The 55,252-nt window shown below is 71.2% G+C and carries 62 protein-coding genes (2 of these 62 running past the window's edge); 42 read left to right on the forward strand and 20 right to left on the reverse strand.

From position 1 onward, the window contains the following. From ACIOD2_RS33445 to ACIOD2_RS33465, 5 genes are all read right to left on the reverse strand, one after another. Positions 1–277 carry the 5' portion of a phosphoadenylyl-sulfate reductase gene (locus ACIOD2_RS33445; protein ID WP_400547204.1) on the reverse strand. 419 nt of this gene lie to the left of the window's left edge, so the window shows 277 of its 696 coding nt (coding positions 1–277); the start codon lies at positions 275–277; its stop codon lies off the left edge, out of view. Then, on the reverse strand, positions 274–429 hold the full coding sequence (locus ACIOD2_RS33450; protein ID WP_323335927.1) for an Insertion element protein: 156 nt from the start codon (positions 427–429) through the stop codon (positions 274–276). The genes ACIOD2_RS33445 and ACIOD2_RS33450 overlap by 4 nt, the downstream gene beginning before the upstream one ends. Next, positions 426–2,120, reverse strand: coding sequence for a nitrite/sulfite reductase (locus tag ACIOD2_RS33455; RefSeq protein ID WP_400547208.1), 1,695 nt, complete (start codon positions 2,118–2,120; stop codon positions 426–428). Before ACIOD2_RS33455 ends, ACIOD2_RS33450 begins: the two co-directional genes overlap by 4 nt. 100 nt (positions 2,121–2,220) lie before the next feature. Further along, the gene (locus tag ACIOD2_RS33460) at positions 2,221–2,331 is read right to left on the reverse strand and encodes a putative leader peptide (RefSeq protein ID WP_392761022.1); all 111 of its coding nucleotides are present in this window, start codon (positions 2,329–2,331) and stop codon (positions 2,221–2,223) included. Positions 2,332–2,371: 40 nt separating this feature from the next. Beyond that, positions 2,372–2,944 (reverse strand): TetR/AcrR family transcriptional regulator, encoded by a 573-nt coding sequence (locus ACIOD2_RS33465; RefSeq protein ID WP_400547212.1) that lies wholly within the window; start codon positions 2,942–2,944, stop codon positions 2,372–2,374. A 79-nt stretch (positions 2,945–3,023) separates the two neighbouring features. Between ACIOD2_RS33465 and ACIOD2_RS33470 the strand changes: the two genes are divergently transcribed. The 3 genes from ACIOD2_RS33470 (at position 3,024) to ACIOD2_RS33480 (ending at position 6,170) form a co-directional block, all read left to right on the forward strand. After that, a complete protein-coding gene (locus ACIOD2_RS33470) occupies positions 3,024–3,440 on the forward strand; it encodes a VOC family protein (RefSeq protein WP_400547215.1) in 417 nt (138 codons plus the stop codon). Positions 3,441–3,488: 48 nt separating this feature from the next. Beyond that, entirely contained in the window at positions 3,489–4,721 is a 1,233-nt protein-coding gene (gene hemW / locus ACIOD2_RS33475; RefSeq protein ID WP_400547218.1) for a radical SAM family heme chaperone HemW, read from the forward strand. 528 nt (positions 4,722–5,249) lie between these two features. Continuing rightward, entirely contained in the window at positions 5,250–6,170 is a 921-nt protein-coding gene (locus tag ACIOD2_RS33480) for an NADP-dependent oxidoreductase (RefSeq protein ID WP_400547221.1), read from the forward strand. Between the two features lie 3 nt (positions 6,171–6,173). Here the strand turns inward: ACIOD2_RS33480 and ACIOD2_RS33485 are convergent, their stop codons facing one another. Next, a complete protein-coding gene (locus tag ACIOD2_RS33485) occupies positions 6,174–6,881 on the reverse strand; it encodes a TetR/AcrR family transcriptional regulator (RefSeq protein WP_400547223.1) in 708 nt (235 codons plus the stop codon). A 97-nt stretch (positions 6,882–6,978) separates the two neighbouring features. Between ACIOD2_RS33485 and ACIOD2_RS33490 the strand changes: the two genes are divergently transcribed. Genes ACIOD2_RS33490 through ACIOD2_RS33505 form a run of 4 tightly spaced genes read left to right on the forward strand, consistent with a single transcriptional unit; the run spans position 6,979 to position 9,842 of the window. Further along, the gene (locus ACIOD2_RS33490) at positions 6,979–7,395 is read left to right on the forward strand and encodes an SgcJ/EcaC family oxidoreductase (protein WP_400547226.1); all 417 of its coding nucleotides are present in this window, start codon (positions 6,979–6,981) and stop codon (positions 7,393–7,395) included. Next, complete coding sequence (locus tag ACIOD2_RS33495; RefSeq protein WP_400547229.1) at positions 7,392–7,751, forward strand: hypothetical protein; 360 nt, start codon at positions 7,392–7,394, stop codon at positions 7,749–7,751. The genes ACIOD2_RS33490 and ACIOD2_RS33495 overlap by 4 nt, the downstream gene beginning before the upstream one ends. Positions 7,752–7,793: 42 nt before the next feature. After that, positions 7,794–8,606, forward strand: coding sequence for a siderophore-interacting protein (locus ACIOD2_RS33500; protein ID WP_400547232.1), 813 nt, complete (start codon positions 7,794–7,796; stop codon positions 8,604–8,606). 9 nt (positions 8,607–8,615) lie between these two features. Beyond that, positions 8,616–9,842 carry a serine hydrolase domain-containing protein gene (locus tag ACIOD2_RS33505; protein WP_400547235.1) on the forward strand — a complete coding sequence of 409 codons (1,227 nt, stop codon included), beginning with the start codon at positions 8,616–8,618 and terminating at the stop codon, positions 9,840–9,842. On the opposite strand, the gene ACIOD2_RS33510 is transcribed toward ACIOD2_RS33505, so the two are convergent. The 6 genes from ACIOD2_RS33510 to ACIOD2_RS33535 all read right to left on the reverse strand — a co-directional run bounded on the left by ACIOD2_RS33510 (position 9,821) and on the right by ACIOD2_RS33535 (position 17,336). Then, positions 9,821–10,981 (reverse strand): type I restriction endonuclease, encoded by a 1,161-nt coding sequence (locus ACIOD2_RS33510; RefSeq protein ID WP_400547238.1) that lies wholly within the window; start codon positions 10,979–10,981, stop codon positions 9,821–9,823. The two genes, ACIOD2_RS33505 and ACIOD2_RS33510, sit on opposite strands and share 22 nt — an antisense overlap. Before the next feature lie 91 nt (positions 10,982–11,072). Then, positions 11,073–12,527 (reverse strand): alpha/beta hydrolase, encoded by a 1,455-nt coding sequence (locus ACIOD2_RS33515; RefSeq protein WP_400547241.1) that lies wholly within the window; start codon positions 12,525–12,527, stop codon positions 11,073–11,075. A gap of 71 nt (positions 12,528–12,598) precedes the next feature. Continuing rightward, complete coding sequence (locus ACIOD2_RS33520) at positions 12,599–13,597, reverse strand: TIGR03842 family LLM class F420-dependent oxidoreductase (RefSeq protein ID WP_400547244.1); 999 nt, start codon at positions 13,595–13,597, stop codon at positions 12,599–12,601. 10 nt (positions 13,598–13,607) lie between these two features. Beyond that, entirely contained in the window at positions 13,608–14,990 is a 1,383-nt protein-coding gene (gene hydA, locus ACIOD2_RS33525; protein WP_400547246.1) for a dihydropyrimidinase, read from the reverse strand. Continuing rightward, a complete protein-coding gene (locus ACIOD2_RS33530; RefSeq protein ID WP_323336108.1) occupies positions 14,990–15,772 on the reverse strand; it encodes a nitrilase-related carbon-nitrogen hydrolase in 783 nt (260 codons plus the stop codon). Before ACIOD2_RS33530 ends, hydA begins: the two co-directional genes overlap by 1 nt. A gap of 10 nt (positions 15,773–15,782) precedes the next feature. Then, positions 15,783–17,336: an NCS1 family nucleobase:cation symporter-1 gene (locus ACIOD2_RS33535; protein ID WP_400547249.1), complete on the reverse strand. Its 1,554-nt coding sequence runs from the start codon at positions 17,334–17,336 to the stop codon at positions 15,783–15,785. A 220-nt stretch (positions 17,337–17,556) separates the two neighbouring features. Here ACIOD2_RS33535 and ACIOD2_RS33540 point away from each other — a divergent pair, with 220 nt between their 5' ends. The 3 genes from ACIOD2_RS33540 (at position 17,557) to ACIOD2_RS33550 (ending at position 21,179) form a co-directional block, all read left to right on the forward strand. Further along, positions 17,557–18,252, forward strand: coding sequence for a response regulator transcription factor (locus tag ACIOD2_RS33540; protein WP_400547252.1), 696 nt, complete (start codon positions 17,557–17,559; stop codon positions 18,250–18,252). Next, positions 18,249–19,265, forward strand: coding sequence for an ATP-binding protein (locus tag ACIOD2_RS33545; RefSeq protein ID WP_400547255.1), 1,017 nt, complete (start codon positions 18,249–18,251; stop codon positions 19,263–19,265). Before ACIOD2_RS33540 ends, ACIOD2_RS33545 begins: the two co-directional genes overlap by 4 nt. 480 nt (positions 19,266–19,745) lie before the next feature. Beyond that, positions 19,746–21,179 (forward strand): DUF4153 domain-containing protein, encoded by a 1,434-nt coding sequence (locus ACIOD2_RS33550; protein WP_400548870.1) that lies wholly within the window; start codon positions 19,746–19,748, stop codon positions 21,177–21,179. Between the two features lie 93 nt (positions 21,180–21,272). On the opposite strand, the gene ACIOD2_RS33555 is transcribed toward ACIOD2_RS33550, so the two are convergent. Further along, positions 21,273–21,635: an SSI family serine proteinase inhibitor gene (locus ACIOD2_RS33555; protein WP_400547258.1), complete on the reverse strand. Its 363-nt coding sequence runs from the start codon at positions 21,633–21,635 to the stop codon at positions 21,273–21,275. A gap of 28 nt (positions 21,636–21,663) precedes the next feature. After that, positions 21,664–23,301 (reverse strand): PucR family transcriptional regulator, encoded by a 1,638-nt coding sequence (locus ACIOD2_RS33560; RefSeq protein WP_400547261.1) that lies wholly within the window; start codon positions 23,299–23,301, stop codon positions 21,664–21,666. Positions 23,302–23,435: 134 nt separating this feature from the next. On the opposite strand from ACIOD2_RS33560, the gene ACIOD2_RS33565 reads away from it, so the two are divergent. Together ACIOD2_RS33565 and ACIOD2_RS33570 are read left to right on the forward strand one after the other, a co-directional pair. Further along, positions 23,436–24,926 carry a CoA-acylating methylmalonate-semialdehyde dehydrogenase gene (locus ACIOD2_RS33565; RefSeq protein WP_400547264.1) on the forward strand — a complete coding sequence of 497 codons (1,491 nt, stop codon included), beginning with the start codon at positions 23,436–23,438 and terminating at the stop codon, positions 24,924–24,926. Between the two features lie 75 nt (positions 24,927–25,001). After that, a complete protein-coding gene (locus tag ACIOD2_RS33570) occupies positions 25,002–25,856 on the forward strand; it encodes an aldo/keto reductase (protein ID WP_400547267.1) in 855 nt (284 codons plus the stop codon). Here ACIOD2_RS33570 and ACIOD2_RS33575 read toward each other — a convergent pair. Genes ACIOD2_RS33575 through ACIOD2_RS33590 form a run of 4 tightly spaced genes read right to left on the reverse strand, consistent with a single transcriptional unit; the run spans position 25,853 to position 28,294 of the window. Further along, positions 25,853–26,347 (reverse strand): hypothetical protein, encoded by a 495-nt coding sequence (locus ACIOD2_RS33575; protein WP_400547270.1) that lies wholly within the window; start codon positions 26,345–26,347, stop codon positions 25,853–25,855. The genes ACIOD2_RS33570 and ACIOD2_RS33575 overlap by 4 nt on opposite strands. Further along, positions 26,344–27,573 (reverse strand): hypothetical protein, encoded by a 1,230-nt coding sequence (locus ACIOD2_RS33580; RefSeq protein WP_400547273.1) that lies wholly within the window; start codon positions 27,571–27,573, stop codon positions 26,344–26,346. The genes ACIOD2_RS33575 and ACIOD2_RS33580 overlap by 4 nt, the downstream gene beginning before the upstream one ends. Then, on the reverse strand, positions 27,570–27,890 hold the full coding sequence (locus tag ACIOD2_RS33585; protein WP_400547276.1) for a type VII secretion target: 321 nt from the start codon (positions 27,888–27,890) through the stop codon (positions 27,570–27,572). Before ACIOD2_RS33585 ends, ACIOD2_RS33580 begins: the two co-directional genes overlap by 4 nt. Further along, positions 27,890–28,294, reverse strand: coding sequence for a YbaB/EbfC family nucleoid-associated protein (locus tag ACIOD2_RS33590; protein WP_400547278.1), 405 nt, complete (start codon positions 28,292–28,294; stop codon positions 27,890–27,892). Before ACIOD2_RS33590 ends, ACIOD2_RS33585 begins: the two co-directional genes overlap by 1 nt. Before the next feature lie 241 nt (positions 28,295–28,535). Here ACIOD2_RS33590 and hrcA point away from each other — a divergent pair, with 241 nt between their 5' ends. From hrcA to ACIOD2_RS33685, 19 genes are all read left to right on the forward strand, one after another. Further along, complete coding sequence (gene hrcA, locus ACIOD2_RS33595) at positions 28,536–29,558, forward strand: heat-inducible transcriptional repressor HrcA (protein WP_400547281.1); 1,023 nt, start codon at positions 28,536–28,538, stop codon at positions 29,556–29,558. A 31-nt stretch (positions 29,559–29,589) separates the two neighbouring features. After that, a complete protein-coding gene (dnaJ, locus tag ACIOD2_RS33600; protein WP_392776349.1) occupies positions 29,590–30,759 on the forward strand; it encodes a molecular chaperone DnaJ in 1,170 nt (389 codons plus the stop codon). Positions 30,760–30,767: 8 nt separating this feature from the next. Continuing rightward, positions 30,768–31,520: a 16S rRNA (uracil(1498)-N(3))-methyltransferase gene (locus ACIOD2_RS33605; RefSeq protein WP_400547285.1), complete on the forward strand. Its 753-nt coding sequence runs from the start codon at positions 30,768–30,770 to the stop codon at positions 31,518–31,520. A gap of 472 nt (positions 31,521–31,992) precedes the next feature. Next, positions 31,993–32,352, forward strand: coding sequence for a histidine triad nucleotide-binding protein (locus ACIOD2_RS33610; protein WP_400547288.1), 360 nt, complete (start codon positions 31,993–31,995; stop codon positions 32,350–32,352). Positions 32,353–32,443: 91 nt separating this feature from the next. Continuing rightward, entirely contained in the window at positions 32,444–33,520 is a 1,077-nt protein-coding gene (locus ACIOD2_RS33615; protein ID WP_323335878.1) for a PhoH family protein, read from the forward strand. Next, entirely contained in the window at positions 33,517–34,086 is a 570-nt protein-coding gene (ybeY, locus tag ACIOD2_RS33620) for an rRNA maturation RNase YbeY (RefSeq protein ID WP_400547292.1), read from the forward strand. Before ACIOD2_RS33615 ends, ybeY begins: the two co-directional genes overlap by 4 nt. A gap of 9 nt (positions 34,087–34,095) precedes the next feature. Continuing rightward, positions 34,096–35,442: a hemolysin family protein gene (locus tag ACIOD2_RS33625; protein ID WP_400547295.1), complete on the forward strand. Its 1,347-nt coding sequence runs from the start codon at positions 34,096–34,098 to the stop codon at positions 35,440–35,442. After that, positions 35,435–35,773 (forward strand): cytidine deaminase, encoded by a 339-nt coding sequence (locus ACIOD2_RS33630; RefSeq protein ID WP_392776333.1) that lies wholly within the window; start codon positions 35,435–35,437, stop codon positions 35,771–35,773. The genes ACIOD2_RS33625 and ACIOD2_RS33630 overlap by 8 nt, the downstream gene beginning before the upstream one ends. Beyond that, positions 35,770–36,666: a GTPase Era gene (gene era, locus ACIOD2_RS33635; RefSeq protein WP_400547298.1), complete on the forward strand. Its 897-nt coding sequence runs from the start codon at positions 35,770–35,772 to the stop codon at positions 36,664–36,666. Before ACIOD2_RS33630 ends, era begins: the two co-directional genes overlap by 4 nt. Position 36,667: 1 nt before the next feature. Then, positions 36,668–36,970: a CD225/dispanin family protein gene (locus ACIOD2_RS33640; protein ID WP_400547301.1), complete on the forward strand. Its 303-nt coding sequence runs from the start codon at positions 36,668–36,670 to the stop codon at positions 36,968–36,970. A 28-nt stretch (positions 36,971–36,998) separates the two neighbouring features. Further along, the gene (locus ACIOD2_RS33645; protein WP_400547304.1) at positions 36,999–37,319 is read left to right on the forward strand and encodes a CD225/dispanin family protein; all 321 of its coding nucleotides are present in this window, start codon (positions 36,999–37,001) and stop codon (positions 37,317–37,319) included. Continuing rightward, positions 37,316–37,765: a DUF2752 domain-containing protein gene (locus ACIOD2_RS33650; RefSeq protein ID WP_400547307.1), complete on the forward strand. Its 450-nt coding sequence runs from the start codon at positions 37,316–37,318 to the stop codon at positions 37,763–37,765. The genes ACIOD2_RS33645 and ACIOD2_RS33650 overlap by 4 nt, the downstream gene beginning before the upstream one ends. Positions 37,766–37,951: 186 nt before the next feature. After that, positions 37,952–39,049, forward strand: a complete 1,098-nt coding sequence (locus ACIOD2_RS33655) for an RDD family protein (protein WP_400547310.1) — start codon at positions 37,952–37,954, stop codon at positions 39,047–39,049. 72 nt (positions 39,050–39,121) lie between these two features. Next, a complete protein-coding gene (locus ACIOD2_RS33660; RefSeq protein WP_400547313.1) occupies positions 39,122–39,583 on the forward strand; it encodes a CD225/dispanin family protein in 462 nt (153 codons plus the stop codon). A gap of 49 nt (positions 39,584–39,632) precedes the next feature. Then, positions 39,633–40,394 (forward strand): DNA repair protein RecO, encoded by a 762-nt coding sequence (recO, locus tag ACIOD2_RS33665; RefSeq protein ID WP_400547316.1) that lies wholly within the window; start codon positions 39,633–39,635, stop codon positions 40,392–40,394. A 41-nt stretch (positions 40,395–40,435) separates the two neighbouring features. Then, a complete protein-coding gene (locus ACIOD2_RS33670) occupies positions 40,436–41,248 on the forward strand; it encodes an isoprenyl transferase (protein WP_400547319.1) in 813 nt (270 codons plus the stop codon). Next, positions 41,245–41,670 (forward strand): YbjN domain-containing protein, encoded by a 426-nt coding sequence (locus ACIOD2_RS33675; RefSeq protein ID WP_400547322.1) that lies wholly within the window; start codon positions 41,245–41,247, stop codon positions 41,668–41,670. The genes ACIOD2_RS33670 and ACIOD2_RS33675 overlap by 4 nt, the downstream gene beginning before the upstream one ends. A 298-nt stretch (positions 41,671–41,968) precedes the next feature. Next, positions 41,969–42,985, forward strand: coding sequence for a permease (locus tag ACIOD2_RS33680; protein WP_400547325.1), 1,017 nt, complete (start codon positions 41,969–41,971; stop codon positions 42,983–42,985). Between the two features lie 160 nt (positions 42,986–43,145). Continuing rightward, positions 43,146–43,877, forward strand: coding sequence for a TIGR03943 family putative permease subunit (locus ACIOD2_RS33685; RefSeq protein ID WP_400547328.1), 732 nt, complete (start codon positions 43,146–43,148; stop codon positions 43,875–43,877). Between the two features lie 93 nt (positions 43,878–43,970). Here ACIOD2_RS33685 and ACIOD2_RS33690 read toward each other — a convergent pair whose 3' ends face one another. Both ACIOD2_RS33690 and ACIOD2_RS33695 read right to left on the reverse strand, forming a co-directional pair. Then, complete coding sequence (locus tag ACIOD2_RS33690; protein WP_400547330.1) at positions 43,971–44,384, reverse strand: Fur family transcriptional regulator; 414 nt, start codon at positions 44,382–44,384, stop codon at positions 43,971–43,973. Then, positions 44,384–44,764, reverse strand: a complete 381-nt coding sequence (locus ACIOD2_RS33695; RefSeq protein WP_392769885.1) for an ArsR/SmtB family transcription factor — start codon at positions 44,762–44,764, stop codon at positions 44,384–44,386. The genes ACIOD2_RS33690 and ACIOD2_RS33695 overlap by 1 nt, the downstream gene beginning before the upstream one ends. A 269-nt stretch (positions 44,765–45,033) precedes the next feature. Between ACIOD2_RS33695 and ACIOD2_RS33700 the strand changes: the two genes are divergently transcribed. The 11 genes from ACIOD2_RS33700 to ACIOD2_RS33750 all read left to right on the forward strand — a co-directional run. Continuing rightward, entirely contained in the window at positions 45,034–46,125 is a 1,092-nt protein-coding gene (locus tag ACIOD2_RS33700; RefSeq protein WP_400547333.1) for an LPXTG cell wall anchor domain-containing protein, read from the forward strand. After that, on the forward strand, positions 46,126–46,764 hold the full coding sequence (locus ACIOD2_RS33705; protein WP_400547336.1) for a class F sortase: 639 nt from the start codon (positions 46,126–46,128) through the stop codon (positions 46,762–46,764). A 79-nt stretch (positions 46,765–46,843) separates the two neighbouring features. After that, on the forward strand, positions 46,844–47,497 hold the full coding sequence (locus ACIOD2_RS33710; RefSeq protein WP_400547339.1) for a class F sortase: 654 nt from the start codon (positions 46,844–46,846) through the stop codon (positions 47,495–47,497). A gap of 88 nt (positions 47,498–47,585) precedes the next feature. Further along, positions 47,586–48,974, forward strand: coding sequence for a glycine--tRNA ligase (locus ACIOD2_RS33715; RefSeq protein ID WP_400547342.1), 1,389 nt, complete (start codon positions 47,586–47,588; stop codon positions 48,972–48,974). Between the two features lie 152 nt (positions 48,975–49,126). Continuing rightward, on the forward strand, positions 49,127–50,059 hold the full coding sequence (locus tag ACIOD2_RS33720) for an ABC transporter ATP-binding protein (RefSeq protein ID WP_400547345.1): 933 nt from the start codon (positions 49,127–49,129) through the stop codon (positions 50,057–50,059). Then, positions 50,056–50,796 (forward strand): ABC transporter permease, encoded by a 741-nt coding sequence (locus ACIOD2_RS33725; RefSeq protein WP_400547347.1) that lies wholly within the window; start codon positions 50,056–50,058, stop codon positions 50,794–50,796. Before ACIOD2_RS33720 ends, ACIOD2_RS33725 begins: the two co-directional genes overlap by 4 nt. A 25-nt stretch (positions 50,797–50,821) precedes the next feature. Next, the gene (locus ACIOD2_RS33730; protein WP_400547350.1) at positions 50,822–52,027 is read left to right on the forward strand and encodes a sensor histidine kinase; all 1,206 of its coding nucleotides are present in this window, start codon (positions 50,822–50,824) and stop codon (positions 52,025–52,027) included. Then, complete coding sequence (locus ACIOD2_RS33735; protein WP_400547353.1) at positions 52,024–52,629, forward strand: DNA-binding response regulator; 606 nt, start codon at positions 52,024–52,026, stop codon at positions 52,627–52,629. The genes ACIOD2_RS33730 and ACIOD2_RS33735 overlap by 4 nt, the downstream gene beginning before the upstream one ends. A 32-nt stretch (positions 52,630–52,661) precedes the next feature. Beyond that, positions 52,662–53,315, forward strand: coding sequence for a YdcF family protein (locus tag ACIOD2_RS33740; RefSeq protein ID WP_400547356.1), 654 nt, complete (start codon positions 52,662–52,664; stop codon positions 53,313–53,315). A gap of 34 nt (positions 53,316–53,349) precedes the next feature. Next, entirely contained in the window at positions 53,350–54,627 is a 1,278-nt protein-coding gene (locus ACIOD2_RS33745; RefSeq protein ID WP_400547359.1) for a deoxyguanosinetriphosphate triphosphohydrolase, read from the forward strand. Positions 54,628–54,943: 316 nt separating this feature from the next. Next, positions 54,944–55,252 carry the start of a serpin family protein gene (locus ACIOD2_RS33750; RefSeq protein WP_400547362.1) on the forward strand. The gene runs 786 nt beyond the window's last position, so 309 of the gene's 1,095 nt are visible here — the first part of the coding sequence; the start codon lies at positions 54,944–54,946; its stop codon lies beyond the right edge, outside the window.

Raw genomic sequence — 55,252 nt, forward strand, 5'->3', positions numbered from 1 at the left:
CGTTGACGATCTTCACGTTCGGGTAGACGGCCTGCACCGCGTCGCGCGTACCGATCGTCTCCGGGAAGTGGTAACCGGTCTCCAGGAACAAAACGTCCACATCGGACTTCGCCTTGGTGGCGAGGTCGATCAGCACGGCGTCCTGCATGTTGGACGCGACGATGAAGTCGTCGCCGAACGTGTCGACGGTCCAGCGGATCGCCTCGTCCGCGGTCGCGTCCGCGAGCTCCTGCGAAGCGCGTTCGGCGAGGGTCTTGTAGTCGGCTGTGGCGGTCATCGGGACACCTCCGGAAGGGACAGTCCGAGGAACTTCACCGAGAAGACCCGGCGACAGGCGGAACACAGCCAGCCGCCGTTCTCTTCCGGGCGCAGGTCCTCGTCGCCGCAGTACGGGCAGTAGAACGGCGTGGCGCGTTCGGTGCTCGTCACTGCAGGACGCTCTCGTCGGCGCGCGCGGCCCATTGCGGGAACCGTTCGCCGGGCTCACGTCCGGCGATGTAGGCGCGCACGACGCGTTCGACGTACGAGGTCAGCTCCGACGCGGTCACCTTGTGGCCGCGCAGCTTCCGCCCGAACCCGGCGTCGAGGCCGAGGCCTCCGCCGAGGTGCACCTGGAAGCCCTCGACCTGGTTGCCGTCGGCGTCGGTGACGATCTGGCCCTTGAGGCCGATGTCCGCGGTCTGGATCCGCGCGCAGGAGTTGGGGCAGCCGTTGAGGTGCACGCTGACCGGGGTGTCCAGCTGGGCCTGGATATCGGCGAGCGACTTCTCGAGGTCGGCGACCAGCTGCTGCGCCCGTGCCTTCGTCTCGACGATGGCGAGCTTGCAGAACTCCAGCCCGGTGCAGGCCATCACCCCGCGCCGCCACGGCGACGGCGTGGTGTCGAGGCCCAGTGTGGCCAGCTCCGCCTGCAGCGCCGGCACCTGCGCCTCGGGGACGTCGAGCACGACGAGCTTCTGCTGCGGCGTGAGCCGGACCCGCTGCGACCCGGCCCGCTCGGCGGCCTGGGCGACGGCGACGAGCGTGCCGCCAGAGACGCGCCCGGCGATCGGCGCCGCGCCGACGTAGAACTTGCCGTCGACCTGCGGGTGCACGCCGACGTGATCGATCGGCTGCGCGGGCGTCTCCGGCGCCGGGCCGTCGATCAGCTCGCGCTTGAGGTACTCGTCCTGCAGCACCTGGCGGAACTTCTCGGCGCCCCAGTCCTTGACCAGGAACTTGATCCGGGCGCGGGCGCGCAGCCGCCGGTAGCCGTAGTCGCGGAAGATCGAGATGACGCCTTCCCAGACGTCCGGGACCTCGTCGCGCGGGATCCAGGCGCCGAGGCGCTGGCCGATCATCGGGTTGGTGGACAGGCCGCCGCCGACCCAGAGGTCGAAGCCGGGGCCGTGCTCGGGGTGGTTCACGCCGACGAAGGCGATGTCGTGGATCTCGTGCGCGACGTCGGACTGGCCGGAGATGGCCGTCTTGAACTTGCGCGGCAGGTTCGAGTACGCCGGGTCGCCGATGTAGCGGCGCTTGATCTCGTCGATCGCCGGCGTGCCGTCGATCACCTCGTCGGCGGCGATGCCCGCGACCGGCGAGCCGAGGATGACGCGCGGGCTGTCGCCGCAGGCCTCCATCGTGGTCATGCCGGACTTCTCGAGCTTGTCCCAGATCGTCGGGACGTCCTCGATCTGGATCCAGTGGTACTGGATGTTCTGCCGGTCGGTGATGTCGGCGGTGTCCCGCGCGTGCGTCTGGGAGATCTCACCGAGCACGGTGAGCTGCTCGGTGGTCAGCGCGCCGCCGTCGAGCCGGACGCGCAGCATGAAGTAGCGGTCGTCCAGCTCTTCCGGCTCCAGCGTGGCGGTGCGGCCGCCGTCGATGCCGGGCTTGCGCTGGGTGTAGAGGCCGAACCAGCGGAACCGGCCGCGCAGGTCACCCGGGTCGATCGCGTCGAACCCGCGGTGGGCGTAGATGGTCTCGATCCGCGCCCGCACGTTCAGCGGGTTGTCGTCCTTCTTGGACCGCTCGTTCGGGTTCAGCGGCTCCCGGTAACCGAGCGCCCACTGCCCTTCGCCGCGCTTCTGCTTGACGCGCGCGGGGCGGGCGGGGGTGTCACGCGTGGGCGAGGCCATGGGGGCGTCCTCCGAGAGGCTTTTCGTGGCACCGGAGGACGCGAAGACCATCCCCTCCGGCGCCGCTGTCCAGAATTCGTGGCAGGTGGTGGCGACGCAGTCAGCGAACGGGCACGCAGAGGGCACTGGCGACCCGCAGGAGGTCGACGTGGCGGCGCGCCACGAGGAGAACACCGGCAGAAGTCACGCGCTCAGCGTGCCACGCGTCCACAATGTGGTCCAGCGGTGCCCGGATGGTGGGAGAAGGGTCACTAGCCAGGGAGAATGCGGTCGATCAGCAGGGCCACCACCTGCGCGTCCGAGTAGCCGGAGAACGCCTCGGGCAGTGTCAACCGCTCGACGGTCAGCCCGGTCAGGGCCAGATAGAGCAACAGGACCTCGTCACGCCCGCCGGGCAGCCCGGCCGCTTCGTGGAAGCCGACGCTGATCTCGAAGCTCTCGCGCACGGTCGCGGTGAGCGCCGCCGCCAGCTCCGGCCGCCGGTTCGCCTCGAGCCGCAGCTCCAGCAGCGCGAGGTAGGCGCTGCGGCGGGTGGTCAGCCGGGTCATCAGGTCGCCGAGCAGCGCGGTGACCCGGCCGGCCGACGGCGGTTCCGAGTGCGGGTCGGCCATGACCTCGTCGGCCGCCGCGAGCCGGACGTGCACCCGTTCGCCGGCCTCGGCCAGCAGCTGGTCGCGGTCGCGGAAGTAGTTCGACGTCGTCCCCGGCGGGACCCCGGCCTCGGTGTCCACCGCGCGGTAGGTGAGCCCGCGGGCGCCGTCCCGGGCCAGCACCTCGACGGCCGCGTCGGTGAGCGCGGTCCGCCGTTCGGTGTTCTGCCTCACGCGAAATCCTCCTTGCCCGATTCAAACCACTACGGTTAGAGTACTACGAACACAGTGGTTTGAACGAGAGGGTCTGGGGATGCAGGTCAAGGGGTTCGGAGCGGGGTACCTGGTCGACGACGTCGCCGCGACCACCCGCTTCTACGCGGACGTCGTCGGGCTGGCCGTCACGGTCGAGCTCGACTGGTTCGCCAGCGTCAACGCCGGGGCACCCGGGTATGAGATCAGCTTCGTGCAGCGCGGGCACGAGTCCGTTCCGGACGGCTATCGGGCGCGGGAGACGTCGGGGCTGATGTTCGGGCTCGTCGTCGAGGACGCCGCGGCGGAGGCCCGGCGCTTGACCGAGGCCGGCGTCGAGCTGGTGACGCCGGTCGTCGACGAGGTCTACGGGCAGCGGCACTTCTACGTCGCGGACCCGAACGGCGTGCTGCTCGACGTCATCGAGATGATCCCGGTCGATCCGGAGTGGGCGGCGGCGAACATCCCGGCGTCGTAAGCGCCGTTAACTCGAACGGGCCCTCGGCGGGGGTACGGCCGTGGCGGGGTGGACAATCGGAGAGTGCCCGTGCTGCGTCCCGACCCCGCCACACCGATCGACCCGGCGTTGCCGGAAAGCGCGCTGAAGGGCCTCGGCAGCAGAGCTTTCGGCGTCTACGTGCACGTCCCGTTCTGCGCGACCCGCTGCGGCTACTGCGACTTCAACACCTACACCGCGGGTGAGCTGGACTCCGGCTCGTCGCCGGAGTCGTGGCTGGAAGGCCTGCGCCGCGAGCTGGAGCTGGCCGCGCGCGTGCTGGTCGTGCCGCCCGCCGCCGAGACGGTCTTCGTGGGCGGCGGCACGCCGTCGCTGCTCGGCGCGGACGGCCTGAAGTCGGTGCTCGACGCCGTCCGCGACGTCTTCGGCCTGGCGCCCGGCGCCGAGGTGACGACCGAGTCGAACCCGGAGTCGACGTCGCCGGAGTTCTTCGCCGGTATCCGGGAGGCGGGCTACACGCGGGTGTCGCTGGGCATGCAGTCCGCGGCGCAGCACGTGCTCAAGATCCTCGACCGCGTGCACACGCCGGGGCGTCCGGTGAAGGCCGCCGCCGAGGCGCGCGCGGCCGGGTTCGAGCACGTGAACCTGGACGTGATCTACGGCACGCCCGGCGAGCGGAGCGAGGATCTGCGGGCGACCCTGGAGGCCGTGCTGGCCGCCGGGGTCGACCACGTTTCGGCGTACGCGCTGATCGTCGAGGAGGGCACGGCGCTGGCCCGCCGGGTGCGCCGCGGTGAGCTGCCGGCGCCGGACGACGACGTGCTGGCCGCGGACTACGAGATGATCGACGCGACCCTGTCGGCGGCCGGGCTGAGCTGGTACGAGGTGTCGAACTGGGCCGCCTCCGACGCCGCCCGCTGCCGCCACAACCTCGGCTACTGGCGCGGTGACGACTGGTGGGGCGCCGGTCCCGGCGCGCACAGCCACGTCGGCGGGGTGCGCTGGTGGAACGTCAAGCACCCGGCGCGCTACGCCGCGCTGCTGGCGGCGGGCGACTCGCCCGCGGGCGGGCGTGAGGTGCTCACCGACGACGACCAGCACCTCGAACGGATCATGCTCGAACTCCGCGTCGCCGAAGGACTTCCGCTCGACGTCCTGGACGCGCCGGGCCTGGCCGAAGCCCGCGCGGCGGCGGCCGAGGGCCTGCTCGACCCGTCCGCTTTGGACTCCCGCGGCCGCGCGGTGCTGACCGACCGCGGACGCCTGCTGGCCGACGGTGTCGTCCGCCGGCTCGCGGGCTGAGGCGGTGCGTTGTCCGGCCGGTGGCGGATCGTGGAATGAGTGCCTCGGGTCGTGACGCGATCGACGTGGCCGGTTCGGGTTTCCTCGGGTTCGGAACAGGCAGGTCGGTTCGAGTTCGTCGCCGTCGACGGCCTGCTGGGCGGCCACCCGGCTGACCGGGATGGCCGGCCTGGTGCCGAGTCGTTCACCGTGGCCGATGAACCGGACACGCGGTGGGTGAGTACCGGCGGACGCCTGCCGGCCGACGGCTCGCGGGCTGAGGCGGTGCGTTGTCCGGCCGGTGGCGGATCGTGGAAATGAGCGCCTGGGACCGCGACGTGATCGACCTGGCCGGCCCGGGTGTCGAGTTCACTCGCGATGTGGCGGACGTGGTGGGCCGTGCGGTCCCGGTCGTTCACCGTCGCCGACGAACTGGACGCCTGCCGGCCGACGGTGTCGTCCGCCGGCTTGCTGGATAAGCCGGTCCCGGGCATAAATCTCCGGCCCACGTCGTTACTTGCATCAAGCAACGACGTTGGAGGAGGGCCCATGGCGCGCGCGATCAGGTTCGGCGAGTACGGCGATGTGGACGTCCTGCGGGTGGAAGACGTCCCGCGCCCGGCGCCCGGACCGGGCCAGGTGCTCGTCGAGGTGCGCGCCGCCGGGATCAACCCGGGAGAGATCTCGATCAGACGCGGCCTGCTGCACGACCGCTGGCCGGCGACCTTCCCATCGGGCCAGGGCAGTGACTTCGCGGGCGTGGTCGCCGAACTCGGCGAAGGCGTCGAGGAGATCGAGGTCGGCGACGAGGTCATCGGGTTCGTCCACACCCGGTCCAGCCAGGCGGAGTTCGTCGTGGCGCCGGCGGAGAACCTGACGCCGCGCCCCGACGGCGTGTCGTGGGAGGCGGCCGGTTCGCTGTACGTCGCCGGTGCCACGGCCTACGCCGCGGTGCGCGCGGTGTACCCGCGCGAAGGCGAGACGGTCGTCGTCTCGGGGGCCGCGGGCGGTGTCGGCTCGCTGGCCGTCCAGCTGGCGAAGCTGTCCGGTGCCACCGTGATCGGCCTCGCGAGCGAAGCGAACCACGCGTGGCTGCGCGAGCTCGACGTCGTGCCGGTCGAGTACGGCGAGGGCGTCGAGGAGCGGATCGAGAAGGCCGCGCCGGACGGCGTCCACGCGTTCATCGACACCTACGGCGACGGTTACGTCGACTTGGCGCTGCGGCTCGGGGTGTACGCGGGCCGGATCAACACGATCATCGACTTCGCCGCGGCCGGGAAGTACAACGTCAAGGCCGAGGGCAGCGCGGCCGCGTCGACGGCGGACGTCCTGCGCGAGCTGGCGACCCTGATCGCCAAGGGCCTGCTGGAGGTCCCCGTCGCGAGCGTGTACCCGCTGGCCGAGGTGCAGGACGCCTACCGCGAGCTGGCCCAGCGCCACACGCGCGGCAAGATCGTCCTGGTTCCCTGACCCTCACGTGTTCCTGGCCGCGACCACCTTCAGGCCGGCCAGGAACACGTCGAGCGCGAAGTCCAGCCGCTCGGTGGCGGTCTCCTCGGTGAAGAACTCGCCCATCCGCAGCATGTTCGGGAAGGCGTCGGCGGGCAGCGACCGCATGTACGCCAGCATCTGCTCGCCGCGCTCGGAGACGTCGTCGGCGTCGATCTCACCCCACGTCCAGCCACTCGCTTCGTACGCGTACGCCTTGGCGTAGAGCGAAAGCGCGTCACCGGCGAAGCTCGCCTGCTTGAGATCCAGCCCGCCCGCGCGCAGCAGCTTGAGCATCGCTTCGCCCTGGTGCAGTGAGCTGGGGTTGACCGGCACCGCGATGTTCCACGCCACCCGCGCGATGCCCGGGTGCGCGACCATCGCGTCGATCTGCGCGTGCACCAGGTCCTTCACCTGCTCGTCCCAGCGCGCCGGATCGGGCTCCGGCAGCGGCAGGCCGCCCAGGACGGCGTCGAGCATCAGCTCCGCCAGCTCGTCCTTGTTCGACACGTGCGCGTAGAGCGACGCGGGTCCCGTCTCCAGCTCCTGCGCGACCCGGCGCATGGTCACCGCGTCGAAACCCTCCTTCGCCAGGATCTCCAGCGCCGTCTTCACGACGAGCTCTTGCGAGAGCGCGGGCTTCGCGGCGCGGCGGCGCGGGGCGCGGCGCCACGGCGGCGGGGGAACGGTCACGAACACCTCCTTGTTCACGAACACTGTACTTGACGCGAACGGCGTTCGTATGTAGAACGGTGTTCGTAAGACGAACAGCGTTCGACAAGGGGAGCTCATGACCACGATCACCGCAGAAACCGACGTCCGCGCCGTGCTCGACCGGCTCACGCGGGCCTGGAACGACGGCGACGCCACCGCGTACGGCCGCCTCTTCACCGAGGACGCGGACTACATCACCTTCTTTGGACTGAACATGCCCGGTCGCGCCGCGATCGAGAACGGGCACCGCGCGCTCTTCGAAGGGCCGTTGAAGGGTTCGAAGCTGACCGGGAACCTCGGCGCCGAGACCAAGGTGCGGTTCGTCCGCCCGGACGTCGCCGTCGCCGTGGTGGGCGGTGGCTCCTCGCTCGCCGGGGGTGAGACAACTGACGCGGGCCGCGAATCCACGGTCAGCTTCGTGCTGGTCGAGGACGACGGCGAGTGGCTGATCACGGCGTTCCAGAACACCCGCGTCTCGGATCCGCGCGGGTGAAAACGCTTGCGGAGGCGGCCGGGGTGGTTCCCCGGCCGCCGGGTGAGGTGTTCGAGCGGCTGCGTGTGTGGCTGACCTCGGGCGGGTACCCGATGCGCATGGACGTCGACGCCGATCGCGGTTTTGTCGCCGTGCAGGGCGGCTGGTGGTACCGCGGCGAGTACCGCGTGACCGCCGATCCGGCCGGGGCGCGCGTCGAGCACCGGGTGGTCAACGCGGCCGAGTGGGGGCGCTGGGGTGTCCCGCTGGCCAACCGGTTCTTCCTGGGGTACCGCGAAAAGGTGGCGGCCGGATTCGCCGGGTTGCTGGCGGAGCTGGACCGCCCGGACTGGCCGGGGGTGCGATCCGGCGCGTAGGGTGAGTTAGGCAAGCCTTAGTACTGAGCAAGGAGATGGCCGATGGCCGAAGCGCCCCGCCGGTCCGGACGGCCCGCGGTGAAGCTGCGTGTGCTGCGCACCGAGCGTCTCACCCCGCACATGATCCGGATCGTCGCCGGTGGTGACGGCATCAAGGACTTCGCGGCCAACGCGTTCACCGACGCCTACGTGAAGGTGCTGTTCAAGGTGCCCGGCGTCGCGTACCCGGAGCCGTTCGACGTCCAGGAGATCCGGGCCACCCTGCCGCGCGAGCAGTGGCCGCGGATGCGGTCCTACACCGTGCGGGGGTTCGACCCGCAGGCCGGCGAGCTGGTCTTCGACTTCGTCCACCACGGTGACGAGGGCATCGCCGGCCCGTGGGCGGCCGCGGCGAAGCCGGGCGACGAGCTGCTGCTGTCGGGTCCGGGCGGGGCGTACGCGCCGGGCGCGGAGGCCGACTGGCACCTCCTGGCAGGTGACGAGAGTGCCCTGCCGGCCATCGCGGCGTCGCTCGAAGCGCTCCCGCCCGGCGTCCCGGCGCAGGCCGTGATCCTGGTCGAGGACGAGAGCGAAGAGCAGGCGCTGGTCACGAAGGCGGACGCGCAGATCACCTGGCTGCACCGCGCGGCGGGCGGCGACGTCGCCTCGGCGGTGCGGGCGCTGCCGTGGCGAGAGGGCGTCGTCCAGGCGTTCGTGCACGGTGAGGCGGGCTTCGTCCGTGAGCTGCGCCGGTACCTGCTCGACGAGCGCGGCGTGCGGCGCGAGCTGCTGTCGATCTCCGGCTACTGGCGCGTCGGCAAGGACGACGAAGCCTGGCGCGAAGAGAAAGCGGCCGAGCGCGCGCGGGAGAAGTAACCTCGCTGCATGGAACTCAAGGTGGACGTCGATCCGGCCGAGGCCGGCTTCGACGCGGCGCGGCTGAAGCGGATCGACGACCACTTCGCCCGGTATGTCGACAATGGACGGTTGCCGGGCTGGCTCGCGGTGGTGAGCCGGCACGGCAAGCTGGTGCACGTCGGCAGCGGCGGGCAGCGGGACGTCGAGGCCGGGCTGCCGGTCGAGCCGGACACGCTCTGGCGGATCTTCTCGATGACCAAGCCGATCACGTCGGTCGCCGCGATGATCCTCGCCGAGGAGGGCCTGCTCGAGCTGGACGACCCGATCTCCCAGTGGCTGCCGGAGTTCGCGTCGCCGCGGGTGTACGTCAAGGGTTCGGCGCTCAAGCCGCTGACCGAACCGGCGACGGGCCCGATCCGGGTGTGGCACCTGCTGACGCACACGGCGGGCCTGACGTACGGCTTCCACCACGGCCACCCGGTGGACGCGATCTACCGCGCGGCCGGCTTCGAGTGGGGCACGCCGCCGGGCCTGGATCTGGCCGCGTGCTCCGAGCAGTGGGCTTCGCTCCCGCTGCTGTTCCAGCCCGGCGCGGAGTGGAACTACTCGATCGCGACGGACGTCCTCGGCCGCGTCGTCGAGGTGGTGTCGGGGCAGTCGCTGGACGAGTTCTTCGCCTCCCGCATCTTCGGCCCGCTGGGCATGACGGACACGGGCTTCTTCACGACCGACACCGATCGCCTGGCCGCGCTGTACATCCCGGACCCCGCCACCGGCGGCATCGCACGCAACGACGCGTTCGGCTCCTTGGGCAAGTCCCGCCCGTCGTGCCTTTCGGGCGGCGGCGGTCTGGTGTCGTCGGCCGCGGACTACTGGCGTTTCACGGAGATGCTGCTGAACGGCGGCGTGCTGGACGACGTCCGGCTGCTGTCTCCCCGCACGGTGTCGCTGATGGCGAGCAACCACCTGCCGGGCCACGTGGACCTGGAGGCGTACGGCCGCCCGCTGTTCGCCGAGATGCCCTTTGACGGCCACGGTTTCGGTCTCGGCTTCTCGGTGCTGGAGGACCCGGTGAAGGCCCGCACGATCTCGTCGGCCGGCGAGTTCGCCTGGGGCGGCGCGGCTTCCACCGCGTTCTGGGTGGATCCGGAGGAGGACATCACGGTCGGGTTCTACACACAGCTGCTGCCGTCGAGCACCTATCGGCTGCGGCCCCAGCTGCGGCAGCTGGTTTACCAAGCACTGGTGGACTGAGGCTCTTCGAGTCCTTCGACGCCTTCGATGGCGGCCGGTGGTGCGGCCACGTACCGCGCCACCGTGCGCCGCAGGTGGTCGGCGTGGGCGTAGATCTCTTCCACGCTCGTGATCGGGATGCGGGTTTCGGCCTTGTTCTCGTCGAAGACGCCGAGGTACTTCTTCGAGCGGTTGAACCACAGCCGGGCGATGGGCTTGCGGTTGTTGTCGTCGAGCAGCACGCCGAAGTACGTCTTGGTGTCGCGCGCGGCGACCCTCGCGGCCGGCACCTCGCCGCAGACGATCGCGCGGACGATCCGGTAGCCCTCGAGTTCCTCCTCGGTGGTGACCACGCGTTCGGCGTTGTCGGTCTCGGCGGGCGGTGGCGTTTCGGGCTGCTCCGGCTGCGCTGCGGTGCCACCCGAGACGCTGACGTAGGCGTCGGGGCCGCCGAGCGCGTTCTTCAGGCGGTCGTTGACCTGCTCGTTCAGGAACTGGCGGGTCGCCTTGGTCACCAGCGGGCCGAACTGCTCGCGCACGCGCTGGGTGAACGCCCCTTCGTAGACCCGCGTGGTCAGGAACTTCACCCACTCGTCCTCCGGCTCCTTGAACTGCGCCGCGAGGATGCGCTTGAGCTGCCCGATGTACTTCAGCTCGCCGGCCGCGCTGATGACCGAGTCGAGGTCGAAGTCCTCCTTCGTGAGCTTCGCCAGTTCGGGCAGGAGGGTCTCGTCGATGTCCGAGAAGTCCATGACCAGGAACGGTTTCGCGTCCATCCGGTTCGGCGCGTCGAGGTCGGTGTAGAACTGGTAGACCTGCCCGTTCGTCAGGACGGCGATCCGCGCGTTCGTGACGGCGAAGTAGCGGAAGAGCTGCGACGCGTGCTCGATCCGGAGCGGGTCGTTGATCTTCTTCGCCTCGACGAGGACCTGCACCTGCCCGTTGTGCACGATCGCGTAGTCGATCTTCTCGCCCCGCTTGGTGCCCACGTCGGCGGTGAACTCGGGGATCACCTCGGCCGGGTTGAACACGTCGTAACCGAGCACGGTGCTGATGAACGGCATCACGAAGGCGTTCTTGGTCGCCTCTTCGGTCTCGATGCCGTCCTTGTGCTTGCGGATCTTCAGGGCGAGTGCTTGCGCGCGCTCCGCGATGTCCATGCCGGTGCCGATCTCTGCGGGAACTGATCGGCGCCAGAGTCGCTGGGGCCGTCCGGTCTGTTACGGACCGGACGGCCCGCTCACGAGGTGGTCAGCCGAACGGGCCCTTGTCCGGCGCACAGACCGTGCCCCGCGCGGGTACCGCGCCCGTCAGGAAGTACGTGTCCAGCGACTTGTCGACACAGGCGCTCTTGCCGCGGGAGCCGTGGCCGTACGTGTCCAGGGTCAGGAGCCTGGCGTTCGCCAGCAGCTTCTCCGTTCGTTGCGCTCCGTCGTACGGGGTTTCCAGGTCGCCCTGCTTGTTCGCGAGCAACAGGATCGGCGCCGTCGGGCGGTTCCAGGGGCCTGTGTAGCGGCCTGTGTCCGTGACGTCCCAGCTGGCGCACGGCAGGGTCTTGTAGACGTCGTACGGGCCGAAGCCGCGGCCGATGCGGTCGGCCGCGCGGGCGTAGCCCGCCCAAACCGCCGGGTCACGCGGGTTTGCCGCGTCCGAGCACAGGGTTGCGCCGCCGCCCAGCATCGAGTCGACGTCCGGGGGGCCGCCCGCGGCCGCCGGGGCAAGCGAGGATGGGTCCGCCAGCGACTGGAGGAACGCCGCCAGTTGCGGGGCCGCCTGGGCGTCCGTCAGGTAGTTGTGGATCTGGGCGATCGCACTCTGGTACGTGACGACGACCTGGTGGCCCGCGGTGTCCGTCACCGTGATCGGACCGGTGGCCAGGCGATCGAGGATGGCGGAATAGTCGAAGGTGCAGCGCGCGGCGCAGGCGTCCAAAAAGGACTGGAGGGCTCGCGGGCCGTCGACGTAGCCCGCCAGGCGGTAGCTCATCGGGCCCGGGCCGGTCGCCCAGCGCGACGGGTCGTCGACGGCGTCCAGGGCCAGCGTGCCGACGCGGCCGGGGAACAGGTTCGCGTACGTCTCGCCGATGTACGTGCCGTACGACTTCCCGTAGTAACGCAGCTTCGATTCGCCGAACGCGGCTCGCAGCCGGTCCAGGTCGCGGGCGATCGTGCCCGTCGACAGGTGGTTCGCCAGCGGGCCCGCGTTCTGCTCGCACAGGTCCGTGACCGTCTGCGTGTCCGCGATCTGCTGCCGCTCGGCTTCCGCGGAAAGCGGGAACGTCCCCAGCGCCCGCTGCAGCACCTGGATCTGCGACGGGTCCGTGAAGCAGTGGATCTTCGAACTCGCCCCGACGCCGCGCGGGTCGATCCCGACGATGTCGTAGCGAGCGTGCAACGTCGGCGTCAACGCCGGGGCGAAACGGCCGGACGAACCCGGGCCGCCGGGGTTGTAGAAGATCGTGCCCAGCTTGTGGGCCTGGTCGGTGGCGGGGAGGCGGCCGATGGCCACCGAAGCCGTCCCGGCCGACGGGTCCTGATAGGACAGTGGGACGTCGAGGCGGCCGCAGTCGTACCCACTCGGCGACCCGGCCGGGCAGGGTTCCCAGACGATTCCGGCGGGGCTCGCCGACGCTGCGGGTGCACTCAAGGCCACCACGCCCGCCGCGGCCCCCAGAGCCAGCGCAGCACGGAGTTTCGGAGATTTCATCCGCCGATCGTCCCGCCGCCGGGACCGGGGGCGCGCTGGTGCGCACCCCCGGAACCGGGGTAGGGCGAGCCCTACGCGGTCAGCTTCGGGATGATCTGCGACCCGTACGACGCCAGGGTCGCCTCGCGGTCGTCGTGCATCAGGTACAGCGAGAACTGGTCCACGCCCAGCTCGGCCAGCTCCTGCAGCCGGGAAACGTGCGCCGACGCCGGGCCCAGCAGGCAGAAGCGGTCGACGATCTCGTCCGGGACGAACTCCGTCGACGGGTTGCCTGCCTTGCCGTGGTGGCTGTAGTCGTAACCCTCCCGCTCGCGGATGTAGTCGGTCAGCTCCTTCGGCACCGCACCGGACGAGCCGTACCGCGCGACCAGGTCCGCGACGTGGTTGCCGACCATCCCGCCGAACCAGCGCAGCTGCTCGCGCTGGTGCGCCAGGTCGTCACCGACGTACGCCGGAGCCGCGACGCAGATCGTGATGCCGCCCGGGTCGCGCCCGGCCGCCCGCGCCGCGTCCCGCACCGCGCCGATCGTCCAGCGCGCGATCGCCGGGTCCGCGCACTGCAGGATGAAGCCGTCGGCGTGCTCGCCGACCGTCTTCAGCGCCTTCGGCCCGTACCCGGCCATCCACATCTCGAGCCGGCCGTTGCGGATCCACGGGATCTGCACGGTCGTGTCGTTCATCTCGACCGCCCGCCCCTCGGCGAGCTCCTTCACCACGTGCATGCAGTCGCGCACGGTGGCCAAAGTGGACGGTGGATTCCCGACGACCCGGTGCGCGGAGTCGCCGCGGCCGATGCCGCAGACCGTCCGGTTGCCGTACATGTCGTTGAGCGTGGCGAACGTCGAGGCCATCACCGACCAGTCGCGGGTGCCCGGGCTGGTCACCATCGGCCCGACCACCAGCGACGACGTCGCGGCCAGGATCGCCGAGTAGATGACGAACGGCTCCTGCCACAGCACGCAGGAGTCGAACGTCCAGCCGTAGCGGAACCCGGCGTCCTCGGCGTCCTTCATCAGCCGCACGACGTCCCGCGCGGGCGGGTCCGTCTGCAGCACGATCCCGAAGTCCATCGGCCGCTCCTCAGTTCAGGTACTGGTTCAGCGAGCGGGACAGGAACTTGCCGTGCGAAGTGCTTCCCGAGAAACCGGAAGGCGACACCACGACCCGCCCACGAGACAGCACCGTGTGCACCCGGCCGGTCAGCTCGAACCCTTCGTACGCCGAGTAGTCCACGTTCATGTGGTGCGTCTCGGCCGACAGGGTCTGGGTCGCCTCGGGGTCGTAGACGACGATGTCGGCGTCCGAACCCGCGGCGATCACGCCCTTGCGCGGGTACAGCCCGAACATCCGCGCCGGCGTCGCCGAGCACGTCTCGACCCAGCGCCCGAGCGTCAGCTCACCCGCGACGACGCCCTGGTGCAGCAGGTCCATCCGGTGCTCGACCCCGGGCATGCCGTTCGGGATCGCCCGGAAGTCGCCGCGGCCCAGCTCCTTCTGGTCCTTGAAGCAGAACGGGCAGTGGTCGGTGGACACCACGGACAGGTCGTTCGTCCGCAGCCCGCGCCAGAGGTCGGCCTGGTGCGACTTCTCCCGCAGCGGCGGCGACGCGACGTACTTCGCGCCCTCGAAGTCCGGCTTCGCCAGGTCCTCGATGGACAGGTAGAGGTACTGCGGGCACGTCTCGGCGAATACGTTTTGGCCGTCGTTGCGCGCTTCGGCCACGGCCGCAAGCGCTTGCGACGCCGAGAGGTGCACGATGTAGAGCGGCGAGCCGGTGACCTTCGCGAGCTGGATCGCCCGTGACGTCGCCTCGCCCTCCAGCTCCGGCGGCCGGGTCAGGCCGTGCTGCACCGGGTCGGTGTTCCCGGCGGCCACGGCCTGCGCGGCCAGCTGGTCGATCGCGATGCCGTTCTCGGCGTGCATCATGATCGTGGCGCCGATCTCGCGCGCCTTCTGCATGGCCAGCAGGATTTCGCCGTCGGTCGAGTAGAACACGCCCGGGTAGGCCATGAACATCTTGAAACTGCCGACCCCGGCGTCGACGCAGGCCTCCATCTCCTTCAGCGACTGGTCGTTGACGTCGGAGACGATCATGTGGAAGCCGTAGTCGATCGCGCAGTTGCCGTCCGCTTTGGAGTGCCACTTGTCCATCGTGGACAGCAGGGACGTCCCCTTGGCCTGCACGGCGAAGTCGATGATCGTCGTCGTGCCGCCCCAGGCCGCGGCCGTGGTGCCGGTCGAGAACGTATCGACGGAGTGCGTGCCGCCGAACGGCATCTCCATGTGCGTGTGCGCGTCGATGCCGCCGGGCAGCACGTACTTGCCGGTGGCGTCGATCGTCTCGTCGCCGGACAGCGTGCCGGGCGCGCCGACGGCGGCGATGGTCTCGCCGTCCACCAGCACGTCCGCCAGGAGCGCACCCGACGGCGAAACGACCTGGCCGCCCTTGATCAGGGTGGTCATCAGGCCTCCGTGAGGGGGCCGTAGGTGTCCGGCCGGCGGTCGCGGTAGAACGCCCACAGGTCCCGGACCTCGTCGATCAGCGTCATGTCGAGGTCGCGAATGACGACCTCGTCGTCGGTGTCGGACGCGGCGTCGCCGATCAGCTGGCCTCGCGGGTCGGCGAAGTAGGTCTGGCCGTAGAAGTCGTTCTCTCCCAAGGGTTCCACGCCGACGCGGTTGATCGCTCCGACGAAGTACTCGTTCGCCACCGCGGCCGCCGGCTGCTCCAGCTTCCACAGGTACTGCGACAGGCCGCGGCTGGTCGCCGACGGGTTGAACACGATCTTCGCCCCGGCCAGGCCCAGCGCGCGCCAGCCCTCCGGGAAGTGCCGCTCGTAGCAGATGTAGACGCCGATGCGGCCCACGGCGGTGTCGAACACCGGGTAACCCAGGTTCCCGGGCCGGAAGTAGAACTTCTCCCAGAAGCCCTTGACCTGCGGGATGTGGTTCTTGCGGTGCTTGCCGAGGTACGTGCCGTCGGCGTCGATCACCGCGGCGGTGTTGTAGTAGACGCCGGGCTGCTCGACCTCGTACATCGGCACGATCAGCACCACGCCGTGGCGCTCGGCGACCTCCTGCATGAGCTTGGTCGTCGGCCCGTCCGGGATGCCCTCGGTGTAGGAGTAGAACTCGGTGTCCTGCACCTGGCAGAAGTAGGGGCCGTAGAACAGTTCCTGCAGGCAGACGACCTGGGCGCCCTGCGAGGCGGCGGAGGCGATGTGGTCGACCGCCGCCTTGATCATGGACTCCTTGTCACCCGTCCACCGCTGCTGGATCAATCCGGCTCGGACGACGCTCACTTGCTTCCTCCTTGTTCGATGACGCGGACAGGGCGGCGAAGACGACGAACGCGCCGACGAAGCCGACCACCCAGTTGTAGTCGTAAAGCGGCTTGAGGAACGGGATCAGCCCGCCGTCGGGGAACGGCCCGCCATAGGCACCGCCGACCGAGAGAACGGCTCCCACCAGCGTGGCGACCAGCGCGCGCCAGTTCCAGCCGCCGCTGAACCAATACACCCCATCGGGTGTGTAGAGGTCCTTCAGCTTGAGCTTCGTGCGGGCGATCACCCAGTACCCGGCGACGAGCACGCCGGCGACCGCGCCGAGCAGGCCGCCGTAGAAGCCGAGCCACGCGAAGATGTAGATGTCCGGGTCGGAGTAGAGGCGCCACGGCTGGATCAGGATGCCGATGACACCGGTGATCCCGCCGCCGACCGCGAAGGTGATCTTCTTCGGGAAGGCGTTGGAGAAGTCGTAGGACGGGCTGACGACGTTGGCCGCGAGGTTCGCCGAGATCGTCGCGAGCACCAGCGCGACCAGCGCGACGACGACCACGACGGGGCTGGTGAACTTGTCGGCCAGCTGCGCCGGGTCCCAGATGTCCTCGCCGTAGAGCACGTGCCCGCCCGACGTGGTCAGGATGGCGACGATCGCGATGAACGTCATCGTCGTCGGCAGGCCGAGGATCTGGCCGCGGACCTGCTTGCGCTGGCTGCCGCCGAAGCGCGTGAAGTCCGGCATGTTGAGGGAGAGCGTCGACCAGAACGCGATCATCGCCATCAGCGACGGCGCGAACACCTTCCAGAAGTCCGGGCCCCAGCCGAGCTTGCCGCCGTCGGCCAGGATCGGGCCGAGCCCGCCCGCCTTGACCAGCACGTACCCGAGCATGATCAGGAAGCCGACCGACACCAGCGGCGCGGTCCAGTTCTCGAACCGGCGGACCGCGTCCATGCCGCGCCAGATGATCAGCATCTGGCCGATCCAGAACACCACGAACGACAGCCAGAGCGTCCAGTGCTGCCCGGCGATCTCCGGCGCGTCCCGCCACCCCGAGCCGAGCAGGCGGCCGAGGATGACGTAGATGGCTTCGCCGCCGACCCAGGTCTGGATGCCGAACCAGCCGCAGGCGATGAACGCCCGCAGCAAAGCGGCCAGGTTGGCGCCGCGCATGCCGTAGAAGGCGCGGGCGAACACCGGGAACGGGATGCCGTACTTCGTGCCGGCGTGGCTGTTGAGCAGCATCGGCGCCAGCACGACCAGGTTGCCGATGGTGATGGTGATCAGCGCCTGCACCCAGTTCATGCCGAGCGCGATCAGCGACGCGGCCAGGGCGTAGCTGGGGATGTTGTGGGCCATCCCCATCCAGAGCGCGAAGTAGTTGTAGGTGGTCCAGGTTCGTTTCGCCACGGGGACGGGTGCCAGTTCGTCGTTGAAGAACCGGCTGCCTTCGAGAGACCCGACGTCACCCGGGTCGAGCTCGACCCGGCCGTCGTCGTGCACGCGCTGGTCTGCGGGTGTCGGCGCCATTGCGGAATCCTGCGCGTCCGCCCGCGGCGGGGGCAACGGCAGAGTGTTCACTCTTCGACGGCTAGGAGTGCAGACTGTCGATTGCGCGAACGGCCGCCGGAGTGCATGACCTGCGTCACACGACCAGTGGTCACATTCCGGCAAAGCGCATGAAACGTCTTCACAGGATCTCCACACTTCGCGCGAACCGTCTCCACCTCCGGTGCCTAGAGTCGGCGCCATGGAACTGGGTGGGCGGCGGGTGCTGGTCGTCGAGGACGACGTCACGATCGCCGCGTCGATCGTGGCGCGGCTGCGGGCCGAGGGGTTCACCGTGGAGGTCGCCCACGACGGGCCGGCCGCCGTCGAAGCCGAGGCGTCCTGGGAGCCGGACCTGGTGGTGCTGGACGTCATGCTCCCGGGCTTCGACGGCCTGGAGGTCTGCCGCCGGATCCAGGGCAGGCGTCCGGTGCCGGTGCTGATGCTGACCGCGCGCGCCGACGAGACGGACATGCTGGTCGGGCTGGGTGTCGGCGCCGACGACTACCTCACCAAGCCGTTCTCGATGCGGGTGCTGACCGCCCGGGTGCACGCGCTGCTGCGCCGGGTCGAACGGTCGGCGTCCGGCGGGACGGGTACCCGGATCGTGCTCGGTGACCTCGAGATCGACGTCGACCAGCGGCGGGTCGCCCGGGCGGGGGTGGCGGCGCAGCTGACGCCGATCGAGTTCGACCTGCTCGTGCACTTCGCACGGCGGCCGCGGTCGGTGCAGCCGCGGGAACGGCTGCTGTCGGAGGTGTGGGACTGGGACGTCCACGGCACGTCCGCGGGCACCCGGGCCGTCGACAGCCACATCAAGGCGTTGCGCCGGAAGCTCGGCGCGGACCTGATCCGCACCGTGCACGGCGTCGGCTACGCGCTGGAGGCGGGATCGTGAAGCGGGTCGTCGTGAAGGTCGCCGAGCTGCTGCCGCGGCCGCTCGACCGCGTCCGGTCGATCAAGCTGAAGCTGGCGATCCTGATGGTGGCCTCCGGCGGCGTCGCCTTCGCGTTCTTCAACTGGCAGATCGGCTGGCTGCCGCCGAAGACGACGATCACCGCGGTGGTGCTGGCGCTGGTGCTCTCGCAGGTGCTGGCGCACGGGATGACCCGGCCGCTGCGCGAGATGACGGGCGCGGTGCGGGCGATGGCGAAGGGCGACTACACCCGCCGCGTCCGCGCCACCACGCGCGACGAGGTGGGTGAGCTCGCGCAGGCGTTCAACCTGATGGCGGGTGACCTCGGCGACGCCGACCGGCAGCGGCGCGAGCTGATCGCGAACGTCTCGCACGAGCTGCGGACGCCGATCACGGCGCTGGGCGGGGTGCTGGAGAACCTCGTGGACGGCGTCGAGGAGCCGGATCCGGCGACGTTGAAGACGGCGTTGCAGCAGACCGAACGGCTGGCGACGCTGGTCGAGGAGCTGCTGGACCTGTCGCGGCTGGACGCGGGGGCGATTCCGCTGCACAAGACCTCGTTCTCCCTGTCTTCGCTGCTGTCGGAGGCGGTTTCCGAGGCCGCGCTGGTGCGCGGGGTGAGCTTCGAGGTGTCGGTGTCCCCGGCGGACGCGGTGGTGACGGCCGACCGCGGGCGGCTGTTCCAGGTGGTGGCGAACCTGCTGGAGAACGCGGCCCGCCACGGCCCGGCCGGCGGTGTGGTGCGGGTCGTCGCGGAGCTGCGGGTCGGCGAGGTGCGCATCGAGGTGTGCGACGAGGGCCCGGGCATCGCCCCGGCCGACCGCACGCGGGTGTTCGAGCGCTTCACGCGCGGCGAGCGCCCGACGGGCGGCGGCACCGGGCTGGGCCTGGCGATCGCGCGGTGGGCGGTGGAGCTGCACGGCGGGACGATCGGCGTGGTCGAGCCCGTCGAAGGCACCGGCGGCCGGATCCGGGTGAGCCTCCCGACGAGCTGATGCCGGTGTCGTGAGTGGGAAACGGTGTTCTGACCCGGTTTCCCACTCACGACCCTGGGGAGCGCCTGGCGAGTGACATTTGCGAACGTGAACGCGACCTTCGAGAAAGCAGGCGAAATGCCGAAGTCCAGTGTGGGTGGTGGGGTACCGCGGGGGAAGCGGACTGCCGCGTCCCGGGTGCCGGAGAACGCGGATCCGGCCGCGGCGGGAGGTGGTGCGGTCGGGCGGGGGTCCGGCGCGCTGCGGTCCGAAGGGGAGTCGGCTGCTGGGGAAGCGGGTGGTGCGGTCGGGCGGCGGGCTCGCGCGGTGCGGTTCGGAGGGGATGCTGCCGCCGGGGAAAGCGGTGGTGCTGCCGGGGTGTGGGAAGCCGAGGAGGCGGGAGGTCGAGGAGCCGGCCCGGCGCGGTCCGGGGCGGGGGCCGGGGTGGCTGGGCCGGGGATCCCGGGCGGTGGGGTGGCCGTGGCCGCGCCGCCCGTGGTGATGCGGCCGTTGCCGCCGCCCAAGTCCGCTGTTGTTCCTCTTCCGCCTGCGGTGCTGCCGGCCGCCGCCGTCGCCGGGGTGGTCGGTGCGCTCCTGCTGCCCGTCGACCGGCCCGGCATCGGGTGGTTGCTCACCGGGGTGGCCGTCGCCGGGGCCGTCGTGGTCGCCGACCGGCGGGCGCGGGACGGGCAGAAGGGCGCTCTCACCTGGGGGAACGCCGGGTGGGCCGCGCTCTCCCTCGCGCTGCTGAGCATGGGGGCCATCCGGGCGTCCGGGTGGCTGTTCGTCCTCTGCGTGCTGGCCGCCGTCTTCACCGGGTCGCTCGCGGTCGTGGGGAAACGGACCGTCCACACCGTGCTCTACGACGTCTTCGCCGTCCCGCTCGAAGCCCTGCGGGCGATTCCGTGGGCCGGCCGGGGGATCGGGAAGTTCACCGCGCGGCGGGACGGCGTCGCGCGTCGGATCGCGCTCGCCGTGCTGGCCGCCGCCGTGCTCGTCGCCGTCTTCGTGCCGCTGCTGGCCAGCGCCGATCCCGACTTCGCCGTGCTCGTCGAGGCGATGATCCCCGAGCTCAGTTTCGGGACCGTCGTGCGGTGGTGCCTCGTCTTCGCCGTCGCCGCGCTGCTCGTCGCCGGGGCGTGCTACTTCCTCGCCGCACCACCGCCTCGGGCGACGGCGGACCGTCCACATCAGAGCAAGTACGGTCTGGAGTGGACGGTCCCGCTCGTGGTTCTCGTACTGATCTTCAGCGTCTGGGTCGGGGTCCGGCTGGTCGTGCTGTTCGGCGGCACCGAGTACGTCCTGCGCACCAACGGCTTGACCGCGGCCGAGTACGCCCGCGGCGGCTTCTGGCAGCTCTGCGCGGTCACCGTGCTGACCCTGGCCATCGTCGCCGCCGCGCTGCGCTGGGCACCGGACGTCACGAAGGCCGACCGCCTCCGCCAGCGTGTCCTGCTGGGGGCGCTCAGCGTACTGAGCCTGGTGCTCGTCGGGTCGGCGTTGAGTCGCATGTGGACTTACCAGCAGGCCTACGGCTTCACCGTGCTCCGCCTGCTGGTCGAGGTCTGCGAGTTCTGGTTCGGCGCGGTTTTCGTGCTGGTGGGCGCCTCCCTGGTCAAGCTGCGCTCGACGTGGCTGCCGCGCGCCGCGATCGGGACGGCCGCCGCCGCGCTGCTGGTCCTCGCCGTCCTCGATCCGGAACGCCTCATCGCCGGCGCCAACCTCGACCGCGCCGACGCCGGGAAGCCCCTCGACCACGGGTACCTCGGCGGGTTCTCCGCGGACGTCGTCCCGGTCGTGTCCGCACGGCTTTCCGAGCCGCTCCGCTCGTGCGTGCTGCGGCAGGTCCTGGCCGGCGACACCCAGGACGGCTGGCCCGCCTGGAACCTCAGCCGTGCCACCGCCCGTGACGTCCCCCTCGGCCGCTGCGGCTGAACCGAACGGGCCGCTCGCGCGTGGTCACTACGTCGAGCGGGAGCCACCGGGCCGTCGTGGGGGCGGTCCGGCGGCTCCCGCGCGCGAAACCCGTCAGAAGGCGAAGACGCCGTCGGAGTCGCGGTCGGCTTCGCAGCGGTTGGCGTAGGTCGTGCGGTACGACGCCGGCCTGCCGCGCCAGGTGCCGACGGCCGTGACGTCCACCGGGGCGTAGATCAGCGTGCACGCCTGGTGCCGCGCGGTGATCCGGGTGAAGTCGCCGTTCACGCCCTGGAGCACGGCGCAGGCGCGCTCGCGCTTCGGGTGCGTGCCGCCCGACGGCTCGCAGGTCAGCACGACCGAGCCGATCCGGCCGCCGCTGTCGTGGCTGGTCAGCTGCAGGGTCGACGCCGGCGGCGGCGCGGGCGCGAGGCGGGTCAGGCTCAGCAGGCAGGCGGCAACCGGGAGTAAGGCCATATCGGTCTCATCGGCAGGCCGAAGTCGATCACTGTGCTGCACGTCCGGGTGAGTCTTCTTCGCTCGTCCGGGTGAGGTCCAGCGCCAGCAGCGCGACGTAGAGCGAGAGCATCGACTCCGGCTCCTCCAGCCGGACGCCCAGGACCTGCTCGATCCGGGCGAGCTGCTGGTAGTACGCCGTCCTCGACGTGTGCGCCGCCGCGGCCGCCGCCGACTTGTTGCCGCCCTGCTCGCAGTAGTGCCGCAACGCCTGCACGAGCCGGCTGCCCGACGCGGCGTCCCGCTGCAGCAGCGGCCCCAGCTCACGGGTCGCGAAGGCGGCGACCCGCTCGTCCCCGGAAAGCAGGTGCAGCAGGCCGCGCAGCCGGACGTCGGACAGCCGGTGCAGCACCCGCTCCGCCCCCGCGCCCAGCGCGGCGGCCGCGACCTGCCCGGCCTCCAGCAGCGTCCGGCCCGCTTCGGCGGGTGACAGCACGGTGGTGCCGACGGCGAGCACACCCGGCGCGCTCGAGCGAGCGTCGTGGACGTCGGTGGCGAGCCGCTGCAGCACCGCGTCGGCGTTCGCCTCGGGGGACAGCGCGATCAGCGCCCGGACGCCGGTGTCGTCGGTCGCCACCAGCGCCGACACCTTCGCGCGGCGCGCGGCCAGCGCCGTCGCCTCGGCCAGCTCGCGCAGCACCGGCGGGGTCGACAACGCCTGGCGCGAGGTGCCGGTCAGCCGCGGCCGCACGGCCACCCCGACCAGCTGCCGCCCGGTCAGCGGCACGGCCAGCGCGGACGCCCTGGCCAGCAGCTCCGCCGACGGCGCGGGCGAGGTCAGCAGCTCGCCGAGCACCGCGCGGTGGGCCTGCCGCTCGAGGCCGTCGGAGTCCTTCGCGACCAGGCGGTGCACGGCCAGCGCGGATGCCGCCCGCTCGGCGACCACGCGGTGGCGGTGCGGCGGCTGCTCGGCGCACACGACGATCAGCCGCGCCCAGTCGTGGCCGCGCGCGCCGACGACGGTGACCAGCCAGCCCGCGCCCGCGTGGTAACCGGTGCGCTCGCCGACCTGGACCACCCGCGACCGCGCGGGCCAGCCGGTGAGCAGCTCGGCCGGGTCCGTGCCGGCCGCGTCGTAGGCGAGCACCTCGTGCGAGAGCGTCTCCAGCACCACCGGCTGCTCGGTGAGCCGCGCGACCTCGCCCAGCACGACGCCGGGTTCGGCACCCGCGACCGTCAGCGCGGTGAACGTCTCGTGGACGCGCTCGGCGGCGCGCAGCTCGGCGACCTGGGCGTCGACGATCTGGCCGTTGACCGCCTCGGTGACGCTCACGAACCGCGTCTCGCGCGAGAGCGTGACCAGCGGGAACCCGTGCCGGTCGGCGGCCTCGACCAGGGCCGCGGGCAGCTTGTCGCTCCAGTGCCGGACCAGCTCGATCACCACACCCGCGGCGCCGACCCCGGCCAGGTCCGCGACGTAGCGGGCCAGCGACGGGCCGTCGTCGGGCAGTGCGACACCGGTGGTCAGCACCAGCTCGCCGCCGCGCAGCAGGTGCGCGATGTCGGCGACCTCGGCGACGTGCGCCCAGCGCACGGGCGCGTCCAGCCCGGCCGCTCCCGCGACGACGTGCGGGCGGCCCTGGCGCAGCACCGGCAGCGCGAGCACGTCGGCGACGGTCGGGTACACGGAACCTCCCCGGCATGATCGGCAGGGACAGACTGTACGGCCGGAAGCCAACTGACGTACACGTTGCCGATGGCGTCCGCGTGGCGCCCGCCCGGACACTCGCAAGGAAGTCCCCGAGCGAAGGAGTGCCCGTCGTGACCGACCGCATCACCCACTGGATCGACGGCAAGCTGTTCACCGGCGCTCCCGCGCGTTCCGGCGACGTGTTCGACCCCGCCACCGGGCAGGTCCGCGCGCAGGTCGACTTCGCCGGGCCGGCCGAGGTCGACGAGGCCGTCGCGGCCGCGTCGGCGGCGCTGCCGGGCTGGCGCGGGACGTCACTGGCCGGCCGGACGCGGGTGCTGTTCGCCTTCCGCGAGCTGCTCTCGGCGCGCAAGCACGAGCTGGCGAAGATCGTCACGAGCGAGCACGGCAAGGTCGAGTCGGACGCGGCCGGCGAGATCGCCCGCGCGATCGAGAACGTCGAGTACGCCTGCGGCGCCGCGCAGCTGCTCAAGGGCGGTTTCAGCGAGAACGCCTCCACCGGCGTCGACGTCTATTCGATCGCCCAGCCGCTCGGGGTGGTCGGGGTGATCTCGCCGTTCAACTTCCCGGCCATGGTGCCGCTGTGGTTCGTGCCGAACGCGCTGGCCTGCGGCAACACCGTCGTGCTCAAGCCGAGTGAGAAGGACCCGTCGGCGGCGGTGTTCCTCGCGGAGCTCTTCGCCGAGGCCGGGCTGCCCGCGGGGGTGCTCAACGTGCTGCACGGGGACAAGGTCGCGGTCGACGGGCTGCTGGAACACCGTGACGTCAAGGCGATCTCGTTCGTCGGGTCGACGCCCATCGCGCGGTACGTCTACGAAACCGGCACCCGCAACGGGAAGCGCGTCCAGGCGCTCGGCGGCGCGAAGAACCACATGGTCGTGCTGCCCGACGCCGACCTCGGCCTGGCCGCCGACGCCGCGGTGTCCGCCGGGTTCGGCTCCGCGGGGGAGCGCTGCATGGCCGTGTCGGTCGTGGTGGCCGTCGACCCGGTCGGCGACGAGCTGGTCGCGAAGATCGCCGAGCGGATCGCGAGGCTGAAGGTCGGCGACGGCCGGGACCCGGCGTCCGAGATGGGCCCGCTGGTCACCCGCGCCCACCACGAGCGCGTCGAGTCCTATGTGGACGCCGGGGTCGAGGCGGGCGCGTCGCTGGTCGTCGACGGCCGCGGGGTCGAGGTGCCCGGCGACGGCTTCTGGCTCGGCCCGACGCTGTTCGACCACGTGCGCCCGGAGATGTCGATCTACACCGACGAGATCTTCGGCCCGGTGCTGTCGGTGGCGCGCGCGGCGTCCTACGACGACGCCCTGGACCTGATCAACGCCAACCCGTACGGCAACGGCACCGCGATCTTCACCGGCGACGGCGCGGCCGCGCGCCGGTTCCAGAACGAGGTCGAGGTCGGCATGGTCGGGGTGAACGTCCCGATCCCGGTGCCGGTCGGCTACTACTCCTTCGGCGGCTGGAAGGACTCCCTCTTCGGCGACAGCCACGCCTACGGGCCGGAGGGCTTCCACTTCTTCACCCGCACCAAGGTCGTCACCTCGCGCTGGCCCGACCGGTCCCACGCCGGGGTGAACCTGGGGTTCCCGAGCAACTCCTGACGTGATCCGGGATTGTCCGGGGCGCTCCGCGGGTTGACACCCGGTGGAGCACCCCGGACAACGATGGGACGAAAGATGAGCGCCAAGAACTCAGGCACGTTCACGATCGGCGGAGACCTGCCGGTCACCCGGCTCGGGTACGGCACGATGCAGCTGACCGGGCCCGGCGTCTGGGGCGACCCGAAGGACCCCGAGGAGGCCGTCCGCGTGCTGCGGCGCGCCGTCGAGCTGGGTGTCACGCTGATCGACACCGCCGACGTCTACGGCCCGTTCGTGGCCGACCTGCTGCTCAAGAAGGCCCTGCACCCGTACGCCGACGACCTCGTCATCGCGACGAAGGCCGGCTTCACCCGGCAGGGCCCGAACGAGTGGATCCCGGTCGGCCGGCCCGAGTACCTGCGCCAGCAGGTCGAGCTGAGCCTGCGCCACCTCGGCCTCGAGCGGATCGACCTGCTGCAGCTGCACCGGATCGACCCGAAGGTCCCGGTGGCCGAGCAACTCGGTGAGCTGAAGAAGCTGCAGGACGAGGGCAAGATCCGGCACATCGGCCTGTCCGAGGTCAGTGTCGCGGACCTGCAGGAGGCGCAGAAGACGGCGGAGATCGTGTCCGTCCAGAACATGTTCAACCTGGCCAAGCGCGACGCGGAGCCGCTGCTCGACCACGCCACCGAACACGGCATCGCCTTCATCCCGTGGTTCCCGCTGGCCACCGGCGCACTGGCCGGCCCGGACAGCCCGCTGAGCACGCTGGCCAAGGAGCACGACGCGTCGCCGTCGCAGCTGGCCCTGGCCTGGCTGCTCAAGCGCTCGCCGGTGGTGCTGCCGATCCCCGGGACGTCGTCGGTCGCGCACGTCGAGGACAACATCGCGGCGGCGGACATCGAGCTGAGCGACGCCGAGTTCGACGCCCTGTCCGAGGCGGCCGCCTAAGCCGGGAGCACGTTGATCAGCAGCTTGCTGCGCGGCGCGATCAGGACGGTGTTCACCTGATCCGGCCGGATCCGCTCGCGGAGCTTCCGCTCCAGCGGGTAGGTCCGGCCGCCCGCACGCAGGCTGAACGTCTCGACGCTCTTGAACCCGGCCGGGCTGTGGTGCAGGCCGATCGGGTACTCGTCGGTCAGGCGCGCGGTGTCGAAGTCGTGCGTCCAGCCGGTGACCGCGCGCAGCCGCCCGCCGCCGGCGTCGGCCAGCCGGCGCCAGCAGACGTAGCAGAACCAGGCGGCCAGCGCGAGGATCGGGACGACGCTGCCCAGCACTTCGCCCGCGGTCTCGGCCACCAGCGCGATCAGCACCGCGGCCACCAGCCCGGCGACCCCCACCACCGCCGCGGCCCAGAAGTTGAGGTCGAGCAGCTTCCCGCGCTGGGCGGGGTGGAGCTGCCCGTTGCGGTTGGCCAGCTCCACCTCGGCCTGCTCGATCACTCGCCCTCGCCTTCGGGGTGTTCCTTCTCGTAGGCCTCTTGGCCTTCGTGGTAGCGGTCGATCTGCTCGTTCTCCTGGCGGCGGCCCTCGGTCGCCACGCCGACGGTGTCGGCGGTGTTCCAGTGGACCTTTTCGTTGGGGTCGAGCTGCTTGTGCTGGTTCAGCACGCTGCGGCCGTCCTCCGAGTACTTCTCGCCGAGGCCTTCGACCTTCTCCCGGCCCGGGACGTGCTCCTTGGCGGCGTCGCCCCACCCCTTCGCCGTCTCCTCGGCGGTCTTGGCCTCCTTGCCGGCCTGCTTCAGCTCGTTCGCCTTGCGCTCGATGCCCGCGGCCGTGTCGACGCTCTTGTCCACCAGCTTGTCGACGCTCTTGTCCACCAGCTTGTCGACGCCCTTGCCCACCTTCTTGAGCGCGTTCGCCGCGCCCTCCAGGGCCGCCTTCGACTTGCCGGCGCCCTTCGCGAGGCTCTCGAGCTTCTCGACGATCTTCGTGATGCGCGTGCTGATCTTCTCCGCGAGCACCCCGCCCTCGACGACCGTGTCGGCGATGAACGCCGCGATCGTCCCGCCGAAGGTGCACCACGACGCGGCCAGCGCGGCCAGCGCCTTGACGATCAGCTCGCCGACGAACGACGAGATCAGGTCGCGGATCAGCCCGCGCTCGGTGCCGACCAGCGCGGCGCCGACGTTCATCGCGGTCGACGCGTCCCCGGCGTGCGAAGCCGCGCCGCGCAGGACGCTGACGTAGCTCTCCGCCGTCCGCTGGTAGGCCTCCGCGGACCCGCAGTCGCTGAACGACTGCCCGACCTTCTTGGCCTGCTGCTCGTACTGCTCGGCCGTCTCGGTCAGCTGCTTCGAGATGTTCGACCAGGTCACGGCCTTGGCCGTGACGGCCTCGGGCTTGCCGGCGAGCTTGTCGAGGCCGTCCTTGAGGAAACTGATGTGCTCGATCAGCCAGCCGACGCCCGCGCTCGCGAGCGTGCCGAGCGGGTCCATCGCCGCGCCGAGCAGGTCGAGGGCGTCGGTGCCGACGTCCATGGCGAGGTTGCCCCAGTCGCCGTTGCGGGCGTCGGTCAGCGTCGAGGCGGCGTCGCTGAAGATGCCCGCGCCGCCGGCCTGGGCGTTGACGTTGTCCAGCTCGCCCTTCGAGCCGTCGCCCATCCCGCTCCAGAAGCCGCCCGGCGACTCGCTCGTCGCGACCAGGGGGTTCTCCTGCGTCTCGGTCATGCCGGCAGCTCCTTGCCGATGCCTTCGATCAGGCTCTTCGTGGTCTGCTCGTGGTCGCTGAACGCCGTGTGCGCGGTCTTCACCCGGTCCGCGACCTCGTGCCCGGCTTCGACGGCCGAGCCGAGGAAGCTGTCGGCGGTGTCGACCCACGACTGGATCGGGACGGCGAAGACCTGCCCGACGATGCCGAACGCGTCGAAGTCGAGGGCCTGCGCGCTGCCCGCGGCGTCGAGCGCCTGCTGGACCTTGCCGGCGATCTCGCGGATCTCGTCCTCGTGGCCGCCGAGGACGTCGAAGTCGACCTTCATGGCGGTCATCACAGCCCCCGGCGCAGGATCGGGCCGCCGAAGTCCTCGTCCTCACCGGGCCGGGGCGGCGGTTTACGGGCGAATTCCCGGGGTGATTCCTCTTCGGGCGGTTCGGGCTCCGGAATCTGTTCCCGCAGGAATTTCATGGCGTCGCTGTCCGCGCCGATCACCGGTGCCATCACGCTCGTGAGCTGCTGGGCCGCCTGTAGCTGGGCGTGTTTCGCGGTGGCCACGACGGCCGCCGCGAGGCGGGCCCGCGGCAGCTCGTCGGCACGCGGGCCGAAGGTGAGTTCCTGCAGCGCACCGCTGGTGTTGACGGTCACCGTGACGGCGCCGTCGGCGCTCGTGGCCGTCGCCGAGATGTGCTCGAGCCGTGCCTTCGCCTCCGCGGCGCGCCGGACGATTTCGGGCATACCGGCCGAAGCGGGTTCAACTGTGTTCACGGCGACCTCGAATGTCGGGGGAGGGCATGCGGATCAGAGGCAGCAAACCCCGTTTCGGTTCCGCCGACAACCCGAAGTTTTTTTCGCGGAACAACGCATGGGAATTCATTTATCCGTTCTTTACCCGGGCTCGAGCGGGCCGCGTTGAGCACGACCGGCTCAGGCTTCCGTAAACTCGGCATGAGCAGCGAGCGAAGTGGGTGAGGAACCGGTGGCCAACGCGGATGAGCGCCGCTTCGACGTGCTGCGCGCGATCGTCGCCGACTACGTGTCCAACCAGGAGCCGGTCGGGTCGAAGACGATCGTCGAACGGCACAACCTGGGCGTGTCGAGTGCCACCGTGCGCAACGACATGGCCACCCTCGAAGAAGAGGGCTACATCACCCAGCCGCACACCAGCGCCGGCCGGATCCCGACCGACAAGGGCTACCGCCTGTTCGTCGACCGGCTGTCGGAGATCAAGCCGCTCAGCGCGGCCGAGCGCCGCGCGATCACGACGTTCCTCGACAGCGGCACCGACCTCGACGACGTCCTGCGCCGCTCGGTCCGGCTGCTCGCGCAGCTGACCCGGCAGGTCGCCGTCGTGCAGTACCCGATGCTGACCAACGCCGCGGTGCGCCACCTCGAGGTGGTGCCGCTCACCCCGGCGCGGCTCATGCTGGTGCTCATCACCGACTCCGGCCGCGTCGACCAGCGGACCGTCGACCTCGGCGACGTCATCACCGAGGACGGCGTCGCGCGGTTGCGCACGGTGCTCAACGCGGCGATGTCCGGACGGCGGCTCAACGAGGCCGCCGCGCGCGTGGCCGAACTGCCCGACAAGTCGCCCGGCGACCTGCGCGACGCGCTCATCCGCGTGTGCACGGTCCTGGTCGAGTCACTGGCCGAGCACCCGGAAGAACGCCTGGTCCTGGGCGGTACGGCGAACCTCACCCGCAACGTCGCCGACTTCCCCGGCTCGCTGCGCCAGGTCCTCGAAGCACTCGAGGAGCAGGTCGTCGTCCTCAAGCTGCTCGCCGCCACCCGCAACCCCGGTGCGATCACCGTGCGCATCGGTGAGGAAAATGAGGACGAGCAGATGCGCAGCACCTCGGTCGTCTCGATCGGTTACGGCCAGGACATGGTGCTCGGCGGCATGGGGGTGGTCGGCCCGACCCGGATGGACTACCCCGGCACGATCGCCGCGGTGCGCGCGGTCGCCAACTACGTGGGTCAGATCCTGTCCGGCCGCTGAGCCGGGCAGAGCAGAAGGAGAAGCAGAGACGGTGGCGAGGGACTACTACGGCATCCTCGGGGTGGCGAAGAACGCGAGCGACCAGGACATCAAGCGCGCGTACCGGAAGCTGGCCCGGGAGCTGCACCCCGACGTCAACCCGTCGGAGGACGCGCAGCACAAGTTCGGCGAGGTCACGACCGCCTACGAGGTGCTGTCCGACCCGCAGAAGCGCAAGATCGTCGACCTCGGCGGCGACCCGATGGACGGCGGTGGCCGCGGCGGCGCCGGTGGCGGCGACCCGTTCGCCGGCTTCGGCGGCCTCGGCGACATCATGGACGCCTTCTTCGGCGCGGCCGGCGGGGGCGGCGGGCGCGGGCGTGGCCCGCGCAGCCGCGTCCAGCCCGGCTCCGACGCCCTGATCCGGCTCGGCCTGTCCCTCGAGGACTGCGCGACCGGCGTGGACAAGGAGATCGCCGTCGACACCGCGATCGTCTGCGACCTCTGCCGCGGCGCGGGCACCACCGAGGGCACCGGCGTCAAGACCTGCGACACCTGCGGCGGCGCCGGCGAGGTCCAGTCCGTCCAGCGGTCCTTCCTCGGCCAGGTCGTCACGGCCCGCCCCTGCCCGGTCTGCCGCGGCTTCGGCGAGGTCATCCCCGACCCCTGCCGCCAGTGCGGCGGCGACGGCCGCATCCGCGCCCGCCGCAACGTCACCGCCAAGATCCCGCCGGGCGTCGGCGACGGCATGCGCATCCGGCTGTCCGGCCAGGGCGAGGTCGGCCCCGGCGGCGGCCCGGCCGGCGACCTCTACGTCGAGATCGACGAGACCCCGCACGAGGTCTTCGTCCGGCAGGGCCACGACCTGCACTGCAACTTCCGCATCCCGATGACCACGGCCGCGCTCGGCGCCACCGTGCCCATCGCGACGCTCGTCGACGGCGACTACGAGCTCGACGTCGAACCCGGCACCCAGCCCAACGCCGAGCTCGTCCTCACCGGCAAGGGCATGCCCCGGCTGCGCTCCTCGGGCCGCGTCGACGGCCGCGGCGACCTCCACGTCCACATCGACGTCGTCGTTCCGACCAAGCTCGACGAAGCCCAGCGCGAGCTGCTCATGGACCTCGCCACGCAGCGCGGCGAGGAAGTCCCCACGCTGGCGTCCAACGGCAACAAGCACGGCGGCCTGTTCTCCAAGCTGCGCGCCAAGAACCACCGCTGAGCTGCGCTGTGCCTGACACCACGTTGCCGGTCTTCCTCGCTTCCGCGGTGCCTGCCAGCGGCACCACGGTCCTCGACGGCGAGGAAGCCCGGCACGCGGCGACCGTCCGCCGCCTGCGCGCGGGGGAGCGGCTGGTCCTCTCCGACGGCGCCGGCACCATGGCCCGCTGCGTCGTAGACGCCGTCCAGCCCGGCCGCGACGCTCTGCTGAGCCTCACGGTCGAGGAGAGCTGGACCGAGGAACCACCCGCGCTGCGCGTCGTGGTGGCCCAAGCCCTCGCCAAGGGCGACCGCGGCGAACTCGCCGTCGAACTCGCCACCGAGGCCGGCGCCGACGCCATCGTCCCCTGGCGCGCCGCCCGCAGCGTCGCCAAATGGGACGACGGCGGCCGCGGCGACAAGGCACTCACCCGCTGGCGCACCACCGCCCGCGCCGCCGCGAAACAAGCCCGCCGCGCCCACGTCCCCGACGTCACCGAACCCGTCGGCACCCGCGAGCTCGCCGGCCTGGCCGCCACGATGTCGCTGGTCATCGTCCTCGAGTCCGACGTCCCCGACCGGCTCACCGACCTCGCCCTGCCCGACACCGGCGACCTCCTCCTCGTCGTCGGCCCCGAAGGCGGCATCACCGACGACGAACTCCGCACCCTCCGCGAAGCCGGCGCCCGAGCCGTCCGCCTCGGCACCACCGTCCTGCGCACCTCCACCGCCGCGGCCGTCGCCCTCGGCGCGCTCGGCGCCCTCACCACCCGGTGGCAGTGAAAAGATCACCCCGAAAAAAGGGGCTGGATTTTGCGCCCAGTTATGGCGCGATCACACTCCGACCCGTTACTCTCGTTTACTAACGCGCCACACAGTGTTTCGGCGCGCCACTGGGAAAACACAGACCCCGCCGGGCACCTCCCCCCCTCGGTCCGGCGGAGCCGCGGTTGCGGTAGATCGACCCCCAGGATCTACCGCGCCGCGGCGTTTCCTCTCGCTTCGCTCGCTCCAACGCCGCTTCTGCGTTCGTTGTGTCTTCTGGGGGTCAAACCCCCAGACCCCCAGCCGGGGGCGAGCCCCCGGACCCCCCGCGTGGCTTTTGTCTGGCTGTCCTTCAAAAGGCGGCCTGCCTTGCTCGGGCCTTCGGCCCTTCGCCTCGTGTCGTCCCGCCAGGTACGCGTGTCGTCCGGCTGTGTACGCGTGTCGTCCGTCCAGGTGCGCGTTTGCTCTGGCGGTCGATAGGGTTCGTCTCATGAGTGAGGACGAGACGCTCTTCGAGCGGATCATTGCTGGTGAGATCCCTGCCGATGTTGTCTATGAGGACGACACCACCTTTGCGTTTCGGGATATTCGGCCTCAGGCTCGGGTTCATGTGCTCGTCGTGCCCAAGAAGCGGTACCGGAACCTTGGTGAGCTGGCTGCGGGGGATCCTGCGCTGCTGAGTGAGGTTGTTGCTACGGCTCGTAAGGTTGCCGAGCTCGAGGGCATCCTTGCCAGTGGATATCGGGTTGTGTTCAACACTGATGGGGATGCCGGGCAGACCGTGTTCCACGTGCATGCTCATGTGCTCGGTGGGGAGCAGCTGGGGTTCTTCGGGTCTCATGCGGGCTGAGTAGCGGAAACCCGTCTGCGTTCTGTCGGGGGGTGCCAGTAGCATCGGGGGGGTCAGTAGTCCCTCACCGAGAAAGCAGGGCCGAGGCCACGTGGCCGGAACCGCACCGGGTGGAGCCGCCCGACCCGACGTCCCCGGAGACGTCCCCAAGACCGACGACACCACCGCCCAGGCGGCCCAGTCCCGGTTCCCGATCCCCGACGCCGCCGCCCTCAGCCTGCTCGGCTCCCGCGACGAGAACCTGCGTGTCGCCGAGGAACTCCTCGCCGCCGACGTGCACGTGCGCGGCAACGAGGTCACCCTGACCGGCACCCCGGCCGACGTCGCGTTCGCCGAACGCGTCTTCGCCGACCTCGTCACCCTCGCCACCGGCGGCCAGCAGGTCGGACCCGACACGGTCCGCCGCACCATCGGGATGCTGAGCACCGGCGACGCCTCGCCGGCCGAAGTGCTCAGCCTCAACATCGTCTCCCGCCGCGGCAAGACCATCCGGCCCAAGACGCTCAACCAGAAGCGCTACGTCGACGCCATCGACAAGCACACCGTCGTCTTCGGCATCGGCCCCGCCGGCACCGGCAAGACCTACCTCGCCATGGCGAAGGCCGTCCAGGCGCTGCAGGCCAAGCAGGTCACCCGCATCGTGCTGACCCGCCCCGCCGTCGAAGCCGGCGAGCGCCTCGGCTACCTGCCCGGCACCCTCAACGAGAAGATCGACCCCTACCTGCGGCCGCTCTACGACGCGCTGCACGACATGGTCGAGCCCGAGTCGATCCCCCGGCTCATGCAGGCGGGCACCATCGAGATCGCGCCGCTCGCCTACATGCGCGGCCGCACCCTGAACGACGCCTTCATCATCCTCGACGAGGCCCAGAACACCACGCCCGAGCAGATGAAGATGTTCCTCACCCGCCTCGGGCAGGGCTCCAAGATCGTCGTCACCGGTGACGTCACCCAGGTCGACCTGCCCAACGGGCAGCGCAGCGGCCTCCGCGTCGTCCGCGACATCCTCGGCGGCGTCGAAGGGCTCCACTTCTCCGAACTGACCAGCCAGGACGTCGTCCGGCACAAGCTCGTCGGCGACATCGTCGACGCCTACGAGAAGTGGCAGGCCGTGCAGGACGCCCAGGACCAGCAGCAGGGCAACGGCTGGAAGGGCAACCGGCGTTGAGCATCGAAATCGCCAACGAGTCCGGCGTCGACGTCGACGAGACGTCCATCGTCTCCGCGGCCCGCTACGCCCTCGAGAAGATGGAGGTCAGCCCGCTCGCCGAGCTGTCCATCCTGCTCGTCACCCTCGAGGTCATGGAAGACCTCCACGAACGCTGGATGGACCTGCCCGGTCCCACCGACGTGATGGCCTTCCCGATGGACGAGCTCGACTCCTCCCGCCGCCCCGACGCGCCCGACGCGTCACCGGCGCTGCTCGGGGACATCGTGCTCTGCCCGGCGTTCGCCAAGGACCAGGCCAAGACGGCGGGCCACGGCCTGATCGACGAGCTGCACCTGCTCACCGTGCACGGCTGTCTCCACCTGCTGGGCTACGACCACGCCGAGCCCGCCGAGGAACGCGAGATGTTCGGCCTCCAGAAGCGCATCCTCGGCGAGTACCAGGACGCCGTCGCCGCGCTGGAGAAGCAGAACGCCCAGCGCAACACCGACGACCGCGTCCTCGGCATCGCCGGGCTCGACGCGAGCGCCGAGCCGAGCCCCGCGCCGCCGGGAGAAACGCCCTAGGCGTCAGCCATGGTCCAGCTCCTCTTCGCGATCGCGCTCGTGCTGCTCGCGGGCGTGTTCGCGGCGGCCGACGCCGCCGTCAGCACCGTGTCCCAGGCCCGGGCCGACGGCTTGGCCCGGATGGGCCTGCCCGGGGCCCGCCACCTGGCCGCGGTCGTCGTCGAACGGCGCCGGCACATCAACCTGCTGCTCCTGCTCCGCCTCGGCTGCGAGCTCACGGCCACCGTGCTGGTCACCGTCTTCGTCGGCACCCGCCTGGCGCCGCTCGGCCTCGCCGTGCTGGTCACCGCGGTCGTCATGATCGTCGTCAGCTACGTCCTCATCGGCGTCGGCCCGCGCACCCTCGGCCGCCAGCACCCCTACCGCATCGGCCGCTACGTCGCCGGGCCCGTCCGCGTCCTCGGCTCGGTCCTCGGCCCGCTGTCCCGCCTCCTCATCCTCATCGGTAACGCCATCACCCCCGGCCAGGGCTTCCGCGAAGGCCCGTTCTCCTCCGAGGTCGAGCTGCGCGAGCTCGTCGACCTCGCCCAGGAACGCGGCGTCGTCGAGGACTCCGAGCGCGAGATGATCCACTCGGTGTTCGAGCTCGGCGACACCATCGCCCGCGAGGTCATGGTGCCGCGCACCGAGATCGTCTGGATCGAGCGCACCAAGACCGTCCGGCAGGCGCTGGCGCTGGCCCTGCGCACCGGCTTCACCCGGCTCCCGGTCATCGACGAGTCGGTCGACGACATCGTCGGCGTCGTCAACATCAAGGACCTCATGTCCGGGTACATGGACCCGGACGGCCCGAGCACCGTCGTCGACACCGTGATGAACGCGGCGTCCTTCGTCCCCGACTCGAAGCGGCTCGACGACCTGCTCAAGGAGATGCAGCGCTCGCACCACCACATGGCCATCGCCGTCGACGAGTACGGCGGCACCGCCGGGCTGCTGACCATCGAGGACGTCCTCGAGGAGATCGTCGGCGAGATCACCGACGAGTCCGACGCCGACGAACGCCCCGAGGTCGAAGAGCTCGACGACGGCGCCGTCCGCGTGTCGTCCCGGATGGGGGTCGACGACCTCGGCGAGCTGTTCGGCATCGACCTCGAAGACCACGACGTGGAGACCGTGGGCGGGCTGCTCGCGGAACGACTGGGTAGGGTCCCGCTACCGGGGGCCGAAGCCGAGGTCGCCGGCCTTCGGCTGTTCGCCGAAGGGGGCAAGGACCGGCGCGGCCGGATGCGCATCACCTCCGTGGTGGTGCACCCGGTCACCGCCGAGGCGATGACCGACCCGGCGGACCGGACCTCCCGGCGCCGCACGCGCCTGCCTCACCCCGACGAACGCGACAGGAGCGTCGAACATGCCTGACCTCGAGGCGGAGGACCAGAAACTGGTCACCCTCGCCCGGTCCTCGCGCGCCCGGATCCAGGCCTCCGAAGGGGCCGCGGTCCGCGACACCGACGGCCGCACCTACGCGGCGGGCACGGTCGACCAGCCGTCGTTCAAGCTCACCGCGCTGCAGGCCGCCGTCGCCGCCGCGCTCTCCAGCGGCGCCGAAGGCATCGAAGCGGCCGCCGTCGTCACCGGCGAAGGCCTGCTCAAGGAAGCTTCCCGGCACGCGATCCGCGACATCGCGAAGTACGCGCCGATCATCCTCGCCGACCCGTCCGGAACCGTGCTCGAGGTGCTGAACCGATGACCGAACACCGTTCCGGCTTCGCCTGCTTCGTCGGCAGGCCCAACGCCGGCAAGTCGACGCTGACCAACGCGCTCGTGGGCAGCAAGGTCGCCATCACGTCGAGCAAACCGCAGACCACCCGCCACGCGATCCGCGGCATCGTGCACCGCGAGGACGCCCAGCTCGTCCTCATCGACACCCCCGGCCTGCACCGCCCGCGCACCCTGCTCGGCGAGCGGCTCAACGACATCGTGCACACGACGTGGTCCGAAGTGGACGTCGTCGGCCTGTGCGTGCCGGCCAACGAGAAGATCGGCCCCGGCGACAAGTTCATCGCCGCCGAGCTGCAGAAGATAGCCAAGCGCACCCCGGTCATCGGCATCGTCACCAAGACCGACCTGGTCCAGCCGCAGCAGGTCGCCGAGCAGCTGCTGGCGCTGCAGGGCGTGATGGACTTCGCCGAGCTGATCCCGGTTTCCGCCGTGGACGGCTTCCAGGTCGGCGCGCTCGCGGACCTGCTCGTCCAGAAGCTCCCCGAAGGCCCGCAGCTCTACCCGGGCGGCGAGCTCACCGACGAGCCCGAGCAGACGCTGGTCGCCGAGCTCATCCGCGAGTCGGCGCTGGAGGGCGTCCGCGACGAGCTGCCGCACTCGATCGCCGTCACCGTCGAAGAGATGCTGCCCCGCGAAGGCCGCGACGACCTCATCGACGTGCACGCGTTCCTCTACGTGGAGCGGCCCAGCCAGAAGGGCATCATCCTCGGGCACAAGGGCGAGCGGCTGCGTGAGGTCGGCGCCAGCGCCCGCAAGAACATCGAGGCGCTGCTCGGCTCCAAGGTCTACCTCGACCTGCACGTCAAGGTGGCCAAGGAATGGCAGCGCGACCCCCGCCAGCTGCGCCGGCTCGGGTTCTGACGTGACCGAGCGCCCGCGCCCGCCCGCCGACTACAACCCCGGGCCCCCGCCCTCGAGCAACCTGGCCTGGGGCATCGTCGCCGCGATCCTCTGCCTGCCCTTCGGGATCGTCTCGATCTTCCAGGCCGCCAAGGTGGAGCGGCTCTGGGCCCAGGGCGACCCGGACGCCGCCCGCGACGCGGCCGGTGCCGCGCGGCGCTGGGCGATCATCGGCGCCGTCGTCGGCGTGGTGCTCTGGGTCCTCGTGGTCGTCGGCGGCGTCCTGCTGCTGGGAACGCTGCTCGACGACGCCGCGTCACACTGAGGAACTTCGGCAGCAGGAGGAGACCCCGGTGACCCAGCCGTACCCGCAGTACCCGCCTTACGGCTGGCCGAACTACGGGCCGCCGCCGGACAACAACATGGTCTGGGCGATCCTCTCGACGGTGCTGTGCTGCATGCCGTTGGGTATCGTCTCCATCGTGAAGGCGAGCCAGGTCAACACCCTGTGGTTCCAGGGTTACCACGCCGAAGCGCACCGGGCCGCCGACGAAGCCCGCAAGTGGGCGATGTGGTCGGCGATCTCCTGCGGCATCCTGATCGCGCTCTACGTGGTGTTCGTCGTCGTGATGTTCCTGGCCGTCGGCGCCTCGTTCTGGGGGCTGGCGAGGTGACGACCGTCTACACGGGATTCGCGGCCCAGGGGGCCAAGGCCAGGCTGCGCGCGCTGAGCGCCCCGATGGCCGTCGTCGGCGGGCTCGGCCTGTGCTGCGCGGCCGTCTGGATCGGCGACCCCACCACCCCCGGCGGCTGGCTCCCGGTCTGCCCGACCAAGGCGCTGCTCGGCATCGACTGCCCGGGCTGCGGCGGCATGCGGATGGCCTACAGCCTGATGCACGGCGACATCCCCGCGGCCCTGCACTACAACGCCCTCTCGCTCGTGTTCGTGCTGCTCTTCGTCTGGAGCACCGTCGCCTGGACGGTCGGGCGGCTGCGCGGCCGCTGGGTGAACAGCTGGCTGCACTGGCGCTGGACCCCGCTCGCCGTCGGCCTCGCGTTCGCCGTCTGGTTCGTCGTGCGCAACCTCCCGTTCGCCCCGTTCACCGGTTTGCGCGTCTGAATCGCCACGGAGGGGAACCGGCGCGCCGTGTAACGCGTCGGAGCTTCGCTACGTTCACCCGGGCAGTGGACGCCTGACACGCGCGGGCGAACGCGAACCGAGTACGCTCCCGCGGACCGTGCCGTACATTCGGGCCGGTTCCGCATGAGGTGTGCGGGTGGAGTGACCAGCGAGGGGGAGACCCACATGACCGATCCCTACGGCCAGCCGTCCTTCGGGCAGCAGCCCGGCGGCCAGCAGCCGTTCGGACAGCCGCAGCCGGGCCAGGCGCCGCCACCGTACGGGCAGCAGGCGCCCTACGGCCAGCAGGCACCGTTCGGGCAGCCGGCTCCGTTCGGCCAGCAGGGCGCGCCCTTCGGCCCGCCCGGGAACTACGCGAACTGGGGTCAGCGCGCCCTCGCGCTGATCATCGACATCGCCCCGGTCTTCGTCCTCTACATCCTCGGCGGTCTCATCGCGATCATCGCCCAGGACCCCTCGCCCCTGCTCGTCGTCGGCGGGATCGGCTGGGTCGCCCAGATCGGCTGGACGATCTACAACCGCTGGATCCAGCAGGGAAACACCGGCCAGTCGCTCGGCAAGCGCGTCACGAAGATCAAGCTCGTCGGCGAAAGCACCGGGCAGCCGATCGGCGCCGGCATGGCGTTCCTGCGCGACCTCGCCCACTTCGTGGACGGCGTCATCTGCTACGTCGGTTACCTGTGGCCGCTGTGGGACGACAAGTCCCAGACCCTCTCCGACAAGATCGTCGGCACCGTCGTCATCAACGACGACGGTGCGGCCGCGCCCTTCGGCCAGCCCGGTGCGGGCCAGCCCGGCGCGCAGCCGTTCGGCGGCGGTTACCCGCCGGCCGGACAGCAGCCAGGCCAGTTCGGCCAGCCGCAGTCCGGCGGTTTCCCGCAGCAGCCGCAGTCCGGCGGGTTCGACCAGCCCGGTCAGCCTCAGTCCGGTGGCTTCCCGCAGCAGCCCGCGCCGGGTGGCTTCGGCCAGCCGCCGCAGTCCGGCGGTTTCCCGCAGCAGCCCCAGTCCGGCGGCTTCGGCCAGCCCGGCCAGCCGCTGGCGCCGCCCCCGGGCCAGAGTGCCTTCGACGAAGGTGCCGAGCGCACCCAGATGCTCCGCCCCGGCGCCGCGCCGGACACCGGCGCTTCGCCGTTCGGTGAAGGCGCGGAGCGCACCCAGATGCTGCGTCCCGAGGCCCAGGGTGAGGCCGAGGCGACCCAGAAGCTCCAGCCGGGCCAGTTCGGGCAGCCGCCGCAGCAGCCCGGCCAGCCGCCGCAGCAGTAGCCGCGGCACACGACTTTCCGCACCACCGCCGGGTTTCCGGCGGAAGTTCACGAGTAGTTGGGGTAGACGTTCATGACCAATCCCTACGGGCAGCAGCAGCCGCCCTACGGTCAGCAGCCGCAGTCGGGCGGTTTCCCGCAGCAGCCGGGTTACGGGCCGCCGTCCGGGGGCATGCCCGCGCCCTACGGCCAGCCCGCGCCCTACGGCGCACCGCCCACCGGCGGCTTCGGCGGCCCGGGTTACGGCCCCGGTGGTGGCGACATCAACCAGATCAAGGACTACAAGGGCTGGGCGATCGGCTGCATCTTCCTCTTCTGGATCCTCGCGATCTTCGCGATCATGAAGTCCAACGAGGTCCAGACGTACAAGATGCAGGGCAACTACATGATGGCGGAGCAGGCGTCGAAGACGACCAAGACGCTCTGCCTCATCGCCACCATCGTCGGCGGCCTGAGCTGCGTGACCGTGGTCATCATCTGGATCGTCGCCATCGCCACCGCCACGACGGCGTACTGCTCCGGCTACTACTGCTGAAACCGGGTCGGTCCACCCCGGCGTCGCCCGCAAGTGGGACGATGTCGGGGTGGTGAACCTCTACCGCGACACCGGAGTGGTGTTGCGCACGCACAAGCTGGGTGAAGCGGACCGGATCATCACCCTGCTGACCCGGCGGCACGGCAAGGTGCGTGCCGTCGCGAAGGGCGTGCGGCGCACCTCGTCCCGCTTCGGGGCCCGGCTGGAGCCGTTCGGCCACGTCGACGTGCAGTTCTACACCGGCCGCACCCTGGACGTGATCACCCAGGTCGAGACCGTGGACGCCTTCGCGCTGCCGCTGGTCGCCGACTACCAGCGCTACACCGCGGCCAGCGCGATCGCCGAAACCGCGGACCGGCTCTCGGCCGAAGAGGGCGAGCCGGTGCTGAAGCTCTACCTCCTCGTCTGCGGCGCACTGCGTTCGCTCGCCGCGGGGGAGCGGGACGCCTCCCTGGTGCTCGACGCGTTCTTCCTCCGCGCGATGTCCTACGCCGGCTGGGCGCCCGCGCTCACCGAGTGCGCCCGCTGCGGCCTGCCCGGCCCGCACGTCGCGTTCAGCGTCGCGGCCGGCGGCTCGATGTGCCAGGACTGCCGCGTCCCCGGCTCCGTGCACCCCACGCCCGAGGTCCTGGACCTGCTCACCGCCCTGCTGCACGGCGAATGGACGATGGCCGAGTCGACCTTGCCCGGCACCCGCCGCGACGCGAGTGGCCTGGTCGCGGCCCACCTGCAATGGCATCTGGAGCGTCAGCTCCGGTCCCTTCCCCTGGTCGAGCGACGTGCCCGGGAGGCCGTGGTACGCGGGCAGTAGGGTCGGGCTGATCGATTTTCACCCATCCAGGGAGGCCCGCCGTGCTGCGCAGGGGACGCGAGAACAAGGCGTCGCGATCCGAGCTGCGGGCCCCGGATCCGCACCCCTCCGGGGCGGTGCCGCCGGAGATCCCGCGTGAGCTGGTGCCGAAGCACGTCGCACTGGTCATGGACGGCAACGGCCGCTGGGCCAACCAGCGTGGCCTGCCGCGGATCGAAGGCCACAAGCGCGGTGAAGCGGTGATGATCGACGTCGCCGCCGGCGCGGTCGAGATCGGCGTCAAGTGGCTCTCGGTCTACGCGTTCTCGACGGAGAACTGGAAGCGCAGCCCCGAAGAGGTGCGGTTCCTGATGGGCTTCAACCGCGACACGATCCGCCGCCAGGTCGACTACCTGGGTTCGATCGGCGTGCGCATCCGCTGGGCCGGGCGCCGGCCGAAGCTGTGGGCTTCGGTGATCAAGGAGCTGCAGGCGGCCGAGGAGAAGACCAAGCACAACACGGCGCTGAACATGACGATGTGCGTCAACTACGGCGGCCGCGCGGAGCTGGGCGACGCGATGCAGCGGATCGCGCGCGACGTCGCCGACGGCAAGCTGAACCCGGACAAGGTCACCGAGAAGACCATCGGCAAGTACCTGTACCAGCCCGACATGCCGGACGTGGACCTGTTCCTGCGGCCTTCGGGCGAGCAGCGGACGTCGAACTTCCTGTTGTGGCAGTCGGCCTACGCCGAGATGGTCTACCAGGACACGCTGTTCCCCGACTTCGACCGGACCCACCTGTGGCGGGCCTGCCTGGAGTTCGCCAAGCGCGACCGCCGCTTCGGCGCGGCCGTCGACCAGGCCTCGTCATGAGCGCCACCGAAGCGGCCGAGACCGCGGAGCTGCTGACCAGCGCGAAGGGCGCCCTCGAGCGCTACCTCGAGGTCCACGTCGACGACGACGGCGCGCTGACGTTCTCCCACGGCGACGTCCCGTGCGTGATCCAGGCGACCCGGCTCGGCGAGGGCCTCACCGTGCTGAGCCTGACGTGTGTGGTCGGCTGGGACCTCGCGGACGCGCCGGAGCTGTCGATCGCGGTCGCGGAGCGGGCCGGCCAGGGACTGTTCGGGACGCTCGGCGTCGGCCACTCCGACAACGGCGTCGACGTCACGCTGCGCTACGCGTTCCCGGCGGCAGGCCTCGACGAGGCGGCCCTGGGCACGCTGCTGATGCTCGTGGTGTCGACGGCGTCGCAGCTGCGGACCGACCTGCCGGGGATCCTGCCCGCGGAGTAGCCCGCCTTCTTCTGGCCGCGAGGCGACGATGGAGGATTTGGGACGCTGGGTGGCCAGGATCCTCCATCGTCGAACGCCGCGAAGCCCCGCCGTGGGCCGACTCTGAGACGCCCGTTCCAGTGTCGCGAGTCGGCTGCTGGTCGGGGCGCTGCACCGAGCTTTCCCGCCGGCGCTCCGGGCGCGGGCCGGGCCGGCTTTCGGTGCGAACGGTCCATCGCGGTCCGAAACGGACCGTATCCGGCCGTTCGCGGCCTGTGCGGGTCTCCCGAGGTCGTGGCGCCCTGGCATCATCGCCGTCGTGGACACCCTTTCCGAACCTTCCACCGAGACCGGCCGGCGGCGCACCCGCCGGTTCCGGATCAGCTCGGTCGAAGTGCTGTGCGCGATCCTGCTGGTCGCGATCCTCGGCCAGGGCTGGCTGCAGCAGCTGTTCGACGTGCCCGCGCTGCGCACCGGCTCGACCGTGTTCGTCGCCGTGTGCGTGCAGGCGCTGCCGTTCCTCGTGCTGGGCGTGCTGATCAGCGGCGCCATCGCCGCGTTCGTGCCCGCGCGCGTGCTGGAGAAGGTGCTGCCGCGGCGGGCCGGTGCCGCGGTCGGCGTCGCCGGGCTCGCGGGGGTCGCCCTGCCGGGCTGCGAATGCGCGTCGGTGCCGGTGGCGCGCCGGCTGATGGGCCAGGGCGTGGCCCCGGCCGCGGCGCTGACGTTCCTCCTGGCCGCGCCGGCGGTGAACCCGGTGGTGCTGGTGGCCACCGCGGTCGCGTTCCCGGGCAAGCCCGAGATGGTGCTGGCGCGTTTCGTGGGCTCGCTGGCCACGGCGATGGTGATGGGCTGGCTGTGGGCCCGCTGGGGCAAGCTCGAATGGATCACCGAGCGCGCGTTGCGCCGCCTGCCGGACGTCGAGGGCGGCCAGCGGTGGCGCGTGTTCGCCGAGACGGCGCGGACGGACCTGGTCGAGGCGGGCGGTTTCCTGGTGCTGGGCGCGCTGATCTCGTCGGCGCTGAACGTGCTCGTCCCGGCGAAGTGGTTCGGCGTGCTCGGGGACCAGCTGGTGCTGGGCATCGTGGTGATGGCGGTGCTCGCGGTGGTCCTGGCGCTGTGCAGCGAAGCGGACGCGTTCGTGGCGGCGTCCCTGACGGCGCTGCCCCTGCTGCCGAAGCTGGTGTTCCTGGTCGTCGGCCCGGCGGTCGACGTCAAGCTGTTCGCCCTCCAGGCGGGCACGTTCGGAAAGTCGTTCGCGGTCCGCTTCGCCCCGGTGACCTTCGTGGTGGCGGCCGCCTGCGCGGTGGTGACCGGACTGGTGGTGGGGCTGGCATGAACCCGAACAGGCGCCTGATCCGCGAGCCTTCCCGGCGGCGCCGGTTGCCTAGCCTCGCCTCCGGCGACCATCGGCTGCACCCGACCGCCGGCTGCGGAGCGCTCCCTTCGCGGCGGCAGATCATCGTGCGCGCACAACCGGGTAAGGACGTGGGGCCGGCATGAAACGGGAGACCCAGAACATCCTGCTGATCCTGCTCGGCGGCGCGCTGGTCAAGATCGCCGTCAACGGCGACTACCTGCGCTACGTCAAGCCCGCGCAGCAGCCGTGGATCATCGCGGGCGGCGTGGTGATGGTGGTGCTCGGCGCCGTCGCGGTCGTGCGGGATCTGCTTGCCGCGCGGGCGAAAGCGCCCGCGGAGGACAGCCACGACAGCCACGACCACACGCACTCTGCCCGGCCCGCCTGGTTGCTGCTGGTTCCCGTGCTGGCCGTCTTCCTCGTCGCCCCACCGGCTCTGGGCGCCGACTCGGTGATCCGCACCGAGGCACGCGTCCCGGCGAGCGCGGCCGCGGCCAACGCGGCGGCCTTCCCGCCCTTGCCCGCGGGGAACGTCGTGCCCTTGTCGGTCAACGAGTTCGTCAGCCGCGCGGGCTGGGACAAGGCGGGCACGCTCGACGGCCGCACCGTGTCGCTGACCGGGTTCGTCGTCCACGCGGAAGGCCGGACCCTGCTGGCCCGCCTGGTGATCAGCTGCTGCGCGGCCGACGCCTTCCCGGTGACGGTCCGCCTCACCGGCACCGAAGCGGCCCGGTACGCGAGCGACGCCTGGATCCAGGTGACCGGCCAGGTGGTCCCGGGCACGGCCACGAGGGCCAACAGCTACACGCCGGACTTCACCGCGGCCTCGGTCGCGACCGTCCCGGCCCCGAAGGACCCGTACGAGTACTGACCGCCGCCGGCAGGAATGCCGTGAGGGGCACCTTCAGGGACTCAGCGTCCCTGAAGGTGCCCCTCACGACCTCGGGCCGAAAGCGAGGCGCGCTCAGTGCTGCGCGCAGGTGCCGGTGATCTCCACCGTGTGCGAGATCTCCGAAAAGCCGTGCTCCGCCGCGATCTTCTCCGCCCAGCGCTCGACCGCCGGCCCCTCGACCTCCACCGTGCGCCCGCACAGGCGGCAGACCAGGTGATGGTGGTGGTGCGCCGAGCAGCGGCGGTAGATGGCCTCGCCGGAATCGGTGCGCAGGACGTCGATCTCGCCCGCCTCCGAGAGGGACTGCAGGGTGCGGTAGACCGTGGTCAGGCCGATGCCGTCGCCGCGTTTGCGCAGCTCGTCGTGCAGTTCCTGGGCCGAGCGGAAGTCGTCGACGGCGCTCAGCAGCTCGACGACCGCGGCCCGCTGCTTGGTCGAGCGGCGCCCGGGCACCGGGGCCTGGCCGCGCGGCGCGACGGGAGTCATCACTGCTTTCCTTCCTGTACGTGGTCGACGGCGTCGACGACGATGTGCGCCAGGTGGTCGTCGGCGAGCCGGTAGACGACCTCGCGGCCGCGGCGTTCGCCCTGCACCACCCCGGCGGTCTTGAGCACCCGCAGGTGCTGGCTGATCAGGGGCTGCGCGACGTCGAGGGCGTCCACCAGCTCGTGCACGCACCGGTCGGCCTCGCGCAGCTGCAGCACGATCGCGATCCGGACCGGGGCGGCCAGCGCGCGCAGCAGGTCGCCCGCGTCGGCCAGCACGGCGGTCGACGGGTGTACCGACGGCGCCGCGCGGTCCCGTTCGGGCTCGTGCGTGTGCGGTCCGGCCTCGTCCGCGACGCCGCTGCCCGCCACCGTCGCCATAACCGCCTCCACCTCGTCGCCGTCCGGACCATGAATTCCGTAGTCATTGCCGATAACGGCGTGGCCCATCCTAGTGTTCCCCCGTCCGGGCCCCGGCTCCGTCACCGTCTCTGCGGGGTCCGGCGGGTGTCATTGCTCCATTCGGGTGAGTTCGTGGGATATTGGCTCTTCGGCTTCGCATGTAGTGGCCGACGGTGCAAGGTTGTCGCGGAGCGTTTTGTCGCCTCTCGTACCCTGGCGACCCGCCCGAGCAGACGCAGTGGGGAGACATGACCCGTTTCGCAACGAAGGCAGCCGTACTGACGGCCGTCCTGTGCCCGCTGGCCGGGGTGGGTGTGGCCGGCGCGCAGAGCCAGGCGGTCGACGAGAGGACCGGGCCGGTCTCGTTCGCGAACGTGGCGTCGGTCCGGATCGGCGGCGAAGGCCAGCACGGCGGCTCCCTGATCACCGAGACCCAGCGCTCGCCGCTGCTGCCCGGCCAGTCGAAGCTCGGCACCGACCGGGTCACCGTGCCCAAGGACGACGGCGAGCGCGCCACGTTCGGCGGGCACTACGCGATCGACCTCGGCCACTACAGCGGCTCGCAGAACCCGTACCCGGCCGGGGTCGGGATCCGGGACCACAACGTCGTCGCCGCACTGCAGGCGACCACCGTGCCCACCGCCGTCGCCGAGACCAACTACGCGCTGCGCGACACCTGGCAGGGCGGGGCCAAGGCGGTGGACGACACCGTGCTCGTGCTCGAAGGCGCCAAGACCGCGGTGGACTGCACCAGCCCGGCGAAGCTCACCGGCACGTCCTCGGTGACGCGGCTGTGGGTGCGCCAGGCCGGCGGAGCGCTCGGCATCGTCCCGATGCCCGGCGGCAACGCCGGCCTGCAGCTGAAGAACCTGCGGCTCGGCCCGCCCGGCGACCTGACCAACGCCAGCAAGGACACCACGGTCTCGGACCTCAAGCTGACCCGCGTCGCCGCGTTCGACCAGCTGATCCGCCAGGACGGCTGGCGCGGGGGCGACTACACCGCCGTCGCCGGCTGGCGGGTCGAGATCACCACGCACGTCAAGGACGCGCAGGGTGCCGCGCTGCAGGACGTCCAGACGAACATCGTGCTCGGCGGGGTCAGCTGCTCGGTCCCGAAGGGGTTCGTCGCGAAGACCGCCGGCGGCACCGGCGGCGGCGCCACCGCGACGCAGCCCGCCGTGCCGACGCAGGTCCCGGCCGGCTACCTCGGCGCGGCCGCGCCGGACACCGGCAGTGACGGTTCGCGCGTCCCGCTCGGCATCGGGCTGCTCTTCGGCGGCGTGTTCTTCGGGAGTGTCGCCCTGCTGCTGGGCAGGCGGCGCAAGTCCGGGACGGACTAGGTGCTGCGCACCGGGCTGGCCGCCGTCGCGGGGGCCCTGGCCGTGGCCGCCTTCGCGGCCGGTGTCGTCGTGCTGACGTGGCTGCCGCCCGAGCCGGTGTCGATCGCCGCGCCCGCCCCCGGCACGCTGCCGGGGGAGAACGCGGCCCCGGCCGTGCTGCCCGCGGACAGCTCGTCCACCGCGCAGCAGCGCCCGGGCACGGTCCGCCTCCCCGACGGCGCCACCGCGCGGCTGGTCCGCACCGAGCTCACCGACACCGGCGTGCTGCCGATCCCGCGCGGCCTCGGTGACGCCGCGTGGTGGGGCGCCAAGCTGGGCGCCGACCGCGGCGCGGCGCTGCTGTCCGGGCACGTGAACTGGGAAGGGCAGCGGGGTCCGTTCGACGAGCTGTGGCGGATGCGCGACGGCGACGAGGTCAGCGTCGTCGACGCCCGCGGCGGCCGATGGGTCTACCGCGTCGACGACGTCGTGACGCTGCCGAAGGAGACGCTGCCCGCGCAGGCCGCCCGCTGGTTCGGCCAGGACGGCCCGCACCGGCTGGTGCTGGTGACCTGCGGCGGCGACTACGTCGGCGGCACCGAGGGCTACGACCAGAACCGCCTGGTCACCGCGACGCTGGTGACCCGCCCCACCGGCTGACCGAGTTCGGTGCAACCTCCTCCGCCCGCCGCGGCATGTGTCTCTGTGCACTGGTCACGGAGCGAAGGAGCACAGGCGCATGCAGGAGCACAACCCGGCGGAGCGGAAGAAGGGCCCCGGCCGCTGGTGGATCGTCGGCGCGGCCGGCGCGTTCGTGATCGCGGCGCTGGTCGCCACCCTGCTCGTCTTCACCGGAAAGGATGAACCTGCCAGCGCGAACGGCACGGGAGCGCCGGTCGCGACCGGGACGTCCGCGCCGAGCGCCGGCACCCCGCAGGACACCGGCCAGGCGCCGACCCAGCTCGCGCTGCCCGGCGGGGGCACGGCGAAGCTCGTCCAGGAGGACCTGGACGCCGACGGCGCGCTGAAGATCCCCGAGGGACTCGACGAAGCCGCGTGGTGGGGCGCGAAGCTGGGCGCCGACCACGGCGTCGCGCTGCTGTCCGGGCACGTGAACTGGAAGGGCAAGAAGGGCCCGTTCAACGAGCTGTGGCAGGTCAAGCAGGGCCAGGAGGTCAAGCTGACCGACGCCGCGGGCGGCGCGTGGGTCTACAAGGTCGACACGACCGAGACCATCCACAAGTCCGAGCTGGCCGGGCGTTCGGAGCAGCTGTTCTCCCCGGACGGCCCGCACAAGCTCCTCCTGGTCACCTGCGGCGGCGAGTACGTCGGCGGCACCGAGGGCTACGAGGACAACCGCGTCGTGACGGCGTCACTGGTGTCACGGCCGTAGGTTCACCTGGGCGGAAAGCGGTGGACCCCGGCGGATACCCTTGAGGTTCTAGTCCGATAACCGTCCCCGCATGCTTCCGGAGCGTGGAGTGCCCACGAACACCATTGAGACCGTAGTCAGCCTGTGCAAACGCCGTGGTTTCGTCTTCCCCAGCGGAGAGATCTACGGCGGTACCCGCTCGGCGTGGGACTACGGGCCGCTCGGGGTCGAGCTGAAGGACAACATCAAGCGCCAGTGGTGGAAGACCGTGGTCCAGGCCCGCGACGACGTCGTGGGCCTCGACTCCTCGGTGATCCTGCCGCGCCAGGTGTGGGTCGCGTCCGGGCACGTCAACGTGTTCACCGACCCGCTGATCGAGTGCCTTTCGTGCCACAAGCGGTTCCGCGCCGACCAGCTCGCCGAGGAGTACGCGGCGCGCAGCGGCAAGGAGACGACCGAGGACGACCTGTCCGACGTCCCCTGCCCGAACTGCGGCACGCGCGGGCAGTACACCGCGCCGCGGGACTTCAACATGATGCTGAAGACCTACCTCGGCCCGGTGGAGACCGAAGAGGGCCTGCACTACCTCCGCCCGGAGACGGCGCAGGGCATCTTCGTCAACTTCTCGAACGTCCAGACGACGTCGCGGATGAAGCCGCCGTTCGGCATCGGCCAGATCGGCAAGTCGTTCCGCAACGAGATCACGCCGGGCAACTTCATCTTCCGGACGCGCGAGTTCGAGCAGATGGAGATGGAGTTCTTCGTCGAGCCGGGTGAGGACGAGACCTGGCACCAGTACTGGATCGACGAGCGCACGAAGTGGTACACGGACCTCGGCATCAAGGCCGACAACCTGCGCCACTTCGAGCACCCGAAGGAAAAGCTCTCGCACTACGCGAAGCGCACCGTCGACATCGAGTACCGGTTCGCGTTCAACGCCGGCCAGGAGTGGGGCGAGCTGGAGGGCATCGCCAACCGCACCGACTTCGACCTGACCACGCACTCGAACCACTCGGGTCAGGACCTGTCGTACTTCGACCCGACGTCGAAGCAGCGGTACCGCCCGTTCGTCATCGAGCCCGCCGCGGGTGTCGGCCGGTCGATGATGGCGTTCCTGGTCGACGCCTACTTCGAGGAGCAGGTGCCGAACGCCAAGGGCGGCACGGACACGCGCGTGGTGCTGAAGCTCGACCCGCGGCTGGCGCCGTTCAAGGCCGCGGTGCTGCCGCTGTCGCGCAACGCCGACCTCACGCCGAAGGCGAAGGCCGTCGCCGAGCTGCTGCGCAAGCACTGGAACGTCGACTTCGACGACGCGGGCTCGATCGGCAAGCGCTACCGCCGTCACGAGGAGATCGGCACGCCGTACTGCGTGACGGTCGACTTCGACAGCCTCGAGGACGACGCCGTCACGGTCCGCGACCGCGACAGCATGGCCCAGGAGCGCGTCGCGATCGACAAGCTGGAGTCCTACCTGGCCGGCCGCCTGATCGGCTGCTGACCGTTCAAAGCCGTGAAGGCCACCTTGAGGGACTCAGAGTCCCTCAAGGTGGCCTTCACGGCTTTCCGGGGAACGCACCCCTGACACCTGTCACCCCCAGGTCGTGACGCACGGTCTGGGGACGGCGGCCCGCCGGGCGGCAGCCTGGGGGCATGCGAGAAACAGACATCCAGGCGGTGGCGGCGGGGGCCGCGATCCACCTCACCGGCCTGCGGAAGCACTACGGCGACGTCCACGCGGTCGACGGTGTCGACCTGACCATCGCCCCGGGCGAGGTCGTCGCCCTGCTCGGCCCCAACGGCGCGGGCAAGTCCACCACCGTCGACATGATCCTCGGCCTCAGCACGCCGGACAGCGGCGAGGTGCGGGTCTTCGGCCGCAAGCCGATCGACGCCGTCCGCGCCGGCCTGATCGGCGCGATGCTGCAGGGCGGCGCCCTGATGGACGACCTGACCGTCGCCGAGACCGTCGGCATGGTCGCGGCGCTGCACCGCAGGCCGATGCCGGTCGCCGAAGCGCTGCGCGCCGCCGGGGTCGAAGAACTGGCCGGCCGCCGCGCGAACAAGCTTTCGGGCGGGCAGAAGCAGCGCGTGCGCTTCGCCGTCGCGCTGGTCAGCAACCCGGACCTGCTGATCCTCGACGAGCCGACCGCCGCCATGGACGTCGGCACGCGCCGGGAGTTCTGGCAGTCGATGTACTCGTTCACCGAGTCCGGCCGCACGGTCGTGTTCGCCACGCACTACCTCGAAGAGGCCGAGGAGTTCGCCGACCGGGTGGTGCTGATGCGACGCGGCCGGGTCGTCGCCGACGGGTCGGTCGCCGAGGTCCGCGCGCTGGCCGGGGGCCGCAGCCTGCGGGCCGCCGTCCCGGGGGCCACCGAAGCCGTGATCGCGGCGCTGCCCGGCGTCAAGGAGTTCGAGCTGCGCGGCGACCGCGTCGCCATCTCCAGCGGCGACTCCGACGCGACGCTGTGGGCGCTGAAGGCCGCGGTCCCCGCGGTGTACGACGTCGAAATCAGCGCCGTCGGCCTCGAAGGCGCCTTTCTTTCCCTGACCGCCGACGAAACCGCGGAGTCCGTGCGATGAACGCCACCTACCTGGCCACCGAGATCCGCCGGAACTTCCGGGCGCCGCGGTTCCTGATCTTCGTGGTCGCCTTCCCGGTGCTGATGTTCCTGTTGCAGGCCAACGTCTTCACCAAGGCGTCCGATCCGGAGCACGCGCAGATCGTGGCCGTGATCATGATCAACATGATGACGTTCGGCGCGTTCGCCGCCGCGACCAACAGCGGCGCCCGGCTCGCGCTGGAGCGGGCCGCGGGCTGGCAGCGGCAGCTGCGCCTGACCCCGCTGACCGGCAGCGGCTACCTGGCCGGCAAGGGCATCTCCGGCCTGCTCGTCGGGCTGCCCGCGCTGATCCTCGTGCCGGCGCTCGCCGTGCTGGGCGAGGGCGTCCACCTCGACGCCGCGGGCTGGGTCCGGATCTTCGCCGGCGTCTGGCTCGGCACGATCCCGCTGGTGCTGCTCGGGCTGCTGCTCGGCCAGTTCGGCACGCCGGAGTCGATGCAGCCGATCAACATGCTGGTCACCCTCGGCATGGGCTTCCTGGGCGGGCTGTGGATCCCGATCGAGACGATGCCGGGCTGGATGCACGACGTCGCCCAGATCATGCCGACGTACTGGGTGCTGCAGCTGGCGCGGCCCGCGGTGACCACCGACATGGTCGTGTCGCTGCCGACCGCCGTGGGCGTGCTCGCGGCGTGGACGGTCGTGCTGGGGGCCCTGGTGATCAGGCGTTACCGTAAGGACAGCGCCCGCGTTTGAGGGCCGGAGGGGACGAGGAACGGCGATGGCGAGCGACGACACGAACCGCCGGTTCGGGCTGAACACGCGGGAAGGGTGGTGGGACGACCCGCTGCCCGACGGGAAGAACCAGGGCCCGGACACCGTGCGCTGGCCGATCATGGGCGCGGTCTTCCTGCTGCCGTTCCTCATCCCGATCACGAAGTCGCTCCTGGCCGAGGCCGTCGTGACCGTGCCGGTCGTGCTCAGCTGGATCGTGGTCTACGCCTACGCCGCCTGCTACCTGCTGTTCCCGTACTTCTTCCGCCAGGTCCGCCCGCTGAAGCTGGGCTTCGGGATCGCGATGGTGGCGCTGGGGCTCGGCGTGGTCGCGGGGGTACACGCGAACCCGTTCATCCTGCTCTACGGCACCGCGGTGATGGTGTTCCTCGCCCCCGCCGCGTGGGCGGTGATCGTCGACCTCTCGGCGCTGGCGGCCGCGGCACTGATCCTGCTGGCCCAGGGCGGTTTCCTGGACAACTACGGCGACCTGATCACGGTCGGCTCGGTGACGCTGGCGATGTTCTTCATGGCCAACCTGATCCGCGCCATCCGGCGGCTGGAGCAGGCCAACAAGGAGATCGCCACGCTGGCCGTGACCAACGAGCGCCAGCGCGTCGCCCGCGACCTGCACGACCTGCTCGGGCACAGCCTCACCACGATCACCGTCAAGGCGGGGCTGGCCCGGCGGGTGCTGGAGAGCGCGGGCGACATCCCGCGCGCGGTGGAGGAGATCCGCGAGGTCGAGAGCCTGACCCGCAGCGCGCTGTCCGACGTCCGCGCGACCGTGTCGGAGTACCGCGAGGTGTCGCTGTCGGCCGAGCTCGTCGGCGCCCGCGCGGCGCTGCGGGCCGCGGAGATCGACACGGACCTGCCGCACGCGGTGGACAACGTGGCGCCGGAGTTCCAGAACGTCTTCGGGTACGTGCTGCGCGAGACCGTCACGAACGTGCTGCGGCACTCCGGGGCGAAGCAGGTGAAGGTGCACCTGGGGAAGAACTGGGTGGAGATCGAGGACGACGGCACGGCCGCCGAGGTCGTGCCGGGCAACGGCCTGCGCGGGCTCACCGAGCGGCTGGCCGCGGCCGGGGGCACCCTGCAGGCGTCCGTCCGGTCCGGGGGAGGATTGGTGGTGCGGGCGGAGATCCCGCTCCCCGAACCGCGAGCGGCCGCGCCGGCCGTGCGCGCCGAACCCGCGGGAGGACTCGCTTGATCCGGGTACTGCTGGCCGACGACCAGGCCATGGTGCGCGGGGCCCTGGCCACCGTGCTGGGCCTCGAATCCGACATCGAGGTGGTCGGGCAGGTCGGCTCCGGCGACGAGGTGGTCGCCGCCGCGCGCGAACTGAAGCCCGACGTCGCCCTGCTGGACGTGCAGATGCCGGGCAAGGACGGCCTGGAGGCGGCGGCCGACCTGCGGGCCGCGCTGCCGTCGTGCCGGGTGATCATCTGCACCACGTTCGGCAGGCCCGGCTACCTGGCCCGCGCGATGGCCGCGGGTGCCGCCGGGTTCGTCGTCAAGGACGCGCCGCCCGAGCAGCTCGTCGAGGCCGTCCGGCGAGTCCACAGTGGACTCCGGGTGGTGGACCCGGCGCTGGCCGCGGAGTCGCTGGCCACCGGCGCGAGCCCGCTCACCGGCCGTGAGCTGGACGTGCTGCGCGAGGCCAGGGACGGCAGCACGGTCGCCGACGTCGCCCGCGCGCTGCACCTGTCGGAAGGCACCGTCCGCAACCACCTGTCCGCCGCGATCGGCAAGACCGGCGCCCGGACCCGCGCCGAAGCGGTGCGTGTCGCCGAGGAGCGCGGCTGGCTGTGAGCGGCCGGTGACCTTCTGACAAGATGGGGCGGGTGGGTACCGCTGAACGCACGAAACCGACGCGCGCGAGCTGGGCGCGCCGGATCGCGCTCGGCACGGTCCTCATGCTGCTCGCCCTCGTCGGCGGCACCGCGTTCCGGATCTGGCAGGTGGCCCGCGAAAACGACCGGACGCAGGCCGACGTCATCGTGGTGCTGGGCGCGGCCCAGTACAACGGCAAGCCGTCCGACATCTACGCCGCGCGGCTGACCAAGGCGAAGCAGCTCTACGACGCGGGCGTCGCGAAGACGATCGTCACCGCGGGCGGCAAGAAGGCCGAGGACAACTTCACCGAGGCGCGGGCCGGGCAGCTGTGGCTCACCCGCCACGGCGTGCCGTCGACGGCCACGCTGGCCGTCGGCGAAGGCAGCGACACGCTGCGCAGCCTGCGCGCGGTCGCCCAGCAGGTCGAAGCGCGCGACTGGCACACCGCGGTGCTCGTGAGCGACCCGTGGCACTCCTTCCGGGCCCGCACGATGGCCGACGACCTGGGCCTGGACGCCTGGACCGCGCCGACGCACAGCGGCCCGATCGTCCAGGAGCGCGTCACGCAGGTCCGCTACATCATCCGCGAGACCGGCGCGCTGCTGTACTACCGGCTGACGAAGACCCCGGCCGACGACCTCTTCGCCACTTTCCTGGGTTGAGCTTTTTGTCGGACCCCGCGCCTAAGCTGGCCGGGTGAACGACGGTTACTCCGAGCACGACACCGCCCGCCTCCGGCCGGAGGCGGCGAAGGGCGCGGCCCTGGCCGGGGCGCGCGCGGACGGGCGCAGCGCGTTCTCCCGCGATCGCGCCCGCGTGCTCCACTCCGCGGCGCTGCGGCGGCTCGCGGGGAAGACCCAGGTGGTCGGGCCGGGGGAGGGCGCCGAGGTCACCGGTGTGCCGCGCACCCGGCTGACGCACTCGCTGGAGGTCGCCCAGATCGGCCGCGGCATCGCCGAGGAGCTGGGCGCCGACCCGGACCTGGTGGACACCGCCGGGCTGGCGCACGACATCGGGCACCCGCCGTTCGGGCACAACGGCGAACGCGCGCTCGACGAGGTGGCCGCCGCGTGCGGCGGGTTCGAGGGCAATGCGCAGACGCTGCGCATCCTCACCCGGCTGGAACCGAAGCTGGTCGACGAGAACGGCGCCACGGCCGGGCTCAACCTGACCCGCGCCTGCCTCGACGCGACGACGAAGTACCCGTGGCCGCGCAAGCCGGGGCGTCGCAAGTACGGCGTCTACGCCGACGACGCCGAGGTCTTCGCCTGGGTCCGGGAAGGCGCGCCGGGGCAGGAAACCTGCCTGGAGGCCCAGATCATGGACTGGGCCGACGACGTCGCGTATTCGGTCCACGACGTCGAAGACGGCGTGCTCGCCGGCCGGATCAAGCTGCGCGTGCTGGCGCACCCGGAGGAACGCGCCGCCGTCGCGGAGGCCGCGGCCAAGCACTTCTCCGGGCAGTCGGTGTCCACTTTGGAGGGAGCGGCCGAGGAACTGCTGGCGCTGCCGGTGGTGGCGGCGGTGATCGAGGCGGGGCCGGACGGCTCGCCCGGCGCCCAGGTCGCGCTGAAACGCCTGACCAGCGAGCTCGTCGGCCGCTTCGCGACGGCCGCGGTCACAGGCACCCGCGCGGAGTTCGGTGACGGCCCGCTCAGCCGCTACCGGGCCCGCCTCGCCGTGCCCGAGCAGGTCGCCGCCGAGGTGGCCCTGCTCAAGGCGCTGGCGCTGCGGTACGTGATGAGCGACCGGCGCCGGCTGGCCATGCAGGAAGGCCAGCGCGAGCTGCTGGGCGAGCTGGTCCACGCCCTGGCGCGCCGCGCTCCGGAGTCGCTCGACCCGCTGTTCGTCCCGGCGTGGCAGGCCGCGAAGGACGACGCGGGCCTGCTGCGCGTGGTCGTCGACCAGGTGGCCTCCCTGACCGACGCCCAGGCCCACGTCTGGCACTCCTGGCACGTGACCCGCCACCACTGAGCCCCTCCGCGCGTGACGGAGACGCCGACACGCGTGATCAGGACGCCGACACGGCCGCGAGCCTTGGCCTCCGCCGTGTCGACCCTCCAATCACGCGTGTCGACTGCTCAATCACGCGTGTCGACCTTCTGATCACGTGAGTTGACTCTTCCATCACGTGAACCGGCTCTTTGGTCACGGGTGCCGGGCTTTCCCGTAGCTGAGCCGGGCCGCGGTGGCACTCACCCGGGACGCGTCCGGTGCCGGATTTGTCACCCTTGTGGGGAGTTCCGCGTGGCCGCCCGGCGGGGTGCCGGGTTCCGGTAGTCTCGCCCGCATGGCCACGGACAGCCACCTCCGGTTCGCCCTCGCCGTCCATGGGGCCCTCGGCGCCGAGGGCGGGAACTCCTGCTTCTCGCCGTATTCGGTGGCCAGCGCGCTGACGTTGGCCGCGCTCGCCGCCCGGGGCGCCACCCGGGAAGAACTGGTCGCCCTGCTCGGCGATCCGGCCGCGCAGGCCGAGCTGCTGCAAGCGGCCGCGGAGCTCGCCGAGGAGGGCCGGGGCGCCGAACAGCCCGAGATCGCCGTCGCCAACACGCTGTGGGCCGCGGACACCCTCCCGCTCGAGGACGGGTTCAAGACCGAG

The sequence above is a fragment of the Amycolatopsis sp. NPDC088138 genome, from assembly GCF_044741685.1.
GTDB lineage: Bacteria > Actinomycetota > Actinomycetes > Mycobacteriales > Pseudonocardiaceae > Amycolatopsis.

Bases quoted from the DNA above. Each gene is read 5' to 3' on its own strand.
- ACIOD2_RS33455 (WP_400547208.1), bottom strand. From the start codon at position 2,120: ATGGCCTCGCCCACGCGTGACACCCCCGCCCGCCCCGCGCGCGTCAAG.
- ACIOD2_RS33470 (WP_400547215.1), top strand. From the start codon at position 3,024: ATGCAGGTCAAGGGGTTCGGAGCGGGGTACCTGGTCGACGACGTCGCC.
- ACIOD2_RS33480 (WP_400547221.1), top strand. From the start codon at position 5,250: ATGGCGCGCGCGATCAGGTTCGGCGAGTACGGCGATGTGGACGTCCTG.
- ACIOD2_RS33490 (WP_400547226.1), top strand. From the start codon at position 6,979: ATGACCACGATCACCGCAGAAACCGACGTCCGCGCCGTGCTCGACCGG.
- ACIOD2_RS33500 (WP_400547232.1), top strand. From the start codon at position 7,794: ATGGCCGAAGCGCCCCGCCGGTCCGGACGGCCCGCGGTGAAGCTGCGT.
- ACIOD2_RS33505 (WP_400547235.1), top strand. From the start codon at position 8,616: ATGGAACTCAAGGTGGACGTCGATCCGGCCGAGGCCGGCTTCGACGCG.
- ACIOD2_RS33510 (WP_400547238.1), bottom strand. From the start codon at position 10,981: ATGGACATCGCGGAGCGCGCGCAAGCACTCGCCCTGAAGATCCGCAAG.
- ACIOD2_RS33515 (WP_400547241.1), bottom strand. From the start codon at position 12,527: ATGAAATCTCCGAAACTCCGTGCTGCGCTGGCTCTGGGGGCCGCGGCG.
- ACIOD2_RS33520 (WP_400547244.1), bottom strand. From the start codon at position 13,597: ATGGACTTCGGGATCGTGCTGCAGACGGACCCGCCCGCGCGGGACGTC.
- hydA (WP_400547246.1), bottom strand. From the start codon at position 14,990: ATGACCACCCTGATCAAGGGCGGCCAGGTCGTTTCGCCGTCGGGTGCG.
- ACIOD2_RS33530 (WP_323336108.1), bottom strand. From the start codon at position 15,772: ATGATCAAGGCGGCGGTCGACCACATCGCCTCCGCCGCCTCGCAGGGC.
- ACIOD2_RS33535 (WP_400547249.1), bottom strand. From the start codon at position 17,336: ATGGCGCCGACACCCGCAGACCAGCGCGTGCACGACGACGGCCGGGTC.
- ACIOD2_RS33540 (WP_400547252.1), top strand. From the start codon at position 17,557: ATGGAACTGGGTGGGCGGCGGGTGCTGGTCGTCGAGGACGACGTCACG.
- ACIOD2_RS33550 (WP_400548870.1), top strand. From the start codon at position 19,746: ATGCGGCCGTTGCCGCCGCCCAAGTCCGCTGTTGTTCCTCTTCCGCCT.
- ACIOD2_RS33555 (WP_400547258.1), bottom strand. From the start codon at position 21,635: ATGGCCTTACTCCCGGTTGCCGCCTGCCTGCTGAGCCTGACCCGCCTC.
- ACIOD2_RS33570 (WP_400547267.1), top strand. From the start codon at position 25,002: ATGAGCGCCAAGAACTCAGGCACGTTCACGATCGGCGGAGACCTGCCG.
- ACIOD2_RS33580 (WP_400547273.1), bottom strand. From the start codon at position 27,573: ATGACCGAGACGCAGGAGAACCCCCTGGTCGCGACGAGCGAGTCGCCG.
- ACIOD2_RS33585 (WP_400547276.1), bottom strand. From the start codon at position 27,890: ATGACCGCCATGAAGGTCGACTTCGACGTCCTCGGCGGCCACGAGGAC.
- ACIOD2_RS33590 (WP_400547278.1), bottom strand. From the start codon at position 28,294: ATGCCCGAAATCGTCCGGCGCGCCGCGGAGGCGAAGGCACGGCTCGAG.
- ACIOD2_RS33610 (WP_400547288.1), top strand. From the start codon at position 31,993: ATGAGTGAGGACGAGACGCTCTTCGAGCGGATCATTGCTGGTGAGATC.
- ACIOD2_RS33625 (WP_400547295.1), top strand. From the start codon at position 34,096: ATGGTCCAGCTCCTCTTCGCGATCGCGCTCGTGCTGCTCGCGGGCGTG.
- ACIOD2_RS33630 (WP_392776333.1), top strand. From the start codon at position 35,435: ATGCCTGACCTCGAGGCGGAGGACCAGAAACTGGTCACCCTCGCCCGG.
- era (WP_400547298.1), top strand. From the start codon at position 35,770: ATGACCGAACACCGTTCCGGCTTCGCCTGCTTCGTCGGCAGGCCCAAC.
- ACIOD2_RS33655 (WP_400547310.1), top strand. From the start codon at position 37,952: ATGACCGATCCCTACGGCCAGCCGTCCTTCGGGCAGCAGCCCGGCGGC.
- ACIOD2_RS33660 (WP_400547313.1), top strand. From the start codon at position 39,122: ATGACCAATCCCTACGGGCAGCAGCAGCCGCCCTACGGTCAGCAGCCG.
- ACIOD2_RS33675 (WP_400547322.1), top strand. From the start codon at position 41,245: ATGAGCGCCACCGAAGCGGCCGAGACCGCGGAGCTGCTGACCAGCGCG.
- ACIOD2_RS33685 (WP_400547328.1), top strand. From the start codon at position 43,146: ATGAAACGGGAGACCCAGAACATCCTGCTGATCCTGCTCGGCGGCGCG.
- ACIOD2_RS33690 (WP_400547330.1), bottom strand. From the start codon at position 44,384: ATGACTCCCGTCGCGCCGCGCGGCCAGGCCCCGGTGCCCGGGCGCCGC.
- ACIOD2_RS33695 (WP_392769885.1), bottom strand. From the start codon at position 44,764: ATGGCGACGGTGGCGGGCAGCGGCGTCGCGGACGAGGCCGGACCGCAC.
- ACIOD2_RS33700 (WP_400547333.1), top strand. From the start codon at position 45,034: ATGACCCGTTTCGCAACGAAGGCAGCCGTACTGACGGCCGTCCTGTGC.
- ACIOD2_RS33710 (WP_400547339.1), top strand. From the start codon at position 46,844: ATGCAGGAGCACAACCCGGCGGAGCGGAAGAAGGGCCCCGGCCGCTGG.
- ACIOD2_RS33720 (WP_400547345.1), top strand. From the start codon at position 49,127: ATGCGAGAAACAGACATCCAGGCGGTGGCGGCGGGGGCCGCGATCCAC.
- ACIOD2_RS33725 (WP_400547347.1), top strand. From the start codon at position 50,056: ATGAACGCCACCTACCTGGCCACCGAGATCCGCCGGAACTTCCGGGCG.
- ACIOD2_RS33730 (WP_400547350.1), top strand. From the start codon at position 50,822: ATGGCGAGCGACGACACGAACCGCCGGTTCGGGCTGAACACGCGGGAA.